This is a genomic window from Massilimicrobiota sp. mt181, assembly GCF_055420065.1.
In genome coordinates, this window is the sequence record NZ_JBVAYN010000019.1 from 1 (window position 1) to 46,047 (window position 46,047).

General features: G+C 31.7%; 56 protein-coding genes, 1 riboswitch and 1 other annotated feature. Of the genes, 20 read left to right on the forward strand and 36 right to left on the reverse strand.

What is annotated here, in order from left to right:
• Positions 1-903, forward strand: a 903-nt coding sequence (locus ACZYT4_RS10405) for a hypothetical protein (RefSeq protein WP_463785414.1), incomplete at its 5' end; no start/stop codon positions are given.
• Between the two features lie 34 nt (positions 904-937).
• Here the strand turns inward: ACZYT4_RS10405 and metG are convergent.
• A complete protein-coding gene (gene metG / locus ACZYT4_RS10410) occupies positions 938-2,860 on the reverse strand; it encodes a methionine--tRNA ligase (protein ID WP_463785416.1) in 1,923 nt (640 codons plus the stop codon).
• 35 nt (positions 2,861-2,895) lie between these two features.
• Positions 2,896-3,094: a binding site (T-box leader), on the reverse strand.
• 151 nt (positions 3,095-3,245) lie between these two features.
• On the opposite strand from metG, the gene ACZYT4_RS10415 reads away from it, so the two are divergent.
• Positions 3,246-3,587, forward strand: coding sequence for a DUF4299 family protein (locus ACZYT4_RS10415; RefSeq protein WP_463785418.1), 342 nt, complete (start codon positions 3,246-3,248; stop codon positions 3,585-3,587).
• Positions 3,588-3,591: 4 nt separating this feature from the next.
• On the opposite strand, the gene ACZYT4_RS10420 is transcribed toward ACZYT4_RS10415, so the two are convergent.
• Positions 3,592-3,990, reverse strand: coding sequence for a hypothetical protein (locus tag ACZYT4_RS10420; protein ID WP_463785420.1), 399 nt, complete (start codon positions 3,988-3,990; stop codon positions 3,592-3,594).
• 104 nt (positions 3,991-4,094) lie between these two features.
• Between ACZYT4_RS10420 and ACZYT4_RS10425 the strand changes: the two genes are divergently transcribed.
• The 4 genes from ACZYT4_RS10425 (at position 4,095) to ACZYT4_RS10440 (ending at position 7,406) form a co-directional block, all read left to right on the forward strand.
• Positions 4,095-4,553, forward strand: coding sequence for a hypothetical protein (locus ACZYT4_RS10425; RefSeq protein ID WP_463785422.1), 459 nt, complete (start codon positions 4,095-4,097; stop codon positions 4,551-4,553).
• Between the two features lie 11 nt (positions 4,554-4,564).
• Positions 4,565-5,734 (forward strand): iron-containing alcohol dehydrogenase, encoded by a 1,170-nt coding sequence (locus tag ACZYT4_RS10430; protein WP_463785424.1) that lies wholly within the window; start codon positions 4,565-4,567, stop codon positions 5,732-5,734.
• Positions 5,724-7,094 (forward strand): aldehyde dehydrogenase, encoded by a 1,371-nt coding sequence (locus tag ACZYT4_RS10435; protein ID WP_463785426.1) that lies wholly within the window; start codon positions 5,724-5,726, stop codon positions 7,092-7,094. The genes ACZYT4_RS10430 and ACZYT4_RS10435 overlap by 11 nt, the downstream gene beginning before the upstream one ends.
• Positions 7,095-7,169: 75 nt before the next feature.
• Positions 7,170-7,406, forward strand: coding sequence for a TFIIB-type zinc ribbon-containing protein (locus ACZYT4_RS10440; RefSeq protein WP_463785427.1), 237 nt, complete (start codon positions 7,170-7,172; stop codon positions 7,404-7,406).
• Positions 7,407-7,448: 42 nt separating this feature from the next.
• Here ACZYT4_RS10440 and mscL read toward each other — a convergent pair whose 3' ends face one another.
• The 4 genes from mscL to ACZYT4_RS10460 form a co-directional block, all read right to left on the reverse strand.
• Positions 7,449-7,844: a large conductance mechanosensitive channel protein MscL gene (gene mscL, locus ACZYT4_RS10445; RefSeq protein ID WP_463785430.1), complete on the reverse strand. Its 396-nt coding sequence runs from the start codon at positions 7,842-7,844 to the stop codon at positions 7,449-7,451.
• Positions 7,845-7,936: 92 nt separating this feature from the next.
• Positions 7,937-9,367 carry a polysaccharide deacetylase family protein gene (locus tag ACZYT4_RS10450; RefSeq protein ID WP_463785432.1) on the reverse strand — a complete coding sequence of 477 codons (1,431 nt, stop codon included), beginning with the start codon at positions 9,365-9,367 and terminating at the stop codon, positions 7,937-7,939.
• 61 nt (positions 9,368-9,428) lie between these two features.
• Positions 9,429-10,211: an N-acetylmuramoyl-L-alanine amidase family protein gene (locus ACZYT4_RS10455; RefSeq protein ID WP_463785434.1), complete on the reverse strand. Its 783-nt coding sequence runs from the start codon at positions 10,209-10,211 to the stop codon at positions 9,429-9,431.
• A 98-nt stretch (positions 10,212-10,309) separates the two neighbouring features.
• The gene (locus ACZYT4_RS10460; RefSeq protein WP_463785436.1) at positions 10,310-10,615 is read right to left on the reverse strand and encodes a PTS sugar transporter subunit IIB; all 306 of its coding nucleotides are present in this window, start codon (positions 10,613-10,615) and stop codon (positions 10,310-10,312) included.
• Between the two features lie 131 nt (positions 10,616-10,746).
• On the opposite strand from ACZYT4_RS10460, the gene ACZYT4_RS10465 reads away from it, so the two are divergent.
• Positions 10,747-11,211 carry a flavodoxin family protein gene (locus ACZYT4_RS10465; RefSeq protein WP_463785438.1) on the forward strand — a complete coding sequence of 155 codons (465 nt, stop codon included), beginning with the start codon at positions 10,747-10,749 and terminating at the stop codon, positions 11,209-11,211.
• Between the two features lie 34 nt (positions 11,212-11,245).
• Here ACZYT4_RS10465 and atpC read toward each other — a convergent pair whose 3' ends face one another.
• The 16 genes from atpC to ACZYT4_RS10545 form a co-directional block, all read right to left on the reverse strand.
• Positions 11,246-11,647 (reverse strand): ATP synthase F1 subunit epsilon, encoded by a 402-nt coding sequence (gene atpC / locus ACZYT4_RS10470; RefSeq protein ID WP_463785441.1) that lies wholly within the window; start codon positions 11,645-11,647, stop codon positions 11,246-11,248.
• Positions 11,634-13,040 (reverse strand): F0F1 ATP synthase subunit beta, encoded by a 1,407-nt coding sequence (gene atpD / locus ACZYT4_RS10475; RefSeq protein WP_463785443.1) that lies wholly within the window; start codon positions 13,038-13,040, stop codon positions 11,634-11,636. Before atpD ends, atpC begins: the two co-directional genes overlap by 14 nt.
• 12 nt (positions 13,041-13,052) lie before the next feature.
• A complete protein-coding gene (atpG, locus tag ACZYT4_RS10480; RefSeq protein ID WP_463785446.1) occupies positions 13,053-13,904 on the reverse strand; it encodes an ATP synthase F1 subunit gamma in 852 nt (283 codons plus the stop codon).
• Positions 13,905-13,910: 6 nt separating this feature from the next.
• Positions 13,911-15,434: a F0F1 ATP synthase subunit alpha gene (atpA, locus tag ACZYT4_RS10485; RefSeq protein WP_463785450.1), complete on the reverse strand. Its 1,524-nt coding sequence runs from the start codon at positions 15,432-15,434 to the stop codon at positions 13,911-13,913.
• An 8-nt stretch (positions 15,435-15,442) separates the two neighbouring features.
• A complete protein-coding gene (locus ACZYT4_RS10490; protein ID WP_463785452.1) occupies positions 15,443-15,973 on the reverse strand; it encodes a F0F1 ATP synthase subunit delta in 531 nt (176 codons plus the stop codon).
• Entirely contained in the window at positions 15,973-16,476 is a 504-nt protein-coding gene (atpF, locus tag ACZYT4_RS10495; protein ID WP_463785454.1) for a F0F1 ATP synthase subunit B, read from the reverse strand. Before atpF ends, ACZYT4_RS10490 begins: the two co-directional genes overlap by 1 nt.
• 35 nt (positions 16,477-16,511) lie before the next feature.
• Positions 16,512-16,754, reverse strand: a complete 243-nt coding sequence (gene atpE, locus ACZYT4_RS10500) for an ATP synthase F0 subunit C (protein WP_463785456.1) — start codon at positions 16,752-16,754, stop codon at positions 16,512-16,514.
• Positions 16,755-16,807: 53 nt separating this feature from the next.
• Positions 16,808-17,473, reverse strand: a complete 666-nt coding sequence (locus ACZYT4_RS10505; RefSeq protein ID WP_463785458.1) for a F0F1 ATP synthase subunit A — start codon at positions 17,471-17,473, stop codon at positions 16,808-16,810.
• Positions 17,474-17,839, reverse strand: a complete 366-nt coding sequence (locus tag ACZYT4_RS10510; protein WP_463785461.1) for an ATP synthase subunit I — start codon at positions 17,837-17,839, stop codon at positions 17,474-17,476.
• A 150-nt stretch (positions 17,840-17,989) separates the two neighbouring features.
• Positions 17,990-18,613 (reverse strand): uracil phosphoribosyltransferase, encoded by a 624-nt coding sequence (upp, locus tag ACZYT4_RS10515; protein WP_463785465.1) that lies wholly within the window; start codon positions 18,611-18,613, stop codon positions 17,990-17,992.
• Positions 18,614-18,724: 111 nt separating this feature from the next.
• On the reverse strand, positions 18,725-19,966 hold the full coding sequence (gene glyA / locus ACZYT4_RS10520; RefSeq protein ID WP_463785466.1) for a serine hydroxymethyltransferase: 1,242 nt from the start codon (positions 19,964-19,966) through the stop codon (positions 18,725-18,727).
• A 1-nt stretch (position 19,967) separates the two neighbouring features.
• Entirely contained in the window at positions 19,968-20,408 is a 441-nt protein-coding gene (gene rpiB / locus ACZYT4_RS10525; RefSeq protein ID WP_463785468.1) for a ribose 5-phosphate isomerase B, read from the reverse strand.
• A complete protein-coding gene (locus ACZYT4_RS10530) occupies positions 20,405-21,007 on the reverse strand; it encodes an L-threonylcarbamoyladenylate synthase (protein WP_463785472.1) in 603 nt (200 codons plus the stop codon). The genes rpiB and ACZYT4_RS10530 overlap by 4 nt, the downstream gene beginning before the upstream one ends.
• 112 nt (positions 21,008-21,119) lie before the next feature.
• Positions 21,120-21,326: a hypothetical protein gene (locus tag ACZYT4_RS10535; RefSeq protein ID WP_463785475.1), complete on the reverse strand. Its 207-nt coding sequence runs from the start codon at positions 21,324-21,326 to the stop codon at positions 21,120-21,122.
• Positions 21,327-21,920: 594 nt separating this feature from the next.
• A complete protein-coding gene (locus tag ACZYT4_RS10540) occupies positions 21,921-22,946 on the reverse strand; it encodes a zinc-dependent alcohol dehydrogenase (RefSeq protein WP_087296951.1) in 1,026 nt (341 codons plus the stop codon).
• Between the two features lie 82 nt (positions 22,947-23,028).
• On the reverse strand, positions 23,029-23,580 hold the full coding sequence (locus ACZYT4_RS10545; protein WP_087296950.1) for a TetR/AcrR family transcriptional regulator: 552 nt from the start codon (positions 23,578-23,580) through the stop codon (positions 23,029-23,031).
• A 657-nt stretch (positions 23,581-24,237) separates the two neighbouring features.
• Between ACZYT4_RS10545 and ACZYT4_RS10550 the strand changes: the two genes are divergently transcribed.
• A complete protein-coding gene (locus ACZYT4_RS10550; RefSeq protein ID WP_463785481.1) occupies positions 24,238-25,161 on the forward strand; it encodes an alpha/beta hydrolase in 924 nt (307 codons plus the stop codon).
• A 24-nt stretch (positions 25,162-25,185) separates the two neighbouring features.
• On the opposite strand, the gene ACZYT4_RS10555 is transcribed toward ACZYT4_RS10550, so the two are convergent.
• The 5 genes from ACZYT4_RS10555 to ACZYT4_RS10575 all read right to left on the reverse strand — a co-directional run bounded on the left by ACZYT4_RS10555 (position 25,186) and on the right by ACZYT4_RS10575 (position 29,265).
• A complete protein-coding gene (locus ACZYT4_RS10555; protein WP_463785483.1) occupies positions 25,186-25,737 on the reverse strand; it encodes a DUF5714 domain-containing protein in 552 nt (183 codons plus the stop codon).
• 294 nt (positions 25,738-26,031) lie between these two features.
• On the reverse strand, positions 26,032-26,508 hold the full coding sequence (locus ACZYT4_RS10560; protein WP_463785485.1) for a flavodoxin family protein: 477 nt from the start codon (positions 26,506-26,508) through the stop codon (positions 26,032-26,034).
• Positions 26,509-26,728: 220 nt separating this feature from the next.
• Positions 26,729-27,922, reverse strand: a complete 1,194-nt coding sequence (locus ACZYT4_RS10565; protein ID WP_017143792.1) for a site-specific integrase — start codon at positions 27,920-27,922, stop codon at positions 26,729-26,731.
• A gap of 78 nt (positions 27,923-28,000) precedes the next feature.
• Positions 28,001-28,204 carry an excisionase gene (locus tag ACZYT4_RS10570; protein WP_002610247.1) on the reverse strand — a complete coding sequence of 68 codons (204 nt, stop codon included), beginning with the start codon at positions 28,202-28,204 and terminating at the stop codon, positions 28,001-28,003.
• The gene (locus ACZYT4_RS10575) at positions 28,204-29,265 is read right to left on the reverse strand and encodes a replication initiation factor domain-containing protein (RefSeq protein WP_268885626.1); all 1,062 of its coding nucleotides are present in this window, start codon (positions 29,263-29,265) and stop codon (positions 28,204-28,206) included. Before ACZYT4_RS10575 ends, ACZYT4_RS10570 begins: the two co-directional genes overlap by 1 nt.
• Before the next feature lie 484 nt (positions 29,266-29,749).
• On the opposite strand from ACZYT4_RS10575, the gene ACZYT4_RS10580 reads away from it, so the two are divergent.
• The gene (locus ACZYT4_RS10580; RefSeq protein WP_005946876.1) at positions 29,750-30,385 is read left to right on the forward strand and encodes a helix-turn-helix domain-containing protein; all 636 of its coding nucleotides are present in this window, start codon (positions 29,750-29,752) and stop codon (positions 30,383-30,385) included.
• Between the two features lie 274 nt (positions 30,386-30,659).
• Here ACZYT4_RS10580 and ACZYT4_RS10585 read toward each other — a convergent pair whose 3' ends face one another.
• A complete protein-coding gene (locus ACZYT4_RS10585; RefSeq protein ID WP_005946872.1) occupies positions 30,660-31,217 on the reverse strand; it encodes a TetR/AcrR family transcriptional regulator in 558 nt (185 codons plus the stop codon).
• Positions 31,218-31,396: 179 nt separating this feature from the next.
• Here ACZYT4_RS10585 and ACZYT4_RS10590 point away from each other — a divergent pair, with 179 nt between their 5' ends.
• The 8 genes from ACZYT4_RS10590 (at position 31,397) to ACZYT4_RS10625 (ending at position 36,187) form a co-directional block, all read left to right on the forward strand.
• A complete protein-coding gene (locus ACZYT4_RS10590; protein WP_001814874.1) occupies positions 31,397-31,480 on the forward strand; it encodes a 23S rRNA methyltransferase attenuation leader peptide in 84 nt (27 codons plus the stop codon).
• 124 nt (positions 31,481-31,604) lie between these two features.
• The gene (gene erm(B), locus ACZYT4_RS10595; RefSeq protein ID WP_001038792.1) at positions 31,605-32,342 is read left to right on the forward strand and encodes a 23S rRNA (adenine(2058)-N(6))-methyltransferase Erm(B); all 738 of its coding nucleotides are present in this window, start codon (positions 31,605-31,607) and stop codon (positions 32,340-32,342) included.
• A gap of 145 nt (positions 32,343-32,487) precedes the next feature.
• A complete protein-coding gene (locus ACZYT4_RS10600) occupies positions 32,488-32,772 on the forward strand; it encodes a topoisomerase C-terminal repeat-containing protein (protein ID WP_002326770.1) in 285 nt (94 codons plus the stop codon).
• Positions 32,773-32,909: 137 nt separating this feature from the next.
• The gene (locus ACZYT4_RS10605; RefSeq protein WP_024407057.1) at positions 32,910-33,188 is read left to right on the forward strand and encodes a helix-turn-helix transcriptional regulator; all 279 of its coding nucleotides are present in this window, start codon (positions 32,910-32,912) and stop codon (positions 33,186-33,188) included.
• 380 nt (positions 33,189-33,568) lie between these two features.
• Positions 33,569-34,480, forward strand: coding sequence for a primase C-terminal domain-containing protein (locus tag ACZYT4_RS10610; protein ID WP_044967241.1), 912 nt, complete (start codon positions 33,569-33,571; stop codon positions 34,478-34,480).
• 49 nt (positions 34,481-34,529) lie between these two features.
• A complete protein-coding gene (locus tag ACZYT4_RS10615; protein ID WP_009905043.1) occupies positions 34,530-35,225 on the forward strand; it encodes a C45 family peptidase in 696 nt (231 codons plus the stop codon).
• 298 nt (positions 35,226-35,523) lie between these two features.
• Positions 35,524-35,943 carry an RNA polymerase sigma factor gene (locus ACZYT4_RS10620; protein ID WP_008728841.1) on the forward strand — a complete coding sequence of 140 codons (420 nt, stop codon included), beginning with the start codon at positions 35,524-35,526 and terminating at the stop codon, positions 35,941-35,943.
• Between the two features lie 4 nt (positions 35,944-35,947).
• Positions 35,948-36,187: a helix-turn-helix domain-containing protein gene (locus ACZYT4_RS10625; RefSeq protein WP_005946862.1), complete on the forward strand. Its 240-nt coding sequence runs from the start codon at positions 35,948-35,950 to the stop codon at positions 36,185-36,187.
• Between the two features lie 215 nt (positions 36,188-36,402).
• On the opposite strand, the gene ACZYT4_RS10630 is transcribed toward ACZYT4_RS10625, so the two are convergent.
• The 4 genes from ACZYT4_RS10630 to ACZYT4_RS10645 all read right to left on the reverse strand — a co-directional run bounded on the left by ACZYT4_RS10630 (position 36,403) and on the right by ACZYT4_RS10645 (position 39,512).
• A complete protein-coding gene (locus tag ACZYT4_RS10630; protein WP_463785518.1) occupies positions 36,403-36,714 on the reverse strand; it encodes a histidine phosphatase family protein in 312 nt (103 codons plus the stop codon).
• 230 nt (positions 36,715-36,944) lie between these two features.
• Positions 36,945-38,330 (reverse strand): M17 family metallopeptidase, encoded by a 1,386-nt coding sequence (locus tag ACZYT4_RS10635; protein WP_463785495.1) that lies wholly within the window; start codon positions 38,328-38,330, stop codon positions 36,945-36,947.
• A gap of 145 nt (positions 38,331-38,475) precedes the next feature.
• Positions 38,476-38,847, reverse strand: coding sequence for a hypothetical protein (locus ACZYT4_RS10640; RefSeq protein WP_463785496.1), 372 nt, complete (start codon positions 38,845-38,847; stop codon positions 38,476-38,478).
• 53 nt (positions 38,848-38,900) lie between these two features.
• On the reverse strand, positions 38,901-39,512 hold the full coding sequence (locus tag ACZYT4_RS10645; protein ID WP_463785498.1) for a YczE/YyaS/YitT family protein: 612 nt from the start codon (positions 39,510-39,512) through the stop codon (positions 38,901-38,903).
• Between the two features lie 108 nt (positions 39,513-39,620).
• Between ACZYT4_RS10645 and ACZYT4_RS10650 the strand changes: the two genes are divergently transcribed.
• On the forward strand, positions 39,621-40,469 hold the full coding sequence (locus tag ACZYT4_RS10650; RefSeq protein WP_463785500.1) for a LysR family transcriptional regulator: 849 nt from the start codon (positions 39,621-39,623) through the stop codon (positions 40,467-40,469).
• A gap of 10 nt (positions 40,470-40,479) precedes the next feature.
• On the opposite strand, the gene lysA is transcribed toward ACZYT4_RS10650, so the two are convergent.
• Genes lysA through ACZYT4_RS10670 form a run of 4 tightly spaced genes read right to left on the reverse strand, consistent with a single transcriptional unit; the run spans position 40,480 to position 43,914 of the window.
• Positions 40,480-41,790, reverse strand: a complete 1,311-nt coding sequence (gene lysA, locus ACZYT4_RS10655; protein WP_463785503.1) for a diaminopimelate decarboxylase — start codon at positions 41,788-41,790, stop codon at positions 40,480-40,482.
• Between the two features lie 15 nt (positions 41,791-41,805).
• Positions 41,806-42,549 (reverse strand): 4-hydroxy-tetrahydrodipicolinate reductase, encoded by a 744-nt coding sequence (gene dapB / locus ACZYT4_RS10660; RefSeq protein ID WP_463785505.1) that lies wholly within the window; start codon positions 42,547-42,549, stop codon positions 41,806-41,808.
• A 2-nt stretch (positions 42,550-42,551) separates the two neighbouring features.
• On the reverse strand, positions 42,552-43,448 hold the full coding sequence (gene dapA / locus ACZYT4_RS10665) for a 4-hydroxy-tetrahydrodipicolinate synthase (protein ID WP_463785506.1): 897 nt from the start codon (positions 43,446-43,448) through the stop codon (positions 42,552-42,554).
• Between the two features lie 10 nt (positions 43,449-43,458).
• Positions 43,459-43,914, reverse strand: a complete 456-nt coding sequence (locus tag ACZYT4_RS10670; RefSeq protein WP_463785510.1) for an ACT domain-containing protein — start codon at positions 43,912-43,914, stop codon at positions 43,459-43,461.
• A 67-nt stretch (positions 43,915-43,981) separates the two neighbouring features.
• Positions 43,982-44,150, reverse strand: a riboswitch (Lysine riboswitch).
• 385 nt (positions 44,151-44,535) lie between these two features.
• On the opposite strand from ACZYT4_RS10670, the gene ACZYT4_RS10675 reads away from it, so the two are divergent.
• Both ACZYT4_RS10675 and ACZYT4_RS10680 read left to right on the forward strand, forming a co-directional pair.
• Positions 44,536-45,303, forward strand: coding sequence for a metallophosphoesterase (locus tag ACZYT4_RS10675; protein ID WP_463785512.1), 768 nt, complete (start codon positions 44,536-44,538; stop codon positions 45,301-45,303).
• 69 nt (positions 45,304-45,372) lie between these two features.
• Positions 45,373-46,041 carry a BglG family transcription antiterminator gene (locus ACZYT4_RS10680; protein WP_463785513.1) on the forward strand — a complete coding sequence of 223 codons (669 nt, stop codon included), beginning with the start codon at positions 45,373-45,375 and terminating at the stop codon, positions 46,039-46,041.
• The last annotated feature ends 6 nt before the right edge of the window (positions 46,042-46,047 follow it).

Here is a 46,047-nt window from a genome sequence, read left to right on the forward strand (position 1 = left end):
GCCAGAAAAAGACAATATGTTTACTCTGATTTAAAACAGCAGATCAGTCAATCAGCTCACCAATATGAAGATATGGAAGATTTGCTCGTCAGTTATGGTCATCCATTGAGTGTTGCCTATACTTATGGTTATCGTCCTATATTTTCTCATCGATTTAATCCTAAAATTGTCAATTCAATAGAAAAATTTGTCTTTCTTATTTCTGGTATCTATCTTTTTTTATCAACACTCTATTATTTAGAACAGTTTTCCTGTCTTCCCTTTCAAGCAGATAACCGCGTTATCACTTCAATGAATACATCTTCTATTCTCACTGCTCTTTTATCTTATCCCATTATCACAATGATTGGTATTGTGGCGATTGCTATCATCGTTTTATCCATATTTGATTATAAACATCCTATATCTCAGGATATTGATTTAAAATGGAATCTTCAGACTCTCGATACTCTTCCTCATCCTTCTCATTATCCTAACCACACTATTGAAACAATATTTATGATTATTTTCATTATTTTCTTTATATGTTATGGTATCTTCTTCTCTAGTGATATGATTATTCAAATACAACATGAATCATATCAAATGATTCATATGATGACTTATTTCTTTCAACCATTTATTATGATCATCATTTTTGATTACTTCATAGATATGACAAAAAAGATATATACAAAAAAATATTTAAAATATAATTTTTTAATTAATCTTTTTACAATTGTTTCTCTATCTATTTTTGTTATTAACTCACAATTTTTAAGTGATTATCTTCTCCCCATGACTTATTTTCAATATATTCTTGTCAATACATTCATTATTCTTGCCCTATTCTTTATCTATTCTATTTCTTTATATAAATTAATCAGAAATATAAAATCTTATCGTTTTCTATTTAAAAAATAGACCTTAGAATTCATTCAATCTAAGGTCCTTTTCTTTATCTTATTTTTGTTCCATTTGGTAAATTATCTACAGATACAAGTTCCAACATTTTTTTCTTAGATCCAGCAAGAATCATACCTTGTGATTCAACACCTCTTAATTTAGCAGGTTTTAAGTTAGATACAACAATAACTTTCTTTCCAACCATCTCTTCTGGTGTATAGAAATCTGCAATACCACTGACAATCTGTCTTGTTTCTTTACCAATATTAATCTGAGAAACTAACAGTTTATCAGCATCTGGATGCTTTTCACATTTTTCTACTGTTCCAACAACAAGTTCAATTTTCGCAAAATCATCAATTGTAATTTGATTTTCATCTTCATGTTTTTCTTCTTTTTGAGGATATAAAGCTTCAACTTTCTTTTCTACTTCTTTAGGATCTAATCTTGCAAATAACTGTTGTGGTTTTTCAGTCACTTTTGTTCCTTCTTGATATAAACCAAAAGTATTTAAATCTAAGAAATTTCTTTGATCTGTATTGATTTGATCTAAAATCTTTGTAGATGTTGATGGCATATATGGTTCTAAAGCAATAGCTGCAAAACGAATAGCTTCAATTAAGTTATAAAGAACTGTTGCTAGACGATCTTTTTTGCTTTCATCTTTTGCCAGTGCCCAAGGCATTGTATCATCAATATATTTATTTGTTCTTCTAAGTAAGACAAAGATTTCATCTAATGCTTTAGATGCTTTAAATTCATCCATATAAGCTTGAACTTTCTTTGGCATAGCCAAAGCTATTTCTTTTAACTCATCATCAACAGGTTCATTCACTTGTGGATTTGTTATAATGCCATCAAAGTATTTATTTGTCATGGCAATTGTTCTATTGACTAAGTTACCTAAAATATTAGCTAAATCTGAATTAATACGTTCAACTAATAAATCCCATGTAATACTTCCATCATTATCATAAGGAATTTCATGTAAAACATAATATCTAACAGCATCTACACCAAAGATATTAACGAGATCATCAGCATAAATCACATTTCCTTTAGATTTAGACATTTTACTTTCACCTTGTAATAACCAAGGATGTCCAAAAACTTGTTTTGGTAATGGTAAATCTAAAGCCATCAACATAATAGGCCAATAAATCGTATGGAATCTGACAATATCTTTACCAATTAAATGTAAGTCTGCTGGCCAATATTTCTTAAATAATTCACCATGATTTCCATCAACATCATAACCTAGCCCTGTAATATAGTTTGTTAAGGCATCAATCCATACATAAACCACATGTTTAGGATCAAAATCTACAGGGATAGACCATTTGAATGAAGTACGTGAAACACATAAATCCTGTAAACCTGGTTTTAAGAAGTTATTCATCATTTCATTCTTTCTTGAAACAGGTTGAATAAATTCAGGATGATCTTCAATATGTTTGATTAAACGATCTGCATATTTAGATAATTTAAAGAAATAAGCTTCTTCTTTGGCATCATGAACTTCACCACCACAATCAGGACATTTTCCGTCAACTAATTGAGATTCAGTAAAGAATGACTCACATGCTGTACAATATTTACCTTCATAATGTCCTAGATAAATATCTCCCTGATCATATAATTTCTTAAAGATTTTTTGAACTTGTTTCACATGATATTCATCTGTTGTTCTCATGAAACGATCATATGTTGTATCCATCATATCCCAAATTTCTTTGACAACAGCTGCTTTTTCATCAACAAACTGTTTAGGTGGAATTCCTGCTTCTTGAGCTTTTAATTCAATCTTTTGTCCATGTTCATCAGTTCCAGTCTGAAAATAAACATTGTACCCTTCCTGTCTTTTACTTCTTGCGATAGCATCAGCTAAAATAATTTCATATGTATTACCGATATGAGGTTTTCCTGAAGTATAAGTAATTGCCGTTGTTAAATAATAATCTTTTGGATCTTTCATCATTTCTCCTCCTTCAAAATAAAAAAACGTCCTTATAAAAGGACGTATTATACGCGGTACCACCTTTTTTTATATCTTTCGATATACCCTCAAAACTTTAACGCAGTTAACGTTTATCTCTCACTATTCAAGATAACAGCTCCCAGCCCATCTTCATAAAAGTTATGTCCTGATTTGCACCAACCATCAGTTCTCTACAACGCCCTTTTAATCTCTGCTGTTCTTAGCCTTTTTGATACTCTTAAACATTATCAAATATTTTTTTTAAAGTCAATAAAGTTTCATAACAAAATAACGATTCTCTTTTGATATAAACGAAAAAAAATGATTTTCTCACAGTGATAATGATATAATAAAATTAACAAGAATAGAAAGGACTGATTTTATGGGTTTATTTAAGAAAAAGAAAAAGACTGTTAATTGGGATGATGCTTATAAAGCCACGCCTCATTTTTATAAGCAATCTGATGGAAGTGTATTTGGTGCAATGAGTTTAACAGAAGGCACGAAAACAATGTTAATGAAACAACCTCAATTACATTTTCAAGTTGAAGGACAAAATATATCACAATGGAGATTAACACTGATTAGTACGACAAATGATTCTATGATTGGTGATATGGATTATTTTACGGCTTTAAAGACATTACAACCTTATATTCTTGCTGAAGATAGCAATTTTATTTTAGTAAAAGGATTAACTTTAGATGAATTAAAGAGTTTATAATCAACTAGCCACCAATAAGAGTCAGTTGATCATTCACATATTGACATACAGTAACACTCTCATTATTCAAATTTATATATACAGTTTGACTATCTGTCACTGCTGTTAAAATAATATAACCATTCTTTAGATGACCTGTATCAAATTTATAGATATAATTATCTAATTCTTTCAAGTTGCCTTCTGTAGATTTTGTTCCATTATCACTATAAAAATATTTTTGATTTTTTAAATCTAAACTTATTGTAGAGTGACTATTTTCTAATAAAAAAGTTACATAGTCTCCATATTGGATAGTCTTATGATAATCGTTTGATTTGAGACTATAACCTATAAATATACCTGCAAAAAAAATAAGCAAACATATTAAAAGAATAATGATTTTAGATTTTTTTGTTTCCATGGTCTTGACCTCCTTTTTAAAGATAACAAAATATTATGGAATGGTTGTGTATTTTTACTCTCTTTATAAAATAATGTTATAATAAAACTAAGGAGTGAATGCATATGAAAAAGCTGATTATTTGGATTGTGATGCAGTTTTTATATCGTGGTATGAAAGTTCTTTATCATGATGATCCACGTATGAAAGAGGAATTAGATGGATGGAAACAAGATAAAGTTTTAACATTACAAGTCATACATGGACCTTCAATAACGATTAAATACACATATCAAAAAGGATTGCATAAAGTCAAAAATGTAAAACCTGATATTTGTATTACCTTTAAAAGTATTCAAACAGCATTGCTTGTCTTTACAGGTATGATGAGTGTCAAAAGTGCTTATTTAGAACATCGTTTTTCTTTAAGAGGAGATGTTTTTGAAAGTATGAGATTTGTTAGATGTGTTGATTTGGTAGAAACTTATCTTTTCCCTCGTTTTATGACAAAACGTATTTTAAATCATCAGGAAAAGAAGTATAAACCAACTTTATTGATTTATATAAAAGCTTTATTTGCTTAGGAGGGATCATTATGTATTTTGAATTTGTCAATAAAACAAAGGTATGTGCAGGTAAGAATGCTTTAAGTCAATTAGAATACGAGTGTCAGCAATATCATATGAAACATCCTCTGATTTTAACAGACCATGTTTTATATCAACTCAAATATGTTGATATCCTGACAAAACATTTATCATTAGAATATAGTCTATATACTGATATTCCTGTTGATTCTTCTATTCATACGATTGAAGATATTAAAGATTTTTATATCAAAGAAAATTGTGATGGATTGATTGCTTTAGGTGGTGGAAGTGTTTTAGATACAGCTAAGGGTGTTTATTTGATGTTATCACAGGAATGTGAATCGATTGAAGATATTTTAGGTTTTGAAGATTTAAAGCTCGGTAAAGATGTTCCATTCTTTGCCATTCCAACAACAAGTGGAACTGGTAGTGAAGCTACATGTGTCGCTGTGGTCAGTCATCCTGAAAAGCAAGTCAAACTTGAAATCATTTCACAGCATATTCAAAGTCATGTTGCTTTCCTTGATCCTGTTCTTACACAAAATCTTCCATTAAAAACAACAGCTTCTACAGGTATTGATGCTTTAACACATGCCATCGAAGCTTATACATGTTCACAGAAAAATCCAATCAGTGATGCTTATGCTATCTTAGCGATACAAACCATTTCACAAAATATTTTAAAAGTCATAGACAATCCCAAAGATGAAAACATTCGATTAAATCTTGCGTTAGCTTCTTATGAAGCTGGATGTGCCTTTTCGAATTCAATGGTTGGTATTGTTCATGCGATTGGCCATGCTTTAGGGGCTGTCTGTCATATTGCTCATGGAGATGCGATGAGTATGCTGCTTATCCCTTGTATGCGTTATAATCTGGAAGTGAATAAAGACTTATATGGGGATGTATTATTATATCTTGGACAAAAAGAACTTTATAGCCAAACACCAAAAGAACAGCTAGGTCAAAAAGCGATTGATTATATTGCGAGTTTATTACAGACTTTACATGAAAAGACAAATCTTCCTGTATCACTGGGAAGTGTTGAAAATTTATCTGAACATATCAATGAAGTGGCTGAAAAAGCTTTAAATGATGGAGCTTTAATAGTCAATAACAAATATGCAAATAAACAAGATATTATCAATATATTGGAGGGTCATTATGGATATTAAAGAATTAGTGAAAACACAACGTGAATTTTACAATACACAATATACCAAAGATATTAACCATAGAATACAGACTTTAAAAGCGATGAGAACTTGGATCTTAGAACATCAAAATCGTATTATTGAAGCCTTGAAAAAAGATTTGAATAAAGATGCTGTCGAATCTTATATGTGTGAAATTGGCTTGGTTTTAAGTGAATTAAACTATCAGTTAAAACATATTAAAAAATGGAGTCGTAATAAATATGTCTGGACGCCAATCTCTCAATTCTATGGAACAAGCTTTGAATCTTATGAGCCTTATGGTGTGACATTGATTATGAGTCCTTGGAATTATCCTTTCATGTTATCAATTGAACCAGCAGTTGGCGCTATTGCAGCTGGAAATACTGTAATTATCAAGCCGAGTGCTTATGCTCCAAATGTTTCACATGTGATTAAACAAATGATAACTGAAAGCTGTGATGAAAGATATGTGGCAGTTGTTGAAGGTGGAAGAGCTGAGAATACAGAACTTTTGGAACAACGTTTTGATTATATTTTCTTTACAGGTAGTGTGAATGTTGGCAAACTGGTTATGGAAAAAGCGAGTCGTTATTTAACACCTGTAACTTTAGAATTAGGTGGGAAAAGTCCTTGTATCGTTGATGATGATAAGAGTTTAAAATTGGCTGCCAAACGTATTGCTTTTGGTAAGTTTTTAAACGCTGGTCAGACATGTGTGGCTCCTGATTATTTATTAATCAAAGACAAATATAAAGATCAGTTCATTCAATATATGAAAGATGCTATTCATGAATTCTTTGGTGATCAACCTTTACAAAATCCTCAACTTGTTAAAATTATTAATCAAAAACACTTTGATAGATTATCACATTTATTAGAAAATCAGGATATTGTGATTGGTGGAAAAGGAAATCCAGAAACCTTACAGATTGAACCAACGGTTGTTGATCATGTTGATGGAAACAATCCATTAATGCAAGAAGAAATCTTTGGTCCTATTCTTCCTATTTTGACTTATCAAAACATTGATGAAGCTATAAACTTTGTTAATCAAAGAGAAAAACCATTAGCTTTCTATATCTTTTCTAACAATAAGGCCATTCAAAAGAAATTATTGAAACATTGTAGCTTTGGTGGTGGTTGTATTAATGATACGATTATTCATCTTGCAACAAGTGAATTAGGTTTTGGTGGTGTTGGTAATAGCGGTATGGGCGCATATCATGGTAAAAAGAGTTTTGAAACTTTCTCTCATATGAGAAGTATCGTAAAAAAAGCAACTTGGATAGATTTACCTATGCGTTATTATCCTTATAATGCATTGAAGGATAAATTAATCAGAATGTTCGTTAAATAATTTAACATACTGTTAATATAAATTTCAAATACAATCTATACCATATAATATAGATAAGCATAAGGAGGAAATATTATGAAATGTCCCGTATGTAAAGATGTTACATTATTAATGGCTGAAAAGCATGGTATTGAAATCGATTATTGTCCTGAATGCCGTGGAATTTGGCTAGACCGTGGTGAACTTGATAAAATTATTGAAAGAGCATCAGGAGAACAAAAACAATACTCTTCTAAAGATTATGAAAAATCTCATAAAAAGAAGAAAAGTTCTACATTAATGGATATTCTTGAAATCTTTGGTGGAGAATAAAAGCTGTCAGGGATAAGTGAAATGCTTATTCCGACAGCTTTTTTAGTCTTCTAATTGTGATGTACAGTGAGGACAACGTGATGCATCAATATGAATTTCTGATTTACAAAACGGACAAATTTTCTTATCAGGAATGACATTATCCTCTTTTTTTCCAATACTCATGAGTTTATTAACAGCCTTCATAATACAAAATAAAACAAAAGCCATAATAAAGAAATTCACTAATGACGAAAGAAATGCTGAAGCAAAACTTGCAATATCCTGTAATGTATATATTTTTCCACCAGTGACAAAATTTAAAATAGGGTTAATAAAATTGTCAGTTAAAGAGGTCACAATGCCAGTAAAAGCTCCCCCTATAATAACCCCAATCGCCATATCCAGCATATTTCCACGTAAAGCAAACTTCTTAAATTCATTCATAAAATTCTTCATATCTTCACCTACTTTTTCATAGAATAACATATTCCAACAAGAAAATACAGAATATCTTATTGAAAAAAAGTCAAACAATATCATGTCTGACTTTAATTATTAACCCCATGATGTGGAGTAAATGATGTATCATCTATTCCTTTAAATGTATAACCTAATTTTTGATAATGTTCTATAATTTTTGGTAAAGCTTCTACAGTTGTTGATTTCGCAGCTGTATCATGCATTAATAAATTAATATTTTTCGCTTTACTTTGGGTTGCATTTTTCACAATGACAGAAACAGGTCTGTTATTTCCAGCAGCATCTGTTGAATCAGCATTCCAATCATAATACTGATATCCTCTATTTTGAACTTCAGTGACTAATGTTGTCATTAGACCTTTACAATATTTTGCTGATTTAGTATTGGAACTTCCTCCTGGAAAACGAATATACTTAGGAACAAAACCAATCTGTTCTTTAACCATCTGTCCAATCTTATTTAAATCATCAAAATAAGCATCTACTGATGAATAAACTTCCTTGTAATTATGACTATATGTATGTAATCCTATCGTATGTCCTTTTTCGTAAGCCTCTTTAATATATTTATTATATTTTTGACCATTTCCAGTTACGAAGAAAGTTGCTTTCACATTGTATTTATCTAAAATATCAATAATTTTCTTTGTATTTTCTGATGGTCCATCATCAAAAGTTAAATATATAATTTTCTCTTCACTAGAAGGAACAGCTTTCGTTACAACTTTCTTTAATACTTTAATTTGTCTTGAAAAGACATTTTCATTTCCACTTCTATCTTTCACTGTATATTTCACAGTATATGTTCCAGCTTTTGATAAGTCGACTTGACTGGAATCTACTTCAATTTGAGGATCAGGATCACGATTATCTTTTGCTGTTAATCCAGAAAGATAATCAACTTCTCCATTCACTTTCACAGTCAAATCATGTAATCCTGTCAACTCAGGTTTTTCTTCATCCTTAACAATATTGACTTCAACTTCTTTTTCAGTCTTATTTCCTGCTTCATCTTCAACAACTACCCAAACCTTTTGATTTCCTTCTTTGTTGAAATCATAATCTTTTTTAAAATAAGCTTTGGTCTTTGTTTGATCTTGAATATCTGACACAATATCCGATATATCTACTTTCATACCTAAATCAATATCTAAATTCTTTGTTTTGTATTCAGGTTTTTGAGTATCAACAACTTCAACAGGTAAATCATATTCTTTATCTTTTAGGGTATATTTAATTTGATATTGACCTAATTTTTTTATATCAACTTGACTAGAATCTATTTGAATATCACTTAATTGATATTTTCCATTGATTTTTTCTATATAAGATGCGGGATCAATACTTTCATTAATTTCTACTTTGACATAATCTTTTTTAAATTGAATGAGAGGCTTATTCAACATTTTAAAAGCTGAAAATGCTACGATAATAACAATAAAAATACCTGCAAATATCAATAAACTTTTCTTTATATTTTTCTTTAATCTTAATTTCATATATTGCACCTTTCCACGTTTCATATCTTAACAAAAATATTTGAACTTTTTGTGGATTTTTTTACTCATTTGTATTATTTTGTGTTATTGTTTCTGAATTATGTGCACTCACTTCATTAATAATACCTTGTGCTATTGCTTCTCCCAATTTTTGTAATTTTTGATCATCACTTAAATAAGCATAATCATTGGCGTTATTGATATATCCCAATTCTAGCAGTACAGATGGCACTGTATTATCTCTTAATACCTGAAGTGATCTTTCTCCATCTATAATACCTCTGTTTTTTGAATAATTGAATGTTTCTATACTTGATCCAATATTTTGTGCTAAAGATTGACTTTCATCATTCTTCGTATAGATTTCAAAGCCTGAAACATCATCTGATTCTTCAAATGAATTCACATGAATAGAAACAAAATAATCAGCATTGTTTTCGGCACTCATAGCTGCTCTCTTTTTTAAATCTTCTATCTTATTATTAGATAAAGAAATATCACTCTCTCTTGTAAAAACAGCTTTAATATTAGCTTCTTCTAAAGTATCACCTATCGCTTTTGCAGTTGTTAAGGTAATATTTTTTTCCAAGACATCTCCCACATTAGCACCTGGATCCCAGTCACCATGTCCTGGATCTATCACAATAGTTGCAATATACTCTTTTTCTGTTACTGTTTCTTCTTCATTTGTTTGTGTCTGCTCTTCTTCTTTTTGAAAATAAGAACTTATTGTTCCCACAACCCATGAAGCGCCTCTATAGAGTCCAAAACCAACAACTCCAATAACAATCAGCACAATAATAAGTCGATCTATTCTTAATTTTAATTTTCTTTTTTTTGCCACATCATCACATCCTTCATAATCTCTGTCATTTTATCATCTTTTGTCATATATTGAAAACATTTTATAAAAAAATCATATTGATTTTTTACCAATATGATTTAGTCTTCTTTTTTTAATAATGCAATAGCTTCTTCAAGTACCTTTTTTCCATTCATCATTCCATAATCTTTCATATCAATAACCGCGATCGGTTTATTATCAAACATTGATCGAATATGCTGTTCCTGGAAACGAACTTGAGGACCTAATAAGATAACATCTGCATCTTGACCATAAAGATGTGTATCAGCAATAGGATGTGCTTCTATATCAACATCCAACTGCTTTTCTCGTGCTGCTTCATTCATACGATTAACCAATAAGCTGGTAGACATCCCGGCAGAACAAACTAATAAGATTTTCATATGTTATTCCTCCTCTACACTCATCATACCAATTCAATAAATAAAAGTAAATTTATTTGATAATGTAAAAAAACATTGACCGGTTGTAACTACCGGATATTATAATAAATGTATTCAAAGGAGGAAGACATATGGAAAAAATATTATTTATCAATGGAAGTCCTCATCAAAATGGAGAGACTTATCAAATAGGTGAAGCATTATTAAAAGATAAAGAACATGACGTTTTGCAGATGGTTGATTATAAGGTTTCACAATATGGTCAAGTCTTTGAAGATGATCAGATTAAAGATATTTTTAATGAAATCAAAAAAGCTGATACAATTGTGATAGGATCTCCTGTCTATTGGTACACAGTCAGCGGCTTATTAAAAACATTTATTGATCGTACATACATGTTACCCCAAGCGCAGGAACTTCAAGGAAAAAAACTTTATGTCTTTGCGCAAGGTTCTATGCCAAGTCAGGAATGTCATAATCATATCACTTATCTTTTTACAAGATTTGCTCATCTCATGAACATGGAATTAAAAGGACTTGTGATTGGTCCTGCTAGTCAAAAAAATAAAATCATTCAAGATCTTCACTTTTTATAATGAGAAAACCGCACTACTAAGTGCGGTCATTATTTTAATATGTTGTTTTCACATGAATTCTCACCAATGCTTTTTTAAGAGAAATTTCTGCACGTAAGACATCAATATCTTCTGGATTTTTTAAACGTTGCTGGGCTCTTTGTTTAGATGCTTCTGCACGTTGTAAATCAATCTCTTCAGGAGATTCAATAGCATTCGCAATAATGACAGTTTCCTGTTCTCCAACATAAACAAAACCACCTGCAATCGCAAAATATTGTCTTTGACTATTTTGATCAATATAGTTCATTTCAGAAATTTCTATTCCACTTACCAATGGGATATGATTTGCTAGAATTCCCATTTGGCCTCCGCTTGATCTGATATTAAGAATTTCTACATCTGTTTCTCTATAAACACCTTTAGGTGTAATGATTTTCAATTTAAATGTTTTCATTCGTCAACAACTTCGCCTTTTCTACTGCTTCTTCAATTGTTCCTACATTATGGAATGCCTGTTCAGGAAGATGATCCCATTTTCCTTCAAGAATCTCCTTAAATCCTTTGATTGTATCTTCTACACGAACATATTTTCCTTCCAATCCTGTAAATTGTGAAGCAACAGTAAATGGTTGTGATAAATAATTACGAACACGTCTTGCTCTGGCAACAGTCACTTTATCTTCTTCACTTAATTCATCCATACCTAAGATAGCAATGATATCCTGTAAATCCTGGAATCTCTGTAATATTTGTTGAACGCCATGAGCCACTTCATAATGTTCTTTACCAACGATGAGCGGATCTAATGCTCTTGATGATGAATTTAATGGATCAACAGCTGGATAAATACCTAATGCTGCAATAGAACGTTCCAAAACAACTCTTGCATCCAAATGCGCAAATGTTGTCGCTGGTGCAGGGTCTGTTAAATCATCTGCTGGAACATAAACAGCCTGTACTGATGTAATAGAACCTTGTTTAGTAGAGGTAATACGCTCTTGTAATTGTCCCATTTCTGTCGCAAGTGTTGGCTGATATCCTGCTTGTGAAGGCACACGTCCTAATAATGCAGAAACCTCAGAACCTGCTTGTGTAAAACGGAAAATATTATCAATAAACAACAAGACATCCTGTTTTTGTTCATCTCTAAAATATTCTGCCATTGTTAAACCTGTTAAAGCGACTCTTAAACGTGATCCTGGTGGTTCATTCATCTGTCCAAAGACAAGTGTTGTTTTATCTAAAACGCCACTTTCTTTCATTTCATAATAGAGATCATTTCCTTCTCTAGAACGTTCTCCCACTCCAGCAAACACAGATAAACCTCCATGTTGCGTTGCAATATTATTAATCAACTCTTGAATTAAAACTGTTTTTCCTACACCGGCTCCACCAAACAAGCCAATTTTTCCACCTTTGATATATGGACAAATCAAATCAATAACTTTAATACCTGTTTCTAAAATTTCAGTATCTGTTCTTTGTTGTGCATATGTTGGAGCTTTTCTATGAATAGGCATTTTTTTCACATCTGCTGGTAATTCTTCTTTTTCATCAATAGGCTGACCTAATACATTAAACATTCTTCCTAAAGTTTCATTTCCAACTGGAACACAAATAGGATTTTCTGTATCAACAGCTTCCAAACCTCTTGTCAGTCCATCAGTTGATCCCATGGCAATACAACGAACAACATCATCACCAATATGTTGGGCAACTTCAACAGTTAATATTTCACCATGATTATCAATCTCAATAGCTGTATTTAATGCTGGTAAATGATCAGCATCAAATACAATATCAACAACTGGTCCAACGGCACGCACAATCTTTCCTATATTTGCCATATTGCACCTCCTTTATTGAGCATTGGCTCCAGCCACAATCTCACTAATTTCATTCGTGATTGCTGTTTGCCTAGCCTGATTATATTTTAACAATAATTCTTCGATTAATTCTTCAGCATTATCTGTAGCATTTTCCATTGATGTTCTTCTAGAAGCATTTTCACTCGTTACAGATTCTACTAAATAACCATAAATCACAGATTGTAAATACATAGGTATCAAATCATTTAATACTGTTTGAGGATCTGGCTCAAACAATGTTTCTTTTTTGGTTGTTGAAGTATTCTCAAATAAATTTGTCTGTATAGGTAACAAATCAACAACAGTTGGTGTAAATGTTAAATTATTTACAAATTGAGTATAAATGATTTGAATGCTTTGAATACTATGATTTTTATAACGTTGTGTTAATTCTCTTACCAAACGAATAACATCTTTAAAATCTAAAGTAGAATTTAAATCAACATAATCTAAATGACAAGAAATCTGATAATGATTTAAATAATTAGCTCCTTTACGACCAATCATATAAACCTCATCTTCTGCATGAATATTTTCCATCATAACCTTAAATACATTGGCATTATATCCACCACATAATCCTAAACTCGAAGTGACCACAATATAAACTTTCTTGCCATCATGATTTTCTTTTAAATAAGGATTATCAACCATTCCTTGATTATCACTTAAAATCTCAGCAACAATTTCCTGTACTGTACTATAATAAGGTTTTAATTCTGTTAACTGATTTCTCGCTTTTCTTAATTTAGATGTTGCGACTAACTGCATAGCTTTTGTTATCTTTTTTGTAGATTCAACAGATTTCATACGTCTTTTAATAGACTGCATATCACTTGCCATAAACAACTAACCTTCCTTATGAATCCTTAAGAAAACAGCAACATAATCTTTCATAACATCTTTCATTTTTTGTGCTAATTCATCACTAATACTCTTTTGTGTATGAATGTCTTCAATGATTTCTGGATGTTTAGCTTCCATCTCACGATACAATTCATCAACAAATTGTTTCACTTTGGAAACTGGAATAGTTTTTGTGAATCCATATTTCAAGGCAAATAATGAAATAACCTGTTCTTCTACACTGCGTGGTGAATATTGAGGCTGTTTGAGAATTTCACGTACTTTTTCACCATGATCTAAAGTTGCCTGCGTTGTTGCATCAAGGTCACTACCAAATTGAGCAAAAGCCTGCATTTCACTATATTGTGCTAATTCCAGTTTTAATGAACTTGAAACTTGTTTCATAGCCTTTAATTGTGCTGATGAACCTACACGACTGACTGATAATCCAGTATCAATAGCAGGTCTAAATCCTGAGTTAAATAAATCCTGCTGTAAGAAAATCTGTCCATCTGTAATAGAAATCACATTTGTTGGAATATATGCTGAAATATCTCCAGCTTGTGTTTCAATAATTGGTAATGCTGTAATAGAGCCCCCACCATGTTCTTCGTTTAAACGACAAGCTCTTTCCAATAATCTTGAATGTAAGTAGAAAACATCTCCAGGATAAGCTTCTCTTCCTGGTGGTCTTTTAAGTAATAATGATAATGTACGATAAGCCACGGCATGCTTAGATAAATCATCATAAACAATCAAAACATCTTTTCCTTCATCCAACCATTCTTCAGCCATAGCACAACCTGCATATGGTGCAATATATTGAACTGGTGCCAATTCACTGGCTCCAGCATCCACAACAGTTGTATATTCCATAGCGCCACCTTGACGCAATTTTTCTACAATTTGGGCAACAGTTGAATTCTTTTGTCCAATCGCTACATAGATACAATAAATATTTTGTCCTTTTTGATTTAAAATTGTATCAATCGCAATCGCTGTCTTTCCTGTCTGACGATCACCAATAATCAATTCACGTTGTCCTCTACCAATTGGAATAATCGCATCAATACATATAATTCCTGTCTGTAGTGGCTGATCTACAGATTTTCTCGTCATAACTCCAGGTGCAATCTTTTCAATAGGACGTGTATGCTGATAAACAATTTCCCCTTGTCCATCAATAGGTTGTCCTAATGGATTGACAACACGTCCTAATAAACCATCACCAACCGGAACTTCAATAATTCTTCCTGTCTTTTTGACTTCGTCTCCTTCTTTAATTGTTCCCTCATCACCAAGCAAAACAGCTCCTACAGCATCTTCTTCAAGGTTCATAACCATTCCATAGACATCACCTGGGAACAATAACAATTCACCTAACATTGCATTATCGAGTCCATGAATAAGTGTAACACCATCTCCAACTGTCATGACTGTTCCTACATCTTTAGATTCAATTTGATCTGCAAAATGCTTGATTTGTTCTTTAATTAATGCACTAATCTCATCTGGTCTTAAATCCACATTGTCACCTACTTTCTCAATAATTCCTGTTTCAATAATCCCATTTTATAAGAAAGAGAATTATCATAAATATGGTTATCAATCTCAACTTTAATTCCACCAATTAAAGTTGTATCTATCATTTGTTTTAATAAGACTTTCTTCTTTGTTTTAGTAGATATAGCTTCCTCAATTTTCTTAAGTTCATCTTGAGAAAGTTCAAAAGCCGTCCATACTTTTCCTATTTGTATACCTAAATATTCATAACATAAATGTTGAAATTGATGACAAATCAAAAGAATACATCTGATTCTTCTTTTTTTAATCAATAACAAAAGAAACTGATAGACATAAGTTTCAATCTGTCCTTTCAAACACTGATCTAATACCTGATATTTATCTTCATCATGAATGGCAACATGACTAAAAAATTGAAGGATTGTAGAATCTTGAAAAATTTCCTCAACCTTTTCCATATCTTTTTGATATTGCTTGACAGCATTTTCTTCTTTAGCCAAAGCAAATAAAGCTTCAGCATATCTTTTGGCAATTGTATCCATTAATGAACAACCTGATCAACAAATTCTTCAACCATCTGTTGATTTTCCTTAGAATCCATTTCTTTACTCATGACTTTTGTTGCTGCCTCAATAGCAATATTAACCATTTCTTTCTTCATATCTTCTCTAGCCTGTTGTTTTTCCACTTCAATTTCTCTTTCTGCCTGTTCTAATTTACGAACAGCTTCTTCTTTGGCTTTCGCAATCATGTCATCATGCAGTTTCAAAGCATCACTCTTAGCTTTTTCTATGATATCATGATATTCCTTTGCTGATTGCCTAGCCTGTTCTTCACTTTCCAGCATCAACTGCTTTGCTTTTTCTTGAGATGTTTTTGCATCCTGAATCTGTGACTCAATAAAATCTGCACGTTTTTGAAAATACTTTTGAACTGGAATCCAAAAGAACTTTTTAAAAATAATCAATAATACACCTGTAGATAACAATTGAATCACTATGGTCGCAAGATTAGGAAACAATTTTCCTGCAACATCAATACTCATTGTATGCCTCCCTTCTTATAAAAAGTTCATCCTTTTTATAAATACATAGTTGGGAATACGAAAATTAAAATAATTGCAATTAATAATCCATAAATAGCGACTGTTTCTGTTAAAGCGATACCTAAAATCATCATTGTTCTTATTTTTCCTTCGGCTTCAGGATTTCTACCTACAGCTTCAACTGCTTTACTTGCAGCAATTCCTTCTCCAATACCTGTACCTAAACCTGCACATACTGCAATTCCAGCAGCAATTGCAACTAAACCTAAATCTGTCATATTTTATTTACCTCCATTATTTTTATTTATCAAAACTATACTTATAGTTAAGATCAATCTTCATTTTCCATCATAATCAATATAGATGAAATTGTTACAAACACTAATGTCTGGATAACCCCAGCAAATAAATCAAAATAAATATGGAACACTGGTGCAATCACTGGTCCTAAAAAGTTGATTGTTGTTGGAATAATCAAACCTGATAACCAAGCTGTAAATTGATAAAGCAACGACATTAAAATGCTACCACTTAAAATATTACCAAAAATACGGAAAGATAACGAAATTAAGGGAGCTATTGTTCCAAAAATATTCGTTGGTGGCCAAACATTACCTTTAATATATTCTTTAATTCCTTTTTTTCTAATCGCATTAAACTGAATCAAAACAAACGTAATGATTGTCATTGATAAAGTAATTGAATAATTGGACGTTGGTGCATCAAAACCAATGAGACCACTAATATTGGCTACAACCAAATAGCAAAATAACATTGCAAAATAAGGATAGTAATTCTTTTCAAAATGACTTGGCATAATAGATTTCAAATAGTTATAAATCATTTCTACACCAGTTTCAACGACCAAAACCAATCCTTTAGGTCTTTTGGTCGCATCTGCAACAGCAATCTTTCTTCCTGCATAAATAAAAAAGACTGCTAACATGGCCATAATGATTAAAGAAAATATTAATTCTGTTTGAATCACTATATGCATCTATCTCATCTCCTTTCTCTTTTTTATATTTAACCAATAAATCGTTATAGGAGTTATCAGATATCCAAGAAATACACCCAAAAGATGTACATATTCTTTCCATATTACAGCCACCATAAAGCCTATGATCATCAAAATGAGTTTAAGCATAAACATAAGAATAATGAGTATAACTTGATGTCCTTCCTGTAAAATTGTATGACTAAATTTTATTGTTAACATAAAATTTATATAGCAGACAATATATCCTATTATCACTCCCAAGGGATATGCTATTGTTTTAAAAAATAAGCCTAAAAGACAAAAAAGGAGCAAGATGAAGACAAAGATTTTTCTTGATTCCAGTTGAACATCTCTTTCATTCACATAGCTCACTCCTTATTTTTCATACTGTCTTGATTATATCGTGGATATTCAAAAATAACAATCAATTTGATTATAAGATACAGTGAAATAAACCTTTATTCTTCTATTATTGTCAAAGACATAAAATCCATAACATATAATTTTAAAGTGCTATTCTGTTCCAAATAAACGATCTCCCGCATCTCCTAATCCTGGAACAATATATCCTTTATCATTGAGTTTTTCATCTACTGCAGCAATAATTAAATCCACATCTGGATGTTCTCTTTCAAGCATCTGAATTCCTTCTGGTGCTGCTACCAGACAGGCTAATTTGATATTTCTAGCTCCACGTTTTTTAATATTGGTAATAGCAGCACAGGCACTTCCTCCTGTCGCAAGCATTGGATCAAGAACAAAGACATCAGATTCTTTTAAACATGAAGGAAATTTAGCATAATACTCTTCTGGCTCTAAAGTTTCTTCATTTCTTGACATACCAATATGACCAACTTTTGCTGTTGGTATAATTGTTTTAAAACCATCAACCAAACCTAATCCAGCTCTTAAAATAGGAACCAATACAATTGGACGTACTAATTTTTTACCAGTCATGGCACATATAGGTGTTTCAATTTCAATATTTTGTAAAGGTAAATTCTTTGTCACCTCATATGCCATTAACATAGCAATTTCATCTAAATTCTGTCTAAATTCTTTTGTTCCTGTTTCTTTATTTCTCATAATAGTCAACTTATGATCAATAAGTGGATGATTTAAAATAATGATAGCCATTGATAATCCCTTCTTTCATTGATTTCTAATATTATTATACCAAATTCTTGATATAAAGCCCATCATTATTCATTTTCGTTTTCATAATCAAAAAAAGAGAAGTTTCCTTCCCTATTTCATATATGATATATCATGATACATTGTCACTTTATCAGTTAATGCTTTAACTCTTTTTAAACATGCTTCTTTGACTTCATCTGTTTCATCATTTTTTAAACGATAAGCTATAATCTTACCAACTTCTCTAAAATCATTTTCATCAAATCCTTTTGTTGTCATTGCTGGTGTTCCTACACGAATACCACTAGCTTTGAAAGGTTTTTCTGTATCAAATGGGATAGCATTTTTATTAGCCGTAATATTGATTTCATCAAGTAATCTTTCTGCTTTTTTTCCACTCATACCACAGCTTGCTTTCACATCAATTAAAAGCAAATGATTATCTGTTCCATCCGCAACCAATCTAAATCCTTCTTCTTTTAAAGATTGTTCTAATGCTTTTGCATTTTTGATAATCTGTTTTGCATAATCTTTAAATTCTGGTTGCAAAGCTTCATAGAAACAAGCCGCTTTGGCTGCAATAATATGCATTAATGGTCCACCTTGCATACCAGGAAAAACAGCTCTATCAATATCTTTTCCTAATTCTTCTTTGCACATAATAACACCACCACGTGGTCCTCTTAATGTTTTATGAGTCGTTGTTGTGACAACATCAGCATAAGGGACAGGTGAAGGATGTAATCCAGCAGCCACCAATCCGGCAATATGAGCCATATCTACCATAAATAAAGCACCATTATCATGTGCAATCTTCGCCATATATTTAAAATCAATAACTCGTGAATAAGCACTTGCGCCAGCAACAACCAATTTAGGTTTAATTTCTTCTACTTTTCTCTTATATTCATCATAATCAATTGTTTCTGTATCACGAGAAACACCATAACTATAAAATTCATAGTTGATTCCTGAATAATTAAGTGGATGTCCATGTGTTAAATGTCCTCCATCAGCAAGTGACATTCCTAATACCTTATCTCCATGATTTAATAAAGCCAAATAAACTGCTGTATTCGCTTGTGCCCCACTATGAGGCTGAACATTGGCATATTCACAACCAAATAATTCTTTTAAACGATTAATTGCTAGAGTTTCTACTTCATCGACAAACTGACATCCTCCATAATATCTTTTTCCTGGATATCCTTCAGCATACTTATTTGTCAAAACACTTCCAGCTAATTCTAAGATTTCTTCAGATACAAAGTTTTCTGAAGCAATCAACTCAATATTATTTCTTTGTCTATTTAACTCTCTTTCTACACTTTCAAAAACTTGTTGATCTCTCATATTACTCACTCTCCAAAGCCATTAATTTTTGAATTCTCTGATCATGTCTTCCACCTTCATAATCAGTATGTAACCATGCATTTAAAATTTCTAAAGCTAATCCTTCTCCAATCACTCTTTGACCCATCGCTATCATATTTGTATCATTGTGTGCTCTTGTTGCTTTAGCACTAAACACATCATGAACCAACGCACAACGAATACCATTAATTTTATTACATGTAATAGAAACACCAATACCCGTTCCACAAACAACAACACCTTTTTCACATTCCCCACTTGCGACAGCTCTGGCAGCCTTTGCAGCATAATCAGGATAATCACAGCTTTCCTCATTATATGTTCCAAAGTCTACAACTTCATATCCTTGTTTTTTCAAATCTTTCATTAAAACATTTTTTAAACGAAAACCACCATGATCACATGCAACTGCTATTTTCATTTGATTACCTCCTCTATATCTTCTTTTGTTATTTTTCCTGCTCTTAATATTTTGATTTCATCCTGACTCACATCAACAACTGTACTGGCAATGTTGTCAGATGTCCTTCCATCAACAACCAAATCAATTCTCCCATCTAACTGCTCTAAAACTTCCGCTGTTGATGTTGTATTGGGATGATTTGACAAATTTGCACTTGTCACCAACATTGGACCTACTTTTTCTAATAATGATAAAACAAATGAACTATCTGGTATTCTTATACCAATGGTTGGCTTTCCATTTGTCATAGCTTCACTTACAGTTTCTTTTTTCTTAAAAATCAGTGTTATCATTCCTGGCATAAAATGCTCTATTAATTTTTGAGCTTTTTCACTCACATAGGCATATTGAGAAATATCTGCTTTATTTGCAACCATCAATGTAATAGCTTTTGAATAATCTCTATTCTTTGCTTCCATTAAATGATCTAATGCTTTTTCATCTTGAAAACGAACGCCTACACCATAAACTGTTTCTGTTGGAAAAGCAACAATACCACCCTTTTGAATTACATCACAAATCTCATTCATTTGATTTTCTAATACAACTTTTGTCATCTTCATCACCTTATAGCTGATATTCTAACACAAATGCTGCTAAAATTATACTAATATCACTTGAAAATAAAAAAATAGGCGATAGATTCTTTATTTTTCTATCGCCTCACTATTATTCTGTTTGACTATCAATAGATTTTTTAAACCAGTTGATACACTTTTGAATGATTCTCCAAATAAATAAGACTTCTCCCCAAATCATGACTGCAATACCACTATAAACCATCATGAGTGAAAATGTAGAAAGATAGTAATCAGTCATAGAACCACCTAAAATCATTAAGACTCCCAATCCAAAAATTTCTATTAATTTCTTCATAAAAATCTTCTCCTCTTATATATCATAACAAAAAGATATGGAAACATTATGACTAAATCTGTAATTTGATAACTTTCCATTCATCTTCTAGCATTGACATCAAAATATCATCTACATACTGATTGCCAACTTTAATAGCATCTCTTAATACACCCTCATGTTTAAAGCCTACTTTTTCATAAGTATGAATAGCTCTTTGGTTGAAGACAAAGACATCTAAAGAAACATGATGTCATTTTAAAATAACACTTTTTCAATAATATGCCCCCTTTAATCAAAGAAAATAAAATCATAATGATCTTTTGCTTCTACAAAGCGAATAACTTCATCACGCTTATAAGATGATGGGCTCTCAATAAATTTTATGATTTGTAAACCCCATATTTTTTTATAAAGTCTTGCTCTTTTCAGTTTATTCAATATTCATTTTTTATTGTACAATGACTCTTTGTAAATGAGGAATTATGAGCATGCTTTTTATTTGAAATATTTTCTTCATTTTCAATATGATATTCTATATATGAATTTGTAAAAGAAAACCCATATGATATTTTCACATGGGTCAAAATTATTATTTATTTGTATAAGATTATTTTATAGTTCGTAATCAATAATAACTTTAATTCCTTGTCCTGAAGCCGCAAATTCTAATGCTTTACTGATATCTTCATGTTTAAATTTATGTGTCACCATAATAGAAGCAATTGGCGTTTTTTTATTTAATATATGATCAATAACTTCAACAATTGTCTCATGCGTATAACCTTGAGAACCATAAATAATTGGTTGGGCTGCAATAAAAGGTCTTCCTTCTAATTCAACCTTTTGGAATACTGAGATTATTGCATATTTTGTATGATTTCTCGCATAATTAAATACTTCTGATAGTAATGGTGGAGCTCCTGCTGCGTCTACATACATATCCACATCAGGAATTGGATCATAACTTGGATAAGTACCAAAAATCTCTATTAATTTATCCTTCAAATTTTCAGTAGAGGTATTAATTGTTTTTACTCCTAATAATGCTGCTTTGGATAATCTCAATTCATTTCTATCTACGACAACAACATTTTTTATACCTCTTCCAAGCAATCCCGCAGTAGCCCCTAATCCAATAGGACCTGCACCTAACACAACAATCTTGTCGTCAAGTTTAGGATTAAATGCTAATGCTCCTTGGGCTCCAACAGACATTGGTTCAATAATAACCGCTTGATCTAAATCGACATCATCATCAAGTGGGTATAGATTCACACCAATTTTTGCATTTTGTACCAAAGCATATTCAGAAAATGCCCCTGCCATAGTTGAACCAGCAACTCCATACGGTTGACTCATAACAGGATCAACAAATACTTTTTCTTCTAATTTAATATCATCAGATACATTTTTTCCTTTTTCGACAACAATACCTACAAACTCATGCCCAAATTGTGATCCGGGAAATACACCATAGTTTTCACCACCATGATAATAGATACCAACATCAGAACCACATATTCCAGCTCTTAACACTTTCACAAGAACATCATTTTCTTTGACTTCTGGAATAGGTCTCTCTTCAACAGTCACATTTTGAACAGAATTATAAATTGCACATTTCATCATTTTTGTCATAAAAACATCCTCCTTAAAAATATTTTAACAAAATAGATTAAGTGTTCAATTTACATTTTCTATAAAATGTGTAATATCAAGACTACCAGTTTGTTTTTTTATTAATGATAGACTCATGCATATTTTCGTAATTTTTATGTGAATCAAGATAGACTTCAGTCATAAATTCAGGTGATTCTACCATCCCATTATTTAGCCATTTCTTGAGAAGCATCACTTGAGTAGAAGCATATTTATATGATAAATAATCTAATTTGATTTGATCTTGAATAATATCTTTATATAAATAAGAAAATACTATTTGATTTCTTTCAATAATTGTATCAAATAAAGAATTTTGTTCATCATCTTTTATAGCAACGATGAAAAAGTTTTTGTTTTTAAAAAAAGCTTTATAAATCTCTGTAATAAACATTTCTGTAGTCATTTTTTTATCAAAACATTCTTTAATTGTACTTTCTATAGTCTCAATATATATATCTTCTGTTATAGATTGTCGATCTGCATAATAATTATAGAAAGAACGTCTTGATATTTTGGCTCTTTTTACAATATCTTTGACAGAGATTTTAACTGTTTGTTTTTCAATGACCAATGCAATAAAAGCATCTTTAATTTTTTCTTTTGTTGTCATATATAATCATCCTGTATTTCATTATTACTATTTTTCTATTTTCATCATATAAATTATTTTAAAAGAATATTTTGGATAAATTCCAGTTAAAGAACTTTTTCATCTCATCTTACTAAAACTATATTCCTTAAGACAAAACTATCTAAAGTTTTAAGATATTTTTTAGTTAAGTCAACAGCAATTCATAAAACATCATTGATTAATTGTTTTTCTATCTCATCAATCATGAAACTTCTCTTTTTAAAAATTCAATTTCATTATATGATTATATTATTTTTTAAAGAGAAAAATAATATAAATTGATAAAAAATAGAAATCAAATGAAAAGATAGTTAGAAATACCTATTGTATTGTCGCTAATTATACATAGTATTTATATATTTATCTTTCTATATAACTACTATTTTAACACTATTCTCAAATTCCATAAATATAAAAAGCATTTTTATTCATTGTTTATATATTCTTACTTTATACTAAAATGTAAATTTCAATCATCTTTATAAGATTCATCAGTATCTTCATTTTTTGATATTCTTAAAATATATCCATCTTTTTGATACATTATATTTTCACTACCTATAATTAATTATAGTTGAAAAAGAGTATTATTTTTCTATAAATTTATGTTATGATATTATCATTAAGAAAGGAATGATGATATTGAAAAAGAAAACTCTTGCTTATGGTGCCTTAATATCTGGAGCTATTATTGGTTTTGTTGGAGTCACTGCAATTGATTTCGCATGTCGTAAAGATACACCTTTAAATAAACAAAAACCTAAAGTAGATCCTCGTATTGAAAAATATATTCCTTGGTTAAAACAACAACATTTTGAAACATGGGAAATGACTTCACATGATGGATTAAAACTGAAAGCTAAATTTTTAAAAGCAGATAGGGATACTAATAAGGTATTGATTGCAGTGCATGGTTATCGTTCATATAATTTGAAAGAATATGCTTATTATATTAAATTTTATCATGATTTAGGATTCCATATTTTATTACCCGATAATCGTGCCCATGGTGAAAGTGAAGGAACATATATTGGATTTGGGTGGTTAGATAGATTAGATTGTATTCAATGGATTGATCAAGTGAAAGAATATTTTCATAAAGATTTACAGATTGTTTTACATGGTATATCAATGGGAAGTGCTACTGTTTTAATGGCAAGTGGTGAAAAACTACCTGATGATGTCAAATGTATTATTTCAGATTGTGGTTTTACAAGTGTTCTTGATGAATTCAAACATGAATTAAATCAAAGACATATCCCTGCGCCACTTATTTTACCAACAGCAACACTATTAAGTAAAAAAAGAGTAGGATATAGTTTCAAAGAAGCATCAACAATTAATCAAGTTAAAAAATCTAAAACACCAACTTTATTTATACATGGAGATCAAGATAATTTTGTGCCTACATATATGGTCTATGATCTCTATAATGCATGTAGTGCTGAAAAAGATTTATTGATTGTTGAAGGTGCTGGACATGCCCAAAGTTATCTTGTTAATCCAAAGCTATGCGAAAGTACAATTATTGAATTCATGAATAAATACATTAAAGAGTAAATGACTGATTTGCATCAGTCATTTTTATTGCTTATAAAACGGACAACGCTCTTTTAGACATTGTTGATTTGACTTAGAAAACTCACATTTTTCATCACTATCATCTAATACAATATTATAATGTTCTTTCACAAACTGAATAGCTGTTTTCAAAGAAATATAAGCATTTCTTTTACAACATCTTGGTCCACCAATTTCAGCTATGTTTCCAAGTGCTAAAGAAGTGAGTCTTAAGTTATCTTTATAATATTCATTATTTGATAGTGGTGTTGTTTGATGAATAATCGCTAAAGCAGCTCCGACAGAAGCACTTGAACCACAAATTCCCCATTGCCCACAAGTCGCTCCTGGCATTTTCTTTCCTCTGACTTCTAGTTCATCTAATGCTTTTGAAAAATCAAATGTAACTCCAGCATTATGCATAGCTGTTAAAAAAGCATATCCATCAATAATATGATGAACAGGTCCGTGAATAGGAACATCTTGACATTTCATTAATTTTTTAACTATTTCAATTGGACTGACACTCTTTTCATTCATGCATATTTCTTTGATAATCTTCATTTGTTCATCCATGATTTCATCTCCTTTATTTCATTGTATAAAAATATACACATATAATCAAACTTTAAATAATAGCATCTTTTAAAAATAAAGTTACTCTTTATTTATCAATACTTTTTATCTACATAACAAAAAATAACCATTCAATTATGAATGGTCTTATCATCGAATAAAATTCGTTCTATGGAATTCTTCTTTTTCTGGTAATCCATATTTTTCTTTTCCATCATGAATACTCTTTAACAAGAATGCCATATTTCTTGCAAGAACACGCATTGTTTGCAATCCCTCTTCATCTTGTAAAGCTTACCCGGGCTCTCTTCCATGAATTGCATTCCAATATTGTGTAGAAGCAATAGGCATTCCTGAAATAGCAAAGAATTTATTGATTTCATCATAAGTTGATGAAATACCACCACGTCTAGCAACAACTACACTTGCTCCAACTTTCATTGTTTTATCAAAAGATGTACTATAAAACAATCTTGTTAAAAAAGATATTAATGTTGAATTAGCAGAACCGTAATAAACAGGGGTTCCAACAACTAATCCATCACATTGTTCAAACTTTTGAGCTACTTCATTAACAATATCATCAAAAACACATTGATTTGCTCCTTTTTTACACGTCATACATGCAATGCAACCTCTTATATCCTTTTGACCAACCTGAATGATTTCTGTTTCAATACCTTCCTGATCAAATATTTTAATCATTTCATCAAGAGCAATTCTTGTATTACCTTTCGCATGTGGACTTCCATTAATCATTAATACTTTCATTTTTAAATCTCCTTTCATTTGTTTACTGGTTCTGGGATAAATAATTTTTCATAAATCATATATGTCTTTTTGACTATCTTTTTATATCTTCTCAAATGTCCGCAAAGCCTTATTTTATAGGCTCTACGGGCATTTTGCTTTTGTGGTAAACCTCACATATCTAGGTCTATCTTCTTATATTTTCGCTATCAAGCGTGGTTAAAATCGTGGTAAATACTTCTTATGCGATTAGACGCTGAACCTCTGATTTTGCGGTATCTATGGACGCATGAGCATACCAGTTCATTGTGATACTGATGTTTGAATGTCCCATGATATACTGTAAATCTTTCGGGTTCATGTTCTTGCTTGCCAGTCTTGTGCAGAACGTATGGCGTAGCGTATGTGGTGTGATATGTGGCAAGGGGTTATCCTTGTGGTGTTTGTTATATTTCTTTACCATACGGACAAATAAGGCGTTGTAATCAATCGCAACTTTAGGATTGCCTTTCGGATTGACGAACAGAAAATCTTTGTATCCGTCTATCTCTATCAGTTTCCCTTTTGTGCGTTTCCTTATGACCCGTTGAAATGCCTGTATCGTTTCTCTGCTTAATGGCACTTGCCTTGTTCCACTCTTTGTCTTAGGCGTTTCAATATAATAGCCCTGTTCCTTGCTCTTTAATAACTGGTGGTCGATAACCACAACCTCATTCTTGAAATCAATATCGGCTACTGTCAGTCCGCACAGTTCCGAGATACGAAGTCCTGTCTTTAACAGTATCAGCACATCATCATAATACTTGTGATACACGTTATCCGTCTTGATGAATGACAGTAAGGCTTGTTCCTGTTCCTCTGTCAATACTACTTTCTCTTTGGTATCATTTTCTATGATTTCACTTAACTTGAAATTAAAAGGGTTTTTCCTTACACAATCGTCTTGTATGGCGATATAGAATGACGCTTTTAACGAGCGTTTATGGTTGTTAATAGTGTTATAGGAAAAGCCTTTGTCTTTCATGCGTAACGCCCATTCTTTAGCGTCAGAGGGTTTTATCGTATCAATGCTCCTAGCACCTAACTTGTCCTCTTTCAATAACCGCATGAGTTGTTTCCGTTGTTTCTGTGTGCTTTTCTTCACATTTGCCCTCTGTGCGTTCTGTTTGGCGTAGAGTTGGCAAAGCGTCATTTTCTTGCCTGTGCTGTCGATACCGTCCTCAATATCCCGTCTTATCTGCTGTTCCAGTTCACGAAGTGAGGGTTTTTCCCGTTTTCCCTTTGGTGTCGGGTCTGTGGGTGTCAATCTCCAAGCATACACATATTTTGTGTTTCCAAATGCGTCTACATATTTATATAAGTATTTTCCGTCTGTTCGTTGGCTCTCTCCAGTATGCAGGATACGTTCTTTACTATCCCGTCTTTTTTCTTTCATGGTGTCTGCTCCTTTCCTTGTTGGAAAGAGCCTTGATATGACTTGTATTCATCATAACACATACAAGGCTCATTTGCATTAGATTGCGTCCAATTTATCAATGACCTTTTCAAACTGTCGGCGTTTAATCTGTATGCGGTTGCCATTCATAATGAGCCAGCCAGCGTCCTTGTTTTCCTCTGCCAAGCGTCTTAACTTGTTTTCTCCGATACGGAAATACTTTGACGCTTCTTCAATGGTAAGGGTGTATTTTTCCCATACGGGAATATCGTTGTTATTCATCAGATACCCCCTTTCCCATGTTTCGTGTCATACTGGATATAGGGGATAAGGTCGGTGCGGTCTATCCTCTGTAAGTGGGCGGTTAATTTACTGGAAAGGGAACTGCTGTATCTTGCCCTGTCAAGCATAGTTCCCACTTTTTCCAGTCCACCTAATGCATCATGTTCTTCTAAGAAATAAAAACTTTTGACAGCAGAAATCACGCCACCCTCTGTGAGCCATTGCTGTGTTTCCTCAAGGGAATTATGTAGTTTCGGTACTTGCAGTTTCAAGACTTCCACAGCCCCTAAAAATCGTTCCCAAAACCGACACGTTTTCCATCTGCTCTTATTACTTTCATTTCTGTTTGGCACGACAAAGCGTAGGTTGTTTGCTAATAGCCCGAAAGCCAGTTCCCCAAGTTCCAGCGGTCTGTCTTTGAATGTCATGGCAAAAACATGAGCCTTATCATCACGCAGTTGCATTTCTGTCCGTTTCCAACTGCCGACTTCATCAAGTGTCTTATTATGTTTTGAACAGACTTCCTTATCCTTATCATAAAAGCGGTAGGATAATCCCGATTTACCAGCACCGATATAAACAGTCTTTGCGGTGTCGAAATCATCAAACTTGCTTTCGTCAAAGTGGTAGCCCTCACTATTAGAAATAAATTCCTCTTTTTCGCATTTCTTCTTTATCTGCTCTATGGTAAAGAATGGCTTTTCGTTCTTATCATCAATGGCAATATCAAGTCTTGTGAAATGAAAGTTATCCAGTCCGTATCTTCGCTCACAGCGTCGAAACATATCCCCAAAGGTATAATTCCTACTGTCGAGAATACGGAAAATATCATCACAACCTCTGCCAGTCATAACAAGATAACAGCCTAGCCCCTGTGGGTTATCCTCTGTCTTTCTTGCGTCCCCCGATACATAAATATCTCCAATCTGCCAGCGTGCTTGATAAGTCTTGAATTTTATCATTGCTGGATAAACATTGAAAATGTCAGTCGGTAAATCTAAAATGTGCATGATTATATCTTCAGCGGTTGCCGTTTCAAATACAATGCTGATGTAATCAATCTTAACGGATAAATTTTTGTGTGTAGTTATAGTGCATTGCTCCTTTCGTATGCCCCGTTTTTTGCGGGTAAAAATCGTGTTTTTTCCTTTATTTATCACAGTTTCTAGGTACTATGACATGTATACGCAGGGCGGTGTTACATATACGCCCTCTGCGAACGCCTTTAGGCGTTCCTTTTCCAAAAGGAACTGTCTGTCCGAACACGTCTGGGGGACGTGCCCCGTCCAGCCAGCCCCTTTTGGAAACCACTATTTTCGGTCTGATAGTCCATGCTTATTCATGCTATCAAAGTGAAAATGTATCTTCTCTATGCTTACTCAAGCGTGTGATTGACCCTATCGTGCTTAATCACTCTATCTGATACGATAATAACGCCATTAGAATTACTTGTCAAGAAGTTTTTGTTGACTTTTAGATGTAGATTAAGTATGATATGCTTATAAATACCAAGAAAAGCAACGAAAGGAGCGGTTATACTAAGTTATGGAGCATTATGAAAAGAAAATCAGTTTCTTAGGAGAGAACATACAGACCATAAGAAAACACAGAGGAATGAAACAACAGGAACTTGCGGATAAAATCGGTATCAATATGCAGAGCCTTTCCAAGATTGAACGAGGTGTGAATTTTCCTACCTTTGATACATTAGAAAAGATAATGGACGTGCTGGGTGTAATGCCCAATGAATTATTATCGGGAGAATGGAAGTATGTTAATCAATCCGAAAAGGAAGTCTGCCAGTTTTTAAGAATTGAAGAACGATTAAATGCAGAACTAAAACATGGACATTATGACAACTTCTTTGACAGCGAGGAAGAATGGCTGGAATATGAGTTGGAAAAGTTACGGGAATATATTACCGACTACATCAACGGGAAAAGTATTGTAGCGTCCGACCTTTATCCAATCAAAGAATTTATCCAGCATTTGAAGTTTCAAAAACTGTTAGACCGCTATGATGATTTATACAGCATGGATATGTTCGGGGAAAGCATAGAGGGACATAAATATAGGACACCTTATCAAGTCGTAAAAATGATAAACCCCAATTCAAAAGAAGATATGGAATTATTACGGGAAGTATTGAAAAATAACCATTTTGATGATGAGGACGAATAACTTTTTTCCTCTTTGTAGAAGATACAGCAAACAAAAAGCCCAGTAAAGAGTGCAAAGCACCACCAATGGTGGCAAGGCTCTTGACAGGGCTTTTTCTTTTCTGTGGAGGGTAATCAAGAGGAAGAAAAGATAAAATTTGATTTGTGGTAAATCGGATAATATCAATGAAATTGTCACGGTACAAGTTTGGGCTATATAAGGAATAGCAACTGGAAGATTGTAGGATAAAAGAAAAAGGCTTGCAGTTCTGTATTGATTTGCAAGCCTAAATATATTATTTATACTTCTGGAAAATCCCGACTAATAAAGTATCTATCGCTTCAGCTAATTCAAATCTAACTTTATCTGAGGCAGAAAAAGCGTTTCCTAATTGCAAAGTTGTATAACCGTGAATTATTCCAGTAAGCATATTTAATATTTCAAGTGTTTTGTCTTTGTTAAGACTGCACGATTGGATAAGAGTAGTTAATAATGAAAGATAGTTGTTAAAAATGGTTGCTGTTTCCTCTGTTCCGTGCCACACAGCCCATTGAATTGTTTCATAAACTCCGGGGTGTTCAATCATATAGTTTAGGTATTCGATAGAAACTAACTTAATTGCTTCTTTCCCTATTTTTCCAACGGCAATTTTCATCATTCTTTCATTCATGTCACGCATACCATTATGAGCAACTTCTAAAAGAAGATTATCTAAACTTTCTATGTGATTATATAAAGATGGTGTACGAATGTTTAATTTTTGAGCAACAGCTTTTAACGAAACGTTATTTAATCCTTTTTCATCTGCTAAGTCTGATGTTGCTTTTATTACTGCTTCTTTAGTGGTTTTCATAGTTATGCACCTCATTCAAAATATCATACAAACACAATTCTAGCTAATTGAATTAGTGTAGTCAATAACACAATTAGAAAATTATGATTATTTATTGACTTTCTTAAAATTTTGTGTATAATAGGAATTGAAGTTAAATTAGATGCTAAAAATTTGTAATTAAGAAGGAGGGATTCGTCATGTTGGTATTCCAAATGCGTAATGTAGATAAAACATCTACTGTTTTGAAACAGACTAAAAACAGTGATTACGCAGATAAATAAATACGTTAGATTAATTCCTACCAGTGACTAATCTTATGACTTTTTAAACAGATAACTAAAATTACAAACAAATCGTTTAACTTCTGTATTTATTTACAGATGTAATCACTTCAGGAGTGATTACATGAACAAAAATATAAAATATTCTCAAAACTTTTTAACGAGTGAAAAAGTACTCAACCAAATAATAAAACAATTGAATTTAAAAGAAACCGATACCGTTTACGAAATTGGAACAGGTAAAGGGCATTTAACGACGAAACTGGCTAAAATAAGTAAACAGGTAACGTCTATTGAATTAGACAGTCATCTATTCAACTTATCGTCAGAAAAATTAAAACTGAACATTCGTGTCACTTTAATTCACCAAGATATTCTACAGTTTCAATTCCCTAACAAACAGAGGTATAAAATTGTTGGGAGTATTCCTTACCATTTAAGCACACAAATTATTAAAAAAGTGGTTTTTGAAAGCCATGCGTCTGACATCTATCTGATTGTTGAAGAAGGATTCTACAAGCGTACCTTGGATATTCACCGAACACTAGGGTTGCTCTTGCACACTCAAGTCTCGATTCAGCAATTGCTTAAGCTGCCAGCGGAATGCTTTCATCCTAAACCAAAAGTAAACAGTGTCTTAATAAAACTTACCCGCCATACCACAGATGTTCCAGATAAATATTGGAAGCTATATACGTACTTTGTTTCAAAATGGGTCAATCGAGAATATCGTCAACTGTTTACTAAAAATCAGTTTCATCAAGCAATGAAACACGCCAAAGTAAACAATTTAAGTACCGTTACTTATGAGCAAGTATTGTCTATTTTTAATAGTTATCTATTATTTAACGGGAGGAAATAATTCTATGAGTCGCTTTTTTAAATTTGGAAAGTTACACGTTACTAAAGGGAATGGAGATAAATTATTAGATATACTACTGACAGCTTCCAAGAAGCTAAAGAGGTCCCGAGCGCTTAGTGGGAATTTGTATCGATAAGGGGTACAAATTCCCACTAAGCGCTCGGGACCCCTTGTAGGAAAATGTCCTAAGTGTGGCAACAATATTGTATTAAAAAAATCGTTTTATGGTTGTTCAAATTATCCTGAATGTAAGTTTACTTTAGCTGAACATTTTAGAAAGAAAAAACTAACCAAAACGAATGTAAAAGAATTACTGGAGGGAAAAGAAACCCTGGTAAAAGGAATCAAAAACAAAGAGAAAAAGCCCTACAATGCCGTTGTAAAAATTGGGGAAAAGGGATATATTGATTTTATCTCTTTTTCAAAATAAACATAAAAGCCCTTTAAAGAGGGCTTTTATATATTAATCACAAATCACAAGTGATTAATCACTTGTTTATTAAGATATTAAAAGCTATAATTTAAATAAAGCGTGAATTTTATGACACAAAAAGAGGGGGGAGAAACTTGGAACTAGCATTTAGAGAAAGCTTAAAAAAGATGAGAGGTACCAAATCAAAAGAAAAATTCTCCCAAGAATTAGAAATGAGTAGATCAAATTATTCACGAATAGAATCAGGAAAATCAGATCCAACCATAAAAACACTAGAACAAATTGCAAAGTTAACTAACTCAACGCTAGTAGTGGATTTAATCCCAAATGAGCCAACAGAACCAGAACCAGAAACAGAACAAGTAACATTGGAGTTAGAAATGGAAGAAGAAAAAAGCAATGATTTCGTGTGAATAATGCACGAAATCATTGCTTATTTTTTTAAAAAGCGATATACTAGATATAACGAAACAACGAACTGAATAAAGAATACAAAAAAAGAGCCACGACCAGTTAAAGCCTGAGAAACTTTAACTGCGAGCCTTAATTGATTACCACCAATCAATTAAAGAAGTCGAGACCCAAAATTTGGTAAAGTATTTAATTACTTTATTAATCAGATACTTAAATATCTGTAAACCCATTATATCGGGTTTTTGAGGGGATTTCAAGTCTTTAAGAAGATACCAGGCAATCAATTAAGAAAAACTTAGTTGATTGCCTTTTTTGTTGTGATTCAACTTTGATCGTAGCTTCTAACTAATTAATTTTCGTAAGAAAGGAGAACAGCTGAATGAATATCCCTTTTGTTGTAGAAACTGTGCTTCATGACGGCTTGTTAAAGTACAAATTTAAAAATAGTAAAATTCGCTCAATCACTACCAAGCCAGGTAAAAGTAAAGGGGCTATTTTTGCGTATCGCTCAAAAAAAAGCATGATTGGCGGACGTGGCGTTGTTCTGACTTCCGAAGAAGCGATTCACGAAAATCAAGATACATTTACGCATTGGACACCAAACGTTTATCGTTATGGTACGTATGCAGACGAAAACCGTTCATACACTAAAGGACATTCTGAAAACAATTTAAGACAAATCAATACCTTCTTTATTGATTTTGATATTCACACGGAAAAAGAAACTATTTCAGCAAGCGATATTTTAACAACAGCTATTGATTTAGGTTTTATGCCTACGTTAATTATCAAATCTGATAAAGGTTATCAAGCATATTTTGTTTTAGAAACGCCAGTCTATGTGACTTCAAAATCAGAATTTAAATCTGTCAAAGCAGCCAAAATAATCTCGCAAAATATCCGAGAATATTTTGGAAAGTCTTTGCCAGTTGATCTAACGTGCAATCATTTTGGGATTGCTCGTATACCAAGAACGGACAATGTAGAATTTTTTGATCCCAATTACCGTTATTCTTTCAAAGAATGGCAAGATTGGTCTTTCAAACAAACAGATAATAAGGGCTTTACTCGTTCAAGTCTAACGGTTTTAAGCGGTACAGAAGGCAAAAAACAAGTAGATGAACCCTGGTTTAATCTCTTATTGCACGAAACGAAATTTTCAGGAGAAAAGGGTTTAGTAGGGCGCAATAGCGTTATGTTTACCCTCTCTTTAGCCTACTTTAGTTCAGGCTATTCAATCGAAACGTGCGAATATAATATGTTTGAGTTTAAAAACATTTTAAAATACTAATTAGATTAGTTAAATGACTATTTGAAATAGTATTTTGAGGAGTGATTATATGTGTACAAGATTTGTTTACAATGGTATAGATAAAATTGTTGGTTTTAATTTTGATATTGACCTTTCTGTATGGGATCATACTGTAATTACCGAAGAAAATAGATTTTATATTGGTATTAAAATGCCTGACGGTCTGTATCATTCATTTCATGGGATAAATAAAAATGGTAATGTAGGAACACTTCTTTATGTTCATGGTAATGAAAATGCAAGGTATATAGAAAGCGAGGATTGTATTACAATATCTGAATTAACAGAAAAATTCATTAAGGCAGAGATTTCTTTTGATAAAGCCTTGGACATTGTTAAAAAGAAAAAAATTATTTATGCACCAGATGCTACTATGCAAGCTATGCTTTCTGATAAAAAAGGACGAGTTTTAATTATTGAACCTGGAATTGGGTATAGATATGAACAAGAAAATTTTTCACTTATTACAAATTATTCTATTCTAAAACCAGATATAACAAAGCCGTACATTGTTTCTGGGGATACAAGATACGAAGTGGCTAAAGAGTTATTGGCAGGATATGATAAAGATTTTTCAGTAAATGACGCATTTAAAGTATTAAAATCTGTTTCTCAAAAAGACTTGTGGGCAACTAGGGTTTCATTTGTATATTCTACAGAAAAAAATAAAGTTTATTATGTCTTGAACAATGATTTTAGTAATGTATTTGAATTTCAGTTTTAATACTAATGAATTTATAAATTTGCAATTATGATAAGAAAGGTTATTATGATAGGACTAAAAAAGCAAGATATAAAAGCATTGAAAGTAACTGCTGTGGAAAGTTTTAGGAATAATCTTATACGATTATGCACTACCTAACAGCATTTTATCAACAACTAAATATTTTACAATATTAAAAGTTCGTACAGACGGTATATTTTGTACGGACTTTTTTCTTGTTCTTCTTTTTGTATTTTCCAAAGATATAGACGGTATCTCCGTTTATATATTTCAGCGTATGCGGAAAGGAGGTGAGATTATGAACCCATCTTCTTTCGAGCATATCGTTAGAATACAGTTTAATGCTTTGATGATGACTGTTATTAAATGCACAGTAAAAAACAGAAACAGACAGTTTGCAAGACGTTCTAAGCGTGAAGTTTTATTCTGTGAATTATCAGATACGAAAAATGTTGAATGTGTAACTAAGGATAACTATTCTTGTGATTACATTTCGTTTGAAGTCTTGAATTTTACAATTCAAATATCAAATGAGAAACTTGCTGTTGCTTTATATAAGTTATCGAATAAAGAGCGTGATGTAATTCTATTACGCTATTTTCAAAGTATGAGCGACCAAGAAATAGCCGAATTATATCATGTATCACGTTCTGCTATTTATCGCAGAAGAAGTAACGGATTGAAGAAACTAAAAACAGTATTGAAAGAAAGGAATTGAACCAATGAAAAAAGAATATGGCTACCCTACATTAAAAGTAATATGTCAAGCGTCTGCTGGAAATGAAACTGCCATAAGAGAGATTTTGAAGTTTTATGACGCTTATATATGTAAATTATGCTTGCGTCCGTTTTACCACTCTGAAAGTGGTAAAATCATTATGCAGGTTGATGAAGAATTAAAAGGTCAAATCCATACAGAAATGATGAAAGCAATCTTGAAATTTGAAATCAGAGTAAAATAATCATACTACATGAATGAAAAACGGGAGATACACAGATATTTGTGCTATCTCCCATGTTGTTTTTGTGTCATATCAAGGCTCATTCAATCGTGGTAAATTCGTGGTAAAATGAATAGTTTTCTATACTTCAAAATGTTTGAAAGTATAGTGTTTATGCGGATAATCAAAAATCAGATATAAAATTTCAATAAACTTTTATACACTATTTTCATATTTTAATATACAACTATTCTTAAAACCTTTTTTCTTATATCTTGATATTTATCTTCTGAAACAATATTCCATAAAAAATGACAACAATCTCCTACATGAGATACAATTAAAATATTTTGATTATCTTCTTTTACAATATCTTGACATGTTTCCAACATTCTTTTTCGTACTTGTCCCCTTGTTTCTCCAGCAAAATTTCGAAAATAATAATCATACATATCCCTAGTCGGATTAAGATATTCACAACTATATGCGTGGTCAAGTATAATATGGTGATCAGCAAAATATTTTTTAGCTCCTAATACTTGTTTGATTCCATATTCAGTTAATGGAGAATCACACCATCCTTAAATTTTTCCTAATTGATTAAATAAAATTTCTCCATATCTCATCATATAAATTGTTTTTTCATATTCACTTTTCACCTCTGTTATTTTATATAACTGAAATGAAAAAGTACAATACCAAATATCGAATGACACTATAATTAAATAGAATAGTAAAAAAGCCTTAATGTTCATTATTAAAGCTTTTTTTATCTTATTTATTTCATCATTTCAACAACACTACGAATCATAGCCCCGGTTGCTCCAGTACCATCCTGGTCAGCAGTTCCTGCAATATCCAAATGAATCCATTGCGTATCTTTTTCAACAAATGATTCTAAGAAATTTGCTGCAATGCTTGCCCCAGCACCAGGTTTTCCAGCTGAATTTTTAAGATCTGCACTATTTGATTTCAATTTATCGAGATATGCCTGATCCAATGGTAAACGCCATCCCTTTTCATCAGCTGCTTTCATAGCTTGTTCAAATTCATGATAATATTCATCATCATTGGCAAAAACACCTGTATAAACATCACCTAAGGCATTTACACAAGCCCCTGTTAAAGTAGCTAAATCAATTAAACGAGTTGCTCCCAGCTTCTGGGCATAAGTGATTGCATCACATAGAATCAATCGCCCTTCTGCATCGGTGCTGACAACTTCCACTGTCTTCCCTGACATTGTCGTGATGACATCCTGTGGCTTATAGCCCTTTCCATTCACCAGGTTCTCTGTCACGGGAATGATTCCATAGACATTGGTTTTGGCCTGTATTCCTGCGAGAATCTTCATGATTCCTAGAACATCTGCGCCTCCACACATGTCATACTTCATTCCATAGCTGTTTCCCTTTAGGTTATATCCTCCTGAATCAAATGTGATTCCTTTCCCTATCACTGCCTGATGTTTGGCATCTCCATTATGGGTATATTTTAATACAATCATGTAGGCTGGTATCTGGCTTCCCTGATTGACTGCCAGAATTCCTCCGGCTTTCATCTCTTCCAGTTTTGTCTTGGACAGTATCAGATATTCCATGTCATATTCCTTGGCCAGTTGAACGGCTTCCTCTGCCATTGTGGCTGGTGTCATCAGATTGGATGGTGTATCTGACAGTCTTCTGGCATAGTTGATGCCTTCACCATAAACGCTTCCAAACTTGATGGCACGATCCAGATAGACAGATGAGATGATGTCCAAATCAATGATGTCCTTTGGATCATGACCAATCTTTTGTTCCTGATACTGCGAAGTGATATGAGATTCCACCCATACTCTGACGAATGACGATCTGCTGATGACATCATCACCTAGATGATCAATGACAAGATTCATATGTTCCTGAACATGACAGGAAATCTTGGCAACCAGCTTTCTTAATTTAGCTGTTGAAAACGCCTCTTTTTTTCCAAGCCCAACAAATAGAATAAAGGTAAAAGGATATTTGCCAAGAGTGTAAACTTTGGTAACTTCACCAAAGTTTCTATTGATAGTATCATTGATATCAAATTGAAGTGTATCAATGATCTTGGAATCAATCTTTTGCTCTTCAAAGATAGGATAGATGATATTTTTATTGTCTGCTTTATTTAATTGTTTCATTATTGTTCCTCCTTATCACATATAATATCATTTTTCTTTTATAAATTGAAATCAAAATATGATAATTCACTCATCCATTCCATAAAATATCAAAAAAGGGACAATATCACCTGTTATCAAACAGTTTATTATCCCTTACCATTATTTAAAATAACCAATCCCATATCAATGATTTGGTTTCAATATCTTGTGTTGATTCACAATAATTGACTTTAAGATCTCCTGTTAATGTTTTTCCTTCACCATTCCCTAGTGTAATCGTATAAACACCTTGTCGAAATGTTGCCTGATAATCTTCTTGATGATCTGCAAGAACCTGATCAGGATTATCAACACCTTTTACCCATTCTTTATAATCTTTTAATAATTGATTTTTAACCTCATACATTTCATCTATATCTTTTTGTTGATAGCTATTTCCAATAATTTTATATTTAGGCATTTCACTTTTGGCTTCGACTCCGACACATAACATCATAACCATGAAAATAAAAATCACTTTTTTTAGATTCTTCATAATTTCACCTCATAGTGGAATTATGAACAAAACCTTTGACTTTATACATATTTCTATGAAAATAATCTTTTTTGAAGACTATTTGTCCATATTTTAATCAATCTTCCTATCATAAACGCAGAAATAATTGTTCCTATACCAATACCCATGAATGGATTTTGAGTGACTAAACTGAGCGTCATTGAACATACAATCATAGATATATCAAAAATATTTTTAACATTATAAAAAGGTTGATGAAAAACAGTACTTATTGTTTTCACAATACCATCCCCTGGATTTAAAATAAGATTTGTTTCACTTGTCAAATAAACACCTAATGATATAAACAATAAAGCTAAACATAATAAAAGAAATGATTCAACATACGAAGAAGAATGAATATTGATGATATAATCATAAAAATCATTTAAATAACCAAATACAAAAGAAAGAGGTATTTCTAAGATATATTCCTTTGTTATTTTGTTTGATAAACAACACTGAATGACTACAAACAACAAATACCAAATAATAGATGCAGTTCCTAATGACAAATGAAAAATCTGACTTGTTGCGTAAATAGAACTTGATAATGCTGCAACACCTAATCCTGTAGATATATTTAAGACAATACCTAAAGCCATAAAATTCAAACCCACTATATATATTATTATCTTTTTCATAATCAAACTCCTCTTATTTTCTTATATTATGTTGTATTTATCAATAATTGTCTAATATCAATATATCATGTTATAATAATCAAAAGTTATTAATAGTAAGGAGATTGTATGAATATTCAACAATTAAAATGTTTTGTAGAAATATCTCGAACACTCAATTTTACCAAAGCTGGACAAAATCTTTTTATATCTCAGACTGCTGTCACAAATCATATTAAAAACTTAGAAGAAACACTAGGATTTTCTTTGTTTGAACGAACAAAGAAAAATGTGACATTAACCCAAAAAGGACATATCTTTTTAAAAAGTGCTTTAAAACTATTAGAAGCAGATCAGGAATGTTATCAAACTATTCAATATTTAAATCATGAAAATGTTGGGCGTTTAAAAATTGGATATTTAAAAGGTATTGAACATTGTTTAATGATTGATATCATTCAGAATTTTTATCAAAGCTATCCTCAAATCGATATTCAGTTATATCGTGAATCTAGAAATCAACTTGAAGACATGTTAAGAAATCATGAGGTTGATTGTATTTTTACTGCCAGTATTGGACAATATAATCAACACTTTTCAGAAGAAATGTCTTCATGCTTTATCCATTCTTATCCTTTTGTCGTCGCATTAAATAAAAATCATCCTCTTGCGTACAAAGAGAAAGTTGATTATTTTGAAATCAAAAATCAAACACATGTCATTATGGATTCTAGTGATCCCCACTTTATCAGTCATGACTTAGATGAAATTTTAATGAACATTGCTATACATGATGATACTGCTATTTTAGCTGATTTTATTAAAGACTATTATGCTTATCAAAAATATCTTTGTTTTTTACCTATGAAAGATTTCCATCAATCTTTTGATATCCATATTGTCTGGCATCAAGATCATAAAAATAAAGCATTATATAGCTTTTTAGAAAATATCGAACAAAAAAAGAATGAACTATAAAAGTCATTCTTTATTGATAGTCCTCTTGTACATCATAAGCAACCAAATCTTCAAATGTCTGTCTTCTAATAACTAATTTTGATTTCCCTTGATATGTAAACACCACAGCAGGTTTAGGAATTTGATTATAATTGGATGACATTGAATAATGATAAGCTCCTGTAGAAAATTGAGCAAATATATCACCAGGTTCTGGATAAGGCAACATGATTTCCTTGACTACAATATCTGCTGATTCACAAATTTTTCCAGCAACTGTAACTTTTGTATCACGGCGTTCATAAGCTTTATTAACAATGACACCATCATATTGTGCATCATATAATGCTGTTCTAATATTATCAGTCATTCCTCCATCTACACTCATATATGTACGAACTTCTGGTATATCTTTCACTGCTCCCACAGTATAAAGTGTAATACCAGCATTTCCAACAACATAACGTCCTGGTTCAACCAAAACCATTGGCATTTCCCAACCACGACGATCATACCCATCTTTAATAATATTCATGATTTCTGATGTAATTGTTTCAAATTCTAGTGGCTCATCTTTTTTTGTATACGCAATACCATATCCTCCACCAGCATTAATTTTCTTGACCATAACACCTAATTCATCATATATTTCATAGGCAAAATGAACAAATCGATGCATAGCACTTATATATGCATATAAATCAAAAACCTGTGAACCAATATGACAATGAATTCCTTCAAATTCAATATGTGAAGAATCTACAATCTGTTGAATGGCTTTTAGATAAATACCATTTCTGGCACTAAATCCAAATTTTGTATCTTTATGTCCTGTTTGAATATAGCCATGACTTCCAGCTTTAATTTCTGGTACAACACGGACTGTAGCATAAATAGTCTTATCATACTGTGTTGCTATTTTTTCAACCAGTTCAATTTCATAAAAATTATCAATGACAAAGTGATCAACATCATGTGCAATAGCATAATCTATTTCAGAAGGAAGCTTGTTATTTCCATGGAAATAAATTTTATGCGGATCAAAGCCAGCTTTTAAAGCAATAGAGATTTCTCCAGCACTGACACAATCAATACCCACTCCATATTCACTAGCAATTCGATAGATTTCTAAACAGCTAAATGATTTTGAAGCGAATAAAGGTAAAACATTATCATATTTATCTAAAAATTTTGTTTTTAATTCTTCAAACTGATGTCTAATATGTCCCTCACTCATAATATAAAGTGGTGTTCCATATTTTTTGACAAGATCCATTGCATTCACATCATCTATATATAAACTACGATCTCTAATTTGTGCAAATTGTGTTTGTAATACCATTATATTCCCCTCTTGTTAATATAAATTCTTTAAGCTAAATAAACCATTTTCCTTATCAGCAATTTTCAAGCACGCTGAAATAGCTCCTTGAACAAAGACTTCTTTAGATAAAGCTGTATGTTTCACTTCAATAATTTCATCATGTCCCGCAAATAAAACAGTATGTTCCCCAAAAATTGTTCCAGCACGGACAGATTGAATACCAACTTCATTTCTTTCACGTTTATGATGAACTGTAGAACGATCATAAACTTCTTTAGTTTCCTCAATATCTTCATGGATCACATCATATAAAAGTTTAGCTGTTCCACTAGGTGCATCTATTTTTTGATTATGATGTTTTTCAATAATTTCAATATCATATCCATTTTGATAAAATTCTTTCGCAACTTCTTTGACAATCTTTGTCAGCATAGAGACACCAAAAGATGTATTATATGATTGAAAAATAGGAATTTGAGATGAAGCTTCTTCAATATGTAAAATTTGTTGTTCATTGTATCCTGTTGTCGCTAGAACCAAGGCACAATGATTTTTCACACCAAATTTTAAAATATCACTTAATAAATCAGGATGTGAAAAATCAATAATAGCATCTATTTTTTCTTTCACTTCATTGATTGAAGTGTACATTTTTTCGTCAATTTTCGCTTCAAAAACAGGCGAAACAACGCCTATTAAATTCATTTGTTCGTTGTCTCTAACGGCTTGAGCAACCTTCTTACCCATTAAGCCGTAACCACATACCAATACATTCATTTTTAATAACCCTTCTTTTCAAATTTTTCCATTGCTTCAAATAATAATTTCTTATTTGCTTCAGTTGTTGGAATCAATGGTCTTCTCACCATTTCTCCACAGACACCCATATGATGAAGTGCAGCTTTTGGCATAATTGGATTGACATCTATAAATAAATATTTACTGATATCATTGAAATCATATGCCATTTCTTTAGCTAGTTCCATATCACCATGTAAAACAGCCTGAGCAAATTTTTCAGTTTCTCTTGGATAAAGATTAGATAAAACAGAAATAACACCTTTTCCTCCAGCTGCAATAAAAGGTAAAATATTATCATCGCAACCACTATACATATCAAAATCTAAATCTCTTGTTTGTGTTAAAACATCCATAGCATAAGCAATATTATCTGTAGCATCTTTCATAGCTTTAATATTTTTATGCTTAGCCAGTTCAACAACTGTATCTACAGTAATATTCATTCCTGTACGACCTGGTACATTATAAAGAATCATTGGAATATCTACACGATCAGCAATATAAGTATAATGTTCAATTAAACCTCTTTGACTTGTTTTATTATAATATGGTGTGACAACCAAAATAGCATCAGCACCAACTTCTTTAGCAAACTTGGCTTTCTTTAATGCTGTTTCGGTATCATTTGATCCCGCTCCAGCAATGACTTTGACTCCTGTTCCTTTTGTCATTTCCATGACAATCTTTGTCAATTCAAATTCTTCATCAATATGAATTGTTGGTGTTTCTCCAGTTGTTCCATTGACTAAAAGAGCTTGAACACCTCCATCAATCATTCTTTGAACCTGTCTTTTAAAACCTTCATAATCAATACTTCCATCATCTAACATTGGTAATACAAGTGCCACTGCACTTCCTTCAAAAATTGGTTCCATTTTCTTCCTCCTATTTATATTCTTTTTGAATTTCTGTTAAAGCAAGACTTTCATATTCTAAAGGTATAACACATGAAATTGAAACTTCAGAAGTTGTAACCTGTAATAAAGGAATTTGATTTTTTCCTAATACCGTAAAAAAATGTGCCGCAACACCAACTTCTTCTTTCATTTCATCACTTTCTACCTTAATTTTTACAACTTGTCGATTTTGATAAATCTGAATTCTTGGATGTTTTTCTTTAACCAAAGATAATGCCTGATCTAGATTTTGTTGATCATCTTGACTACATGTAAAATCAATGCGCATTTCATCTTCTAACATCACTTCTGAAATCATATCAATATTGACATTCATTGAAGAAATCGTTTGAAAGATATCTCCTACAAATAATGAATTTTTTTCTACATTCATTAATTTCACTTGAATAATATGATGATCTGATTCAATTAAATTTGTTTTCATTTCTTTCACCTTCTTTAAAAAATAAAAAATTGCAATGGTACCATTGCAATAATAAATATTTTTTTATTAAGGCAATAGCACACCACTTTATCTTAAAGTGACAGTGATATAGATATTCTCTATACCCCCAGGCAATAATTACATGCAAATAATTATCCCTTCGGCAATCGCTCCCCCTTCTTTTTAGTTGCATCTATTATAAAAGAATTCTTAACTCTTGCACCTCTATCTTTTTTTAATACTACCATATGCGTTGTTTGAAAGCAACCTTTATTTTTACTCCATTTATGTTATACTTGTAAAAAAAGAAAAGAGGTTTTTATAATGGCTATATTTTATATCATACTCTCTCTATTTCTTATTATAACACCTTCCCTTTATTTTCTTTATATATTTAAAAATATGAAAAAAACTTGGCGTTATTCACTTTTGACTTGTACATGTTTGTCAGTATTGACAATCTTAATCAAAGTTCTCATAAAACCAACAGCTTTGATTTGGCAGTACTGGTTTCCCATTGTTTCTTTTTATATTATTACTTGCTTAATAATATTTATAATGATAGCTATATATCGTTTGTTTTGTCATGTTTTTCATAAAAAAGATTCTTCTCATATCATAATGATAATTGGCATACTTGCCCTCATAATCAGTAGCTTTGGAACATTTGAGCATTTTCATAAACAAAAAACTAATTATGAAGTCTCTATCAACAAAGACACTTCTTTATCTTCATTAAAAATAGCTTTTATAAGCGATATTCATTTAGGCAATGGAACTTATCCATCACATATTGATCAGCTGGTTTCTACTTTAAATCAAGGAAATTATGATCTCATTTGTTTAGGTGGTGATTTATTTGATGAAACAACACCTGAATCTGATATTCATCAGTCCTTCGATGCTTTATCTCATATCAAGTCTACTTATGGCATTTTTGCGGTTAGTGGAAATCATGAAAGATATACATCTTTTTCAAATCAGGAACTTTATCAAAAATATCATATCACTTATTTAAATAATGATTTTGTATGTATTGATCATCTTTTTAATATAATAGGACGTGAGGATGTGAGTTCTCCTCATCAAACATCATTATCTCAGATCTGCCAGGGAATGGATTTATCATTACCAACAATCATTCTAGATCATAATCCTGCCAGATATCAGGAAAATCAAGAATTTGCTGATTTACAATTATCAGGTCATACTCATGCTGGACAAATCTTTCCAGGAAATATCATAACTAATATGATATATCATCATGATTATGGACTATTTCAACAAAATCATTTTTCTTTGATTGTATCAAGTGGATATGGATCTTGGGGATTTCCTTTCAGAATAATGACACAATGTGAGTATCTTGAAATACATGTTTTATTTTAAGAAAAAAATTTTTTATGGTAGACTTTTAATTTCAAATAATATATCATATGAAAAGCGAGGTAAGGTTATATGGTTATAGAACTAGATAGTCAATATGAAAATAGAAAACAAATGATTGAAAATATTGTAAAAAAAATTATTGAGGATAATCACATTCAAATTACAGAAGTGAACTTTGATAATTTAATTATTCATCTTTCTTTATGTATTTCTAGAGAAATGAATGGAACTTATATTCCAACAAGTGAAAGTCAGATTAATCAATTAAAAGAACATGAATATTATCCAATTTCTAAAGAAATTATTCAAAAATTAGAAGAACAGTTCCATGTAGAAATTGATGAAAATCAAGTTCATTATGTTACTATGTATTTAGCAAACATCAATCTTTTAGATATTGATTTTCACTATGAATTTGATTTATGTGATGATGAAACAGAGGATATTATCAATGAAACTATTGAACGTATTCACACAGAATTAAATTTAGATTTAAGAAAGAATAAAGAATTTTATACAGGTATGACACTTCATTTTTACCCTGCATTAGATCGTTTACAAAACAATCAACAGTTAACTGATAATCCACTGAAAGATAAAATTCAGGCTCAATTCCAACTTGAATATCAGTGTGCAGAAATATTTAATGATATTGTTAATGAACATTATCATAAGACATTTAATGAACATGAATTGGCTTATATTGCTCTTCATTTTGGAACTGCACTTAAAAGTTAATCAAAT

Excerpts from the sequence above, each read along its gene's own strand:
- metG (WP_463785416.1), bottom strand. The coding sequence starts at position 2,860 with ATGAAAGATCCAAAAGATTATTATTTAACAACGGCAATTACTTATACT.
- ACZYT4_RS10415 (WP_463785418.1), top strand. The coding sequence starts at position 3,246 with ATGGGTTTATTTAAGAAAAAGAAAAAGACTGTTAATTGGGATGATGCT.
- ACZYT4_RS10420 (WP_463785420.1), bottom strand. The coding sequence starts at position 3,990 with ATGGAAACAAAAAAATCTAAAATCATTATTCTTTTAATATGTTTGCTT.
- ACZYT4_RS10425 (WP_463785422.1), top strand. The coding sequence starts at position 4,095 with ATGAAAAAGCTGATTATTTGGATTGTGATGCAGTTTTTATATCGTGGT.
- ACZYT4_RS10430 (WP_463785424.1), top strand. The coding sequence starts at position 4,565 with ATGTATTTTGAATTTGTCAATAAAACAAAGGTATGTGCAGGTAAGAAT.
- ACZYT4_RS10435 (WP_463785426.1), top strand. The coding sequence starts at position 5,724 with ATGGATATTAAAGAATTAGTGAAAACACAACGTGAATTTTACAATACA.
- ACZYT4_RS10440 (WP_463785427.1), top strand. The coding sequence starts at position 7,170 with ATGAAATGTCCCGTATGTAAAGATGTTACATTATTAATGGCTGAAAAG.
- mscL (WP_463785430.1), bottom strand. The coding sequence starts at position 7,844 with ATGAAGAATTTTATGAATGAATTTAAGAAGTTTGCTTTACGTGGAAAT.
- ACZYT4_RS10450 (WP_463785432.1), bottom strand. The coding sequence starts at position 9,367 with ATGAAATTAAGATTAAAGAAAAATATAAAGAAAAGTTTATTGATATTT.
- ACZYT4_RS10460 (WP_463785436.1), bottom strand. The coding sequence starts at position 10,615 with ATGAAAATCTTATTAGTTTGTTCTGCCGGGATGTCTACCAGCTTATTG.
- ACZYT4_RS10465 (WP_463785438.1), top strand. The coding sequence starts at position 10,747 with ATGGAAAAAATATTATTTATCAATGGAAGTCCTCATCAAAATGGAGAG.
- atpC (WP_463785441.1), bottom strand. The coding sequence starts at position 11,647 with ATGAAAACATTTAAATTGAAAATCATTACACCTAAAGGTGTTTATAGA.
- atpD (WP_463785443.1), bottom strand. The coding sequence starts at position 13,040 with ATGGCAAATATAGGAAAGATTGTGCGTGCCGTTGGACCAGTTGTTGAT.
- atpG (WP_463785446.1), bottom strand. The coding sequence starts at position 13,904 with ATGGCAAGTGATATGCAGTCTATTAAAAGACGTATGAAATCTGTTGAA.
- ACZYT4_RS10490 (WP_463785452.1), bottom strand. The coding sequence starts at position 15,973 with ATGGATACAATTGCCAAAAGATATGCTGAAGCTTTATTTGCTTTGGCT.
- atpF (WP_463785454.1), bottom strand. The coding sequence starts at position 16,476 with ATGAGTATTGATGTTGCAGGAAAATTGTTTCCTAATCTTGCGACCATA.
- atpE (WP_463785456.1), bottom strand. The coding sequence starts at position 16,754 with ATGACAGATTTAGGTTTAGTTGCAATTGCTGCTGGAATTGCAGTATGT.
- ACZYT4_RS10505 (WP_463785458.1), bottom strand. The coding sequence starts at position 17,473 with ATGCATATAGTGATTCAAACAGAATTAATATTTTCTTTAATCATTATG.
- upp (WP_463785465.1), bottom strand. The coding sequence starts at position 18,613 with ATGGCTATCATTATTTTAAATCATCCACTTATTGATCATAAGTTGACT.
- glyA (WP_463785466.1), bottom strand. The coding sequence starts at position 19,966 with ATGAGAGATCAACAAGTTTTTGAAAGTGTAGAAAGAGAGTTAAATAGA.
- rpiB (WP_463785468.1), bottom strand. The coding sequence starts at position 20,408 with ATGAAAATAGCAGTTGCATGTGATCATGGTGGTTTTCGTTTAAAAAAT.
- ACZYT4_RS10530 (WP_463785472.1), bottom strand. The coding sequence starts at position 21,007 with ATGACAAAAGTTGTATTAGAAAATCAAATGAATGAGATTTGTGATGTA.
- ACZYT4_RS10535 (WP_463785475.1), bottom strand. The coding sequence starts at position 21,326 with ATGAAGAAATTAATAGAAATTTTTGGATTGGGAGTCTTAATGATTTTA.
- ACZYT4_RS10540 (WP_087296951.1), bottom strand. The coding sequence starts at position 22,946 with ATGACAAAAATGATGAAATGTGCAATTTATAATTCTGTTCAAAATGTG.
- ACZYT4_RS10545 (WP_087296950.1), bottom strand. The coding sequence starts at position 23,580 with ATGACAACAAAAGAAAAAATTAAAGATGCTTTTATTGCATTGGTCATT.
- ACZYT4_RS10550 (WP_463785481.1), top strand. The coding sequence starts at position 24,238 with ATGATATTGAAAAAGAAAACTCTTGCTTATGGTGCCTTAATATCTGGA.
- ACZYT4_RS10555 (WP_463785483.1), bottom strand. The coding sequence starts at position 25,737 with ATGGATGAACAAATGAAGATTATCAAAGAAATATGCATGAATGAAAAG.
- ACZYT4_RS10560 (WP_463785485.1), bottom strand. The coding sequence starts at position 26,508 with ATGAAAGTATTAATGATTAATGGAAGTCCACATGCGAAAGGTAATACA.
- ACZYT4_RS10565 (WP_017143792.1), bottom strand. The coding sequence starts at position 27,922 with ATGAAAGAAAAAAGACGGGATAGTAAAGAACGTATCCTGCATACTGGA.
- ACZYT4_RS10570 (WP_002610247.1), bottom strand. The coding sequence starts at position 28,204 with ATGAATAACAACGATATTCCCGTATGGGAAAAATACACCCTTACCATT.
- ACZYT4_RS10580 (WP_005946876.1), top strand. The coding sequence starts at position 29,750 with ATGGAGCATTATGAAAAGAAAATCAGTTTCTTAGGAGAGAACATACAG.
- ACZYT4_RS10585 (WP_005946872.1), bottom strand. The coding sequence starts at position 31,217 with ATGAAAACCACTAAAGAAGCAGTAATAAAAGCAACATCAGACTTAGCA.
- ACZYT4_RS10590 (WP_001814874.1), top strand. The coding sequence starts at position 31,397 with ATGTTGGTATTCCAAATGCGTAATGTAGATAAAACATCTACTGTTTTG.
- ACZYT4_RS10610 (WP_044967241.1), top strand. The coding sequence starts at position 33,569 with ATGAATATCCCTTTTGTTGTAGAAACTGTGCTTCATGACGGCTTGTTA.
- ACZYT4_RS10615 (WP_009905043.1), top strand. The coding sequence starts at position 34,530 with ATGTGTACAAGATTTGTTTACAATGGTATAGATAAAATTGTTGGTTTT.
- ACZYT4_RS10620 (WP_008728841.1), top strand. The coding sequence starts at position 35,524 with ATGAACCCATCTTCTTTCGAGCATATCGTTAGAATACAGTTTAATGCT.
- ACZYT4_RS10625 (WP_005946862.1), top strand. The coding sequence starts at position 35,948 with ATGAAAAAAGAATATGGCTACCCTACATTAAAAGTAATATGTCAAGCG.
- ACZYT4_RS10635 (WP_463785495.1), bottom strand. The coding sequence starts at position 38,330 with ATGAAACAATTAAATAAAGCAGACAATAAAAATATCATCTATCCTATC.
- ACZYT4_RS10640 (WP_463785496.1), bottom strand. The coding sequence starts at position 38,847 with ATGAAGAATCTAAAAAAAGTGATTTTTATTTTCATGGTTATGATGTTA.
- ACZYT4_RS10645 (WP_463785498.1), bottom strand. The coding sequence starts at position 39,512 with ATGAAAAAGATAATAATATATATAGTGGGTTTGAATTTTATGGCTTTA.
- ACZYT4_RS10650 (WP_463785500.1), top strand. The coding sequence starts at position 39,621 with ATGAATATTCAACAATTAAAATGTTTTGTAGAAATATCTCGAACACTC.
- lysA (WP_463785503.1), bottom strand. The coding sequence starts at position 41,790 with ATGGTATTACAAACACAATTTGCACAAATTAGAGATCGTAGTTTATAT.
- dapB (WP_463785505.1), bottom strand. The coding sequence starts at position 42,549 with ATGAATGTATTGGTATGTGGTTACGGCTTAATGGGTAAGAAGGTTGCT.
- dapA (WP_463785506.1), bottom strand. The coding sequence starts at position 43,448 with ATGGAACCAATTTTTGAAGGAAGTGCAGTGGCACTTGTATTACCAATG.
- ACZYT4_RS10670 (WP_463785510.1), bottom strand. The coding sequence starts at position 43,914 with ATGAAAACAAATTTAATTGAATCAGATCATCATATTATTCAAGTGAAA.
- ACZYT4_RS10675 (WP_463785512.1), top strand. The coding sequence starts at position 44,536 with ATGATAATTGGCATACTTGCCCTCATAATCAGTAGCTTTGGAACATTT.
- ACZYT4_RS10680 (WP_463785513.1), top strand. The coding sequence starts at position 45,373 with ATGGTTATAGAACTAGATAGTCAATATGAAAATAGAAAACAAATGATT.